50 protein-coding genes and 1 pseudogene (1 of these 51 running past the window's edge) are annotated in these 57,671 nt (G+C 56.5%); 22 read left to right on the top strand and 29 right to left on the bottom strand.

Features of this window, described 5'->3' with window-relative positions; translation table 11 throughout:
* The 5 genes from alr to RTP97_RS13045 form a co-directional block, all read left to right on the top strand.
* On the top strand, window positions 1–84 hold the final stretch of the coding sequence (gene alr / locus RTP97_RS13065) for an alanine racemase (protein WP_312414265.1). The gene continues 996 nt to the left of window position 1, outside the view; 84 of the gene's 1,080 nt are visible here — the last part of the coding sequence; its start codon lies beyond the left edge, outside the window; the stop codon is at window positions 82–84.
* Between the two features lie 120 nt (window positions 85–204).
* A complete protein-coding gene (tyrB, locus tag RTP97_RS13060) occupies window positions 205–1,401 on the top strand; it encodes an aromatic amino acid transaminase (RefSeq protein WP_312414262.1) in 1,197 nt (398 codons plus the stop codon).
* A 64-nt stretch (window positions 1,402–1,465) separates the two neighbouring features.
* Window positions 1,466–2,176, top strand: a complete 711-nt coding sequence (gene aphA, locus RTP97_RS13055; protein ID WP_312414260.1) for an acid phosphatase AphA — start codon at window positions 1,466–1,468, stop codon at window positions 2,174–2,176.
* 105 nt (window positions 2,177–2,281) lie between these two features.
* Window positions 2,282–2,704, top strand: a complete 423-nt coding sequence (locus RTP97_RS13050) for a secondary thiamine-phosphate synthase enzyme YjbQ (RefSeq protein ID WP_312414257.1) — start codon at window positions 2,282–2,284, stop codon at window positions 2,702–2,704.
* Entirely contained in the window at window positions 2,701–3,054 is a 354-nt protein-coding gene (locus tag RTP97_RS13045; protein WP_312414254.1) for an MmcQ/YjbR family DNA-binding protein, read from the top strand. Before RTP97_RS13050 ends, RTP97_RS13045 begins: the two co-directional genes overlap by 4 nt.
* Here the strand turns inward: RTP97_RS13045 and uvrA are convergent, their stop codons facing one another.
* A complete protein-coding gene (uvrA, locus tag RTP97_RS13040) occupies window positions 3,055–5,880 on the bottom strand; it encodes an excinuclease ABC subunit UvrA (RefSeq protein ID WP_312414251.1) in 2,826 nt (941 codons plus the stop codon).
* Between the two features lie 261 nt (window positions 5,881–6,141).
* Here uvrA and ssb1 point away from each other — a divergent pair, with 261 nt between their 5' ends.
* Window positions 6,142–6,678 carry a single-stranded DNA-binding protein SSB1 gene (gene ssb1 / locus RTP97_RS13035; protein WP_312414248.1) on the top strand — a complete coding sequence of 179 codons (537 nt, stop codon included), beginning with the start codon at window positions 6,142–6,144 and terminating at the stop codon, window positions 6,676–6,678.
* Window positions 6,679–6,743: 65 nt separating this feature from the next.
* Here ssb1 and RTP97_RS13030 read toward each other — a convergent pair whose 3' ends face one another.
* Window positions 6,744–7,025 carry a YjcB family protein gene (locus RTP97_RS13030; protein WP_312414245.1) on the bottom strand — a complete coding sequence of 94 codons (282 nt, stop codon included), beginning with the start codon at window positions 7,023–7,025 and terminating at the stop codon, window positions 6,744–6,746.
* Between the two features lie 530 nt (window positions 7,026–7,555).
* Between RTP97_RS13030 and RTP97_RS13025 the strand changes: the two genes are divergently transcribed.
* The gene (locus tag RTP97_RS13025; protein ID WP_312414242.1) at window positions 7,556–9,121 is read left to right on the top strand and encodes an EAL domain-containing protein; all 1,566 of its coding nucleotides are present in this window, start codon (window positions 7,556–7,558) and stop codon (window positions 9,119–9,121) included.
* Window positions 9,122–9,131: 10 nt separating this feature from the next.
* On the opposite strand, the gene soxS is transcribed toward RTP97_RS13025, so the two are convergent.
* On the bottom strand, window positions 9,132–9,455 hold the full coding sequence (gene soxS / locus RTP97_RS13020) for a superoxide response transcriptional regulator SoxS (RefSeq protein WP_312414238.1): 324 nt from the start codon (window positions 9,453–9,455) through the stop codon (window positions 9,132–9,134).
* A gap of 86 nt (window positions 9,456–9,541) precedes the next feature.
* On the opposite strand from soxS, the gene soxR reads away from it, so the two are divergent.
* The 4 genes from soxR (at window position 9,542) to RTP97_RS13000 (ending at window position 14,471) form a co-directional block, all read left to right on the top strand.
* Entirely contained in the window at window positions 9,542–10,012 is a 471-nt protein-coding gene (gene soxR / locus RTP97_RS13015; protein WP_312414235.1) for a redox-sensitive transcriptional activator SoxR, read from the top strand.
* Window positions 10,013–10,301: 289 nt separating this feature from the next.
* Complete coding sequence (locus tag RTP97_RS13010) at window positions 10,302–10,970, top strand: glutathione S-transferase (RefSeq protein ID WP_312414232.1); 669 nt, start codon at window positions 10,302–10,304, stop codon at window positions 10,968–10,970.
* Between the two features lie 340 nt (window positions 10,971–11,310).
* Entirely contained in the window at window positions 11,311–12,660 is a 1,350-nt protein-coding gene (locus tag RTP97_RS13005; RefSeq protein ID WP_312414230.1) for an NCS2 family permease, read from the top strand.
* A gap of 164 nt (window positions 12,661–12,824) precedes the next feature.
* A complete protein-coding gene (locus RTP97_RS13000) occupies window positions 12,825–14,471 on the top strand; it encodes a Na+/H+ antiporter (RefSeq protein WP_312414227.1) in 1,647 nt (548 codons plus the stop codon).
* 87 nt (window positions 14,472–14,558) lie between these two features.
* Here RTP97_RS13000 and RTP97_RS12995 read toward each other — a convergent pair whose 3' ends face one another.
* On the bottom strand, window positions 14,559–15,446 hold the full coding sequence (locus RTP97_RS12995) for a LysR family transcriptional regulator (protein ID WP_312414225.1): 888 nt from the start codon (window positions 15,444–15,446) through the stop codon (window positions 14,559–14,561).
* A 103-nt stretch (window positions 15,447–15,549) separates the two neighbouring features.
* On the opposite strand from RTP97_RS12995, the gene RTP97_RS12990 reads away from it, so the two are divergent.
* The gene (locus RTP97_RS12990) at window positions 15,550–15,960 is read left to right on the top strand and encodes a CidA/LrgA family protein (RefSeq protein ID WP_312414223.1); all 411 of its coding nucleotides are present in this window, start codon (window positions 15,550–15,552) and stop codon (window positions 15,958–15,960) included.
* Window positions 15,953–16,642 carry an LrgB family protein gene (locus tag RTP97_RS12985; RefSeq protein ID WP_312414221.1) on the top strand — a complete coding sequence of 230 codons (690 nt, stop codon included), beginning with the start codon at window positions 15,953–15,955 and terminating at the stop codon, window positions 16,640–16,642. The genes RTP97_RS12990 and RTP97_RS12985 overlap by 8 nt, the downstream gene beginning before the upstream one ends.
* A gap of 15 nt (window positions 16,643–16,657) precedes the next feature.
* On the opposite strand, the gene RTP97_RS12980 is transcribed toward RTP97_RS12985, so the two are convergent.
* The 4 genes from RTP97_RS12980 to acs form a co-directional block, all read right to left on the bottom strand.
* Window positions 16,658–17,947, bottom strand: coding sequence for a Gfo/Idh/MocA family oxidoreductase (locus tag RTP97_RS12980; RefSeq protein WP_312414218.1), 1,290 nt, complete (start codon window positions 17,945–17,947; stop codon window positions 16,658–16,660).
* 106 nt (window positions 17,948–18,053) lie between these two features.
* Entirely contained in the window at window positions 18,054–19,703 is a 1,650-nt protein-coding gene (actP, locus tag RTP97_RS12975; RefSeq protein WP_312414216.1) for a cation/acetate symporter ActP, read from the bottom strand.
* Entirely contained in the window at window positions 19,700–20,014 is a 315-nt protein-coding gene (locus RTP97_RS12970) for a DUF485 domain-containing protein (RefSeq protein ID WP_312214312.1), read from the bottom strand. The genes actP and RTP97_RS12970 overlap by 4 nt, the downstream gene beginning before the upstream one ends.
* Window positions 20,015–20,095: 81 nt before the next feature.
* Window positions 20,096–22,054: an acetate--CoA ligase gene (gene acs, locus RTP97_RS12965; protein ID WP_312414213.1), complete on the bottom strand. Its 1,959-nt coding sequence runs from the start codon at window positions 22,052–22,054 to the stop codon at window positions 20,096–20,098.
* Window positions 22,055–22,468: 414 nt separating this feature from the next.
* On the opposite strand from acs, the gene gltP reads away from it, so the two are divergent.
* Complete coding sequence (gene gltP / locus RTP97_RS12960) at window positions 22,469–23,782, top strand: glutamate/aspartate:proton symporter GltP (RefSeq protein ID WP_312414211.1); 1,314 nt, start codon at window positions 22,469–22,471, stop codon at window positions 23,780–23,782.
* Between the two features lie 137 nt (window positions 23,783–23,919).
* On the opposite strand, the gene RTP97_RS12955 is transcribed toward gltP, so the two are convergent.
* The 3 genes from RTP97_RS12955 to fdhF form a co-directional block, all read right to left on the bottom strand.
* Window positions 23,920–24,072: a Hok/Gef family protein gene (locus RTP97_RS12955; RefSeq protein WP_312414208.1), complete on the bottom strand. Its 153-nt coding sequence runs from the start codon at window positions 24,070–24,072 to the stop codon at window positions 23,920–23,922.
* Between the two features lie 379 nt (window positions 24,073–24,451).
* On the bottom strand, window positions 24,452–24,604 hold the full coding sequence (locus RTP97_RS12950; RefSeq protein WP_312414206.1) for a Hok/Gef family protein: 153 nt from the start codon (window positions 24,602–24,604) through the stop codon (window positions 24,452–24,454).
* Between the two features lie 349 nt (window positions 24,605–24,953).
* Window positions 24,954–27,101 carry a formate dehydrogenase subunit alpha gene (fdhF, locus tag RTP97_RS12945; RefSeq protein WP_312414204.1) on the bottom strand — a complete coding sequence of 716 codons (2,148 nt, stop codon included), beginning with the start codon at window positions 27,099–27,101 and terminating at the stop codon, window positions 24,954–24,956.
* Window positions 27,102–27,373: 272 nt separating this feature from the next.
* On the opposite strand from fdhF, the gene RTP97_RS12940 reads away from it, so the two are divergent.
* Window positions 27,374–28,105 (top strand): response regulator transcription factor, encoded by a 732-nt coding sequence (locus RTP97_RS12940; protein WP_312414286.1) that lies wholly within the window; start codon window positions 27,374–27,376, stop codon window positions 28,103–28,105.
* Here RTP97_RS12940 and RTP97_RS12935 read toward each other — a convergent pair.
* The 6 genes and pseudogenes from RTP97_RS12935 to RTP97_RS12910 all read right to left on the bottom strand — a co-directional run bounded on the left by RTP97_RS12935 (window position 28,084) and on the right by RTP97_RS12910 (window position 34,215).
* Window positions 28,084–29,109, bottom strand: a complete 1,026-nt coding sequence (locus RTP97_RS12935) for a carbohydrate kinase family protein (protein WP_312414284.1) — start codon at window positions 29,107–29,109, stop codon at window positions 28,084–28,086. The genes RTP97_RS12940 and RTP97_RS12935 overlap by 22 nt on opposite strands.
* Window positions 29,106–29,966: a ketose 1,6-bisphosphate aldolase gene (locus tag RTP97_RS12930; RefSeq protein WP_312414202.1), complete on the bottom strand. Its 861-nt coding sequence runs from the start codon at window positions 29,964–29,966 to the stop codon at window positions 29,106–29,108. Before RTP97_RS12930 ends, RTP97_RS12935 begins: the two co-directional genes overlap by 4 nt.
* A gap of 14 nt (window positions 29,967–29,980) precedes the next feature.
* Window positions 29,981–30,676 (bottom strand): D-lyxose/D-mannose family sugar isomerase, encoded by a 696-nt coding sequence (locus tag RTP97_RS12925; protein ID WP_312414200.1) that lies wholly within the window; start codon window positions 30,674–30,676, stop codon window positions 29,981–29,983.
* A 56-nt stretch (window positions 30,677–30,732) separates the two neighbouring features.
* The gene (locus tag RTP97_RS12920) at window positions 30,733–31,674 is read right to left on the bottom strand and encodes an ABC transporter substrate-binding protein (RefSeq protein ID WP_312414198.1); all 942 of its coding nucleotides are present in this window, start codon (window positions 31,672–31,674) and stop codon (window positions 30,733–30,735) included.
* 30 nt (window positions 31,675–31,704) lie between these two features.
* The gene (locus tag RTP97_RS12915; RefSeq protein ID WP_312214251.1) at window positions 31,705–32,712 is read right to left on the bottom strand and encodes an ABC transporter permease subunit; all 1,008 of its coding nucleotides are present in this window, start codon (window positions 32,710–32,712) and stop codon (window positions 31,705–31,707) included.
* Window positions 32,705–34,215 (bottom strand): annotated as a pseudogene (locus RTP97_RS12910) (sugar ABC transporter ATP-binding protein). Before RTP97_RS12910 ends, RTP97_RS12915 begins: the two are co-directional and overlap by 8 nt.
* Before the next feature lie 114 nt (window positions 34,216–34,329).
* Between RTP97_RS12910 and RTP97_RS12905 the strand changes: the two are divergent.
* Window positions 34,330–36,612 (top strand): ATP-binding protein, encoded by a 2,283-nt coding sequence (locus RTP97_RS12905; RefSeq protein ID WP_312414195.1) that lies wholly within the window; start codon window positions 34,330–34,332, stop codon window positions 36,610–36,612.
* On the opposite strand, the gene RTP97_RS12900 is transcribed toward RTP97_RS12905, so the two are convergent.
* Together RTP97_RS12900 and RTP97_RS12895 are read right to left on the bottom strand one after the other, a co-directional pair.
* Window positions 36,613–36,981 (bottom strand): phosphonate C-P lyase system protein PhnH, encoded by a 369-nt coding sequence (locus RTP97_RS12900; protein ID WP_312414193.1) that lies wholly within the window; start codon window positions 36,979–36,981, stop codon window positions 36,613–36,615.
* Between the two features lie 118 nt (window positions 36,982–37,099).
* Complete coding sequence (locus tag RTP97_RS12895) at window positions 37,100–37,435, bottom strand: zinc ribbon domain-containing protein YjdM (RefSeq protein ID WP_312414191.1); 336 nt, start codon at window positions 37,433–37,435, stop codon at window positions 37,100–37,102.
* A gap of 612 nt (window positions 37,436–38,047) precedes the next feature.
* Here RTP97_RS12895 and crfC point away from each other — a divergent pair.
* Both crfC and RTP97_RS12885 read left to right on the top strand, forming a co-directional pair.
* Entirely contained in the window at window positions 38,048–40,393 is a 2,346-nt protein-coding gene (gene crfC, locus RTP97_RS12890) for a clamp-binding protein CrfC (protein ID WP_312414189.1), read from the top strand.
* A 2-nt stretch (window positions 40,394–40,395) separates the two neighbouring features.
* Entirely contained in the window at window positions 40,396–41,280 is an 885-nt protein-coding gene (locus RTP97_RS12885) for a diguanylate cyclase regulator RdcB family protein (RefSeq protein ID WP_312414188.1), read from the top strand.
* A gap of 44 nt (window positions 41,281–41,324) precedes the next feature.
* Here RTP97_RS12885 and kdgT read toward each other — a convergent pair whose 3' ends face one another.
* Complete coding sequence (gene kdgT / locus RTP97_RS12880) at window positions 41,325–42,326, bottom strand: 2-keto-3-deoxygluconate transporter (protein ID WP_312414186.1); 1,002 nt, start codon at window positions 42,324–42,326, stop codon at window positions 41,325–41,327.
* Between the two features lie 674 nt (window positions 42,327–43,000).
* Here kdgT and proP point away from each other — a divergent pair.
* Window positions 43,001–44,503, top strand: a complete 1,503-nt coding sequence (gene proP / locus RTP97_RS12875; RefSeq protein ID WP_312414183.1) for a glycine betaine/L-proline transporter ProP — start codon at window positions 43,001–43,003, stop codon at window positions 44,501–44,503.
* Between the two features lie 53 nt (window positions 44,504–44,556).
* Here proP and RTP97_RS12870 read toward each other — a convergent pair whose 3' ends face one another.
* Window positions 44,557–45,513: a nickel/cobalt transporter gene (locus tag RTP97_RS12870; RefSeq protein WP_312414181.1), complete on the bottom strand. Its 957-nt coding sequence runs from the start codon at window positions 45,511–45,513 to the stop codon at window positions 44,557–44,559.
* Window positions 45,514–45,645: 132 nt separating this feature from the next.
* Window positions 45,646–48,726, bottom strand: coding sequence for an autotransporter domain-containing protein (locus RTP97_RS12865; protein ID WP_312414179.1), 3,081 nt, complete (start codon window positions 48,724–48,726; stop codon window positions 45,646–45,648).
* Between the two features lie 189 nt (window positions 48,727–48,915).
* Between RTP97_RS12865 and RTP97_RS12860 the strand changes: the two genes are divergently transcribed.
* On the top strand, window positions 48,916–49,779 hold the full coding sequence (locus RTP97_RS12860) for an alpha/beta hydrolase (protein ID WP_312414177.1): 864 nt from the start codon (window positions 48,916–48,918) through the stop codon (window positions 49,777–49,779).
* On the opposite strand, the gene RTP97_RS12855 is transcribed toward RTP97_RS12860, so the two are convergent.
* From RTP97_RS12855 to RTP97_RS12825, 7 genes are all read right to left on the bottom strand, one after another.
* Window positions 49,758–51,434, bottom strand: coding sequence for a hypothetical protein (locus RTP97_RS12855; protein WP_312414175.1), 1,677 nt, complete (start codon window positions 51,432–51,434; stop codon window positions 49,758–49,760). The two genes, RTP97_RS12860 and RTP97_RS12855, sit on opposite strands and share 22 nt — an antisense overlap.
* Window positions 51,431–52,171 (bottom strand): hypothetical protein, encoded by a 741-nt coding sequence (locus tag RTP97_RS12850; protein WP_312414172.1) that lies wholly within the window; start codon window positions 52,169–52,171, stop codon window positions 51,431–51,433. Before RTP97_RS12850 ends, RTP97_RS12855 begins: the two co-directional genes overlap by 4 nt.
* Window positions 52,172–52,266: 95 nt before the next feature.
* Complete coding sequence (locus tag RTP97_RS12845; RefSeq protein ID WP_312414170.1) at window positions 52,267–52,614, bottom strand: hypothetical protein; 348 nt, start codon at window positions 52,612–52,614, stop codon at window positions 52,267–52,269.
* Between the two features lie 362 nt (window positions 52,615–52,976).
* Window positions 52,977–53,459, bottom strand: coding sequence for a cold shock domain-containing protein (locus RTP97_RS12840; RefSeq protein ID WP_312414168.1), 483 nt, complete (start codon window positions 53,457–53,459; stop codon window positions 52,977–52,979).
* A gap of 89 nt (window positions 53,460–53,548) precedes the next feature.
* On the bottom strand, window positions 53,549–53,794 hold the full coding sequence (locus RTP97_RS12835) for a DUF2543 family protein (RefSeq protein ID WP_312414165.1): 246 nt from the start codon (window positions 53,792–53,794) through the stop codon (window positions 53,549–53,551).
* 102 nt (window positions 53,795–53,896) lie between these two features.
* Window positions 53,897–54,922, bottom strand: coding sequence for an LLM class flavin-dependent oxidoreductase (locus tag RTP97_RS12830; protein ID WP_312414162.1), 1,026 nt, complete (start codon window positions 54,920–54,922; stop codon window positions 53,897–53,899).
* Between the two features lie 149 nt (window positions 54,923–55,071).
* Window positions 55,072–55,698 carry a ketopantoate reductase family protein gene (locus RTP97_RS12825; protein ID WP_312414159.1) on the bottom strand — a complete coding sequence of 209 codons (627 nt, stop codon included), beginning with the start codon at window positions 55,696–55,698 and terminating at the stop codon, window positions 55,072–55,074.
* A gap of 238 nt (window positions 55,699–55,936) precedes the next feature.
* Here RTP97_RS12825 and RTP97_RS12820 point away from each other — a divergent pair, with 238 nt between their 5' ends.
* Together RTP97_RS12820 and RTP97_RS12815 are read left to right on the top strand one after the other, a co-directional pair.
* Window positions 55,937–56,617: a type 1 glutamine amidotransferase domain-containing protein gene (locus tag RTP97_RS12820; RefSeq protein WP_312414157.1), complete on the top strand. Its 681-nt coding sequence runs from the start codon at window positions 55,937–55,939 to the stop codon at window positions 56,615–56,617.
* 195 nt (window positions 56,618–56,812) lie between these two features.
* Window positions 56,813–57,418 (top strand): TetR/AcrR family transcriptional regulator, encoded by a 606-nt coding sequence (locus RTP97_RS12815; RefSeq protein WP_312414155.1) that lies wholly within the window; start codon window positions 56,813–56,815, stop codon window positions 57,416–57,418.
* The last annotated feature ends 253 nt before the right edge of the window (window positions 57,419–57,671 follow it).

Genomic DNA, 57,671 nt, shown 5'->3' with positions numbered 1-57,671 from the left:
CGCATCGCTGAGATTACAAAAGTAAGCGCTTACGAACTTATTACGCGGCTCACATCGCGAGTCGCGATGCAATATGTAGATTAATGATTGCGCCCGGCGGCGCTGCGCTTGCCGGGCCTGGAAATGCTAACAACTCCTCGATCTCTATCCGCTTCCGGTTTATTGTGTTTACTACCCCCGCCTGTAAATCTGGAGAACCACCGCGTGTTTCAAAAAGTTGACGCCTACGCTGGCGACCCCATCCTGACGCTGATGGAGCGTTTCAAAGAGGATCCCCGTAGCGATAAAGTAAATCTCAGCATCGGCCTCTACTATAACGAAGATGGCCTGATCCCACAGCTTCAGGCCGTGGCCGAAGCGGAGGCACGCCTGAACGCCCAGCCGCACGGCGCATCGCTCTACCTGCCGATGGAGGGCCTGCCGGGCTACCGTCACACCATTGCGCCGCTGCTTTTTGGTGCTGAACATCCGGTGCTGAAGGCGAACCGCGTGGCGACTATCCAGACTCTCGGCGGCTCCGGTGCGTTAAAGGTAGGAGCCGACTTTCTGAAACGCTACTTCCCTGACTCTGGCGTCTGGGTCAGCGATCCGACCTGGGAAAACCACATTGCTATTTTTGAGGGTGCCGGGTTCGAAGTAAGTACTTACCCATGGTTTGATAGCGAAACCAACGGCGTGCGCGTCGAGGCTCTGCTGGCAACGCTGCAAAGCCTGCCTGCCCGCAGCATCGTTCTGCTGCATCCGTGCTGCCACAACCCCACCGGGGCTGACCTGACCAATCCGCAGTGGGATGCGGTGATTGAGGTGCTGAAATCGCGTGAGCTGATCCCGTTCCTCGATATCGCCTATCAGGGCTTTGGTGCCGGGATGGAAGAGGATGCCTACGCTATTCGCGCCATCGCTGATGCTGGCCTGCCCGCGCTGGTGAGCAACTCCTTCTCGAAGATCTTCTCTCTCTACGGCGAGCGCGTCGGTGGCCTGTCCATTGTCTGTGAAGATGAAGAAACCGCCGGGCGTGTGCTGGGACAGCTGAAAGCCACCGTACGCCGCAACTACTCCAGCCCGCCAAACTTCGGCGCGCAGGTCGTGGCGACCGTCCTGGGGGACGCGACCCTGAAAGCCCAGTGGCTGGCGGAAGTTGAAACGATGCGTCTGCGCATCTCTGCCATGCGTCAGGAGCTGGTTAAGGTTCTACGCGAGGCGGTGCCGGGGCATAACTTTGACTATCTGTTGCAGCAGCGCGGCATGTTCAGCTATACCGGCCTCAGTGCGGCACAGGTGACTCGACTGCGTGAAGAGTTTGGTGTCTATCTGATCGCCAGCGGACGTATGTGCCTTGCTGGTCTGAATAGCAGTAATGTGCACCGCGTCGCACAGGCCTTTGCCGCTGTGATGGCATAATACGCGCCTTCCCCGGCAAAAGGCCGGGGGAAATTCTACCTAATTATAATGTTTAAGGATGAATATGCGTAAAATGCCCCTCGCACTGAGTGCATTATGTCTGCTGTTTACCGTAGGTGCTGCCAGCGCGCACGCCTCCTCTCCTTCGCCGCTCTATCCGGGAACCAACGTCGCGAAACTGGCTGAGCAAGCGCCCATTCATTGGGTCTCGGTCGCCCAGATTGAAAACAGCCTCCAGGGCCGCCCGCCGATGGCCGTTGGGTTTGATATCGATGATACCGTGCTCTTCTCAAGCCCTGGCTTCTGGCGGGGCAAAGAGACCTTTTCACCGCAGAGTGAAGAGTACCTCCACAATCCCGCCTTCTGGGAGAAGATGAACAACGGCTGGGATGAGTACAGCATCCCCAAAGAGGTCGCACGGGCGCTGCTCGCAATGCACGTCAAACGCGGCGATGCGATCTACTTCGTTACCGGTCGCAGCCAGACTAAAACCGAGACCGTGTCAAAAACGCTGCAGGATGATTTTCAGATCCCCGCCGAGAATATGAATCCGGTGATTTTTGCCGGCGACCAGCCGGGCCAGAACACCAAGACCCAGTGGCTACAGGATAAGCAGATAAAGCTGTTCTACGGCGACTCGGATAACGACATCAGCGCCGCACGAGAAGTAGGCGCACGAGGCATTCGCGTGCTGCGCGCCTCTAACTCTACCTACCGCCCCATGCCGCAGGCGGGGATGTATGGCGAAGAGGTTATCGCTAACTCCGAGTATTGATTGTCAAAAGGCAATCGCCAGGTTGCCTTATTTTGTTCCTTTTCTGGCTGTTCTGCCCTGGGTGTTACACACTTAGCATCAGGTGAATTAACTCTGGAGCACGCTATGTGGTATCAACAAACTCTCAGGCTTGGCGCAAAGCCACGCGGTTTCCATCTGGTGACGGACGAGGTGCTGGAACAAATTCCTTCCCTTAGCCGCATCAAAACGGGTTTGTTGCACCTGCTGCTACAGCACACCTCCGCCTCTCTCACGCTGAATGAAAATTGCGATCCCACCGTGCGTTACGACATGGAGCAGCACTTTCTGCAGGCCGTGCCGGACAGCGCCCGCTACGAGCACGACGCTGAGGGGCCGGACGATATGCCTTCTCACATCAAATCTTCCACGCTTGGCGTATCGCTGCTGCTGCCGGTGCAGAACGGTCGTGTACAGCTGGGGACGTGGCAGGGCATCTGGCTGGGAGAGCACCGCATTCACGGCGGATCGCGCAAAATCATCGCAACACTACAAGGGGAAGAGAAATGATCAATTCGGAACTGCTGACCTACTGCATGGATAAACCAGGCGCGGAGCAGAGCGTACACAGCGACTGGAAGGCTACGCAGATCAAAGTGGCAGACGTGCTATTTGCGATGGTGCATGACGTTGATAACCGCCCGGCGGTATCGCTGAAAACCAGTCCGGAGCTGGCCGAGCTATTGCGGAGTGAAAATGCAGACGTGCGGCCGAGCGCGCGTTTGAATAAGGCGCACTGGAGTACGGTATTCCTCGATGGATCGCTGCCGAAGTCGCAGATTTACTATCTGGTGGATGCGTCCTATAAGCTGGCGGTGGAAGCGCTGCCTGACACCATCAGGCAGCAGCTTTCCGTCTAACTATTTCAGCATCGGTTTAAGGAAGCGGGCAGTGTGCGAGGCTTCGCACTCTGCGACCGTTTCCGGCGTGCCGGAGACGAGGATCTCGCCGCCGCCGCTGCCCCCTTCCGGGCCGAGATCGACAATCCAGTCCGCGGTCTTGATCACGTCAAGGTTGTGCTCAATCACTACGATGGTGTTGCCCTGATCGCGCAGCTGGTGCAGCACTTCCAGCAGCTGCTGGATGTCGGCAAAGTGCAGGCCGGTGGTCGGCTCATCCAGAATATAGAGCGTCTGACCGGTACCGCGTTTTGACAGCTCACGCGCCAGCTTCACGCGCTGGGCCTCACCGCCGGAGAGCGTGGTAGCAGACTGACCGAGACGGATGTAGGAGAGACCCACGTCCATCAGGGTTTGCAGCTTGCGCGCCAGCGCCGGAACGGCATCAAAGAACTCACGCGCCTCTTCGATGGTCATATCCAGCACTTCGTGAATGCTCTTGCCCTTGTATTTGATCTCCAGCGTTTCGCGGTTATAGCGTTTGCCTTTGCACTGGTCGCACGGCACGTAGATATCCGGCAGGAAGTGCATCTCGACCTTGATCACGCCATCGCCCTGGCAGGCTTCGCAGCGGCCGCCGCGCACGTTAAAGCTGAAACGCCCCGGCGTATAGCCACGCGAGCGCGATTCCGGCACGCCAGCAAACAGCTCACGCACCGGCGTAAAGACGCCGGTATAGGTCGCCGGGTTTGAGCGCGGAGTACGGCCAATCGGGCTCTGGTCGATATCGATTACCTTATCGAAGTGCTCCAGGCCCTGAACCTCACGGTAGGGTGCCGGCTCGGCGATAGTCGCACCGTTAAGCTGGCGCTGGGCAATCGGGAACAGGGTGTCGTTGATCAGGGTCGATTTACCCGAGCCGGAGACGCCAGTGATACAGGTAAACAGGCCTACCGGCAGGGTCAGCGTCACATCCTTCAGGTTGTTACCGCGTGCGCCAGAGAGTTTCAGCACCTTCGACGGATCGGCAGGCACGCGCTCTTTCGGCACGGCGATCTGCCGCTTGCCGCTCATAAACTGCCCGGTTAACGACTCCGGCACCGCCATGATGGCATCCAGCGGGCCTTCCGCCACCACCTGACCCCCGTGAACGCCTGCGCCTGGGCCGATATCAATCACGTGGTCGGCGGCGCGGATCGCGTCTTCATCATGCTCAACCACAATCACCGTGTTGCCAAGGTCACGCAGGTGGATCAGCGTGCCCAGCAGACGTTCGTTGTCGCGCTGGTGCAGGCCGATAGACGGCTCATCCAGCACGTACATTACCCCAACCAGACCGGCACCGATCTGGCTCGCCAGACGAATACGCTGCGCTTCACCGCCGGAGAGCGTCTCCGCCGAGCGGGAGAGAGTCAGGTAGTTAAGGCCGACGTTCACCAGGAACTTCAGGCGATCGCCAATCTCCTTCAGCACCTTCTCGGCGATCTTCGCCCGCTGGCCCGCCAGCTTAAGGTTGTTGAAGAAGTCCATCGCGTGGCCGATGCTCATGTCAGAGATAGCCGGTAGCGGCGTGTTCTCCACGAAGACGTGGCGTGCTTCACGACGCAGGCGTGTGCCGTCGCAGGAGGCGCACGGACGGTTGCTGATAAACTTCGCCAGCTCTTCGCGTACCGCGCTGGACTCGGTCTCTTTGTAACGGCGCTCCATATTGTGCAGGACGCCTTCAAACGGATGGCGGCGCACGGAGGTGTCACCGCGATCGTTCATGTATTTAAATTCGATGCTCTCTTTACCGGAGCCGAACAGCACCACTTTTTGCACCGACGCGCTCAGGCTCTCCCAGGCATCATCAACATCAAACTTGTAGTGATCCGCCAGCGAACGCAGCATCTGGAAATAATAAAAGTTACGGCGATCCCAGCCGCGAATTGCGCCGCCGGACAGCGACAGCTCCGGGTTCTGGATCACGCGATCCGGATCGAAATACTGCTGCACGCCCAACCCGTCACAGGTCGGACAGGCACCGGCCGGGTTGTTGAAGGAGAACATACGCGGTTCCAGCTCGTTCATGCTGTAGCCGCAGATCGGGCAGGCAAAGTTGGCCGAGAAGAGCAGCTCTTCGACCTTATCATCGTCCATATCGGCGACAATTGCCGTGCCACCGGAGAGATCCAGCGCAGTTTCAAAGGACTCTGCCAGGCGCTGGGTCAGATCGTCCCGCACCTTAAAGCGGTCGATGACCACTTCAATAGTATGTTTTTTATGCAGTTCAAGGCTCGGCGGATCCGAGAGGTCGCACACTTCACCATCGATACGCGCACGGATATAGCCCTGGCTTGCCAGGTTCTCCAGCGTCTTGGTGTGCTCGCCCTTACGCTCTTTGATAATCGGCGCAAGCAGCATCAGGCGCTTGCCCTCCGGCTGCGACAGCACGTTATCCACCATCTGGCTGACGGTCTGTGCATCCAGCGGCACATTGTGATCCGGGCAGCGCGGTTCGCCCACGCGGGCAAACAGCAGGCGCAGGTAGTCGTGGATCTCAGTAATGGTCCCGACCGTAGAGCGCGGGTTGTGCGAGGTCGACTTCTGCTCAATGGAGATCGCGGGCGACAGCCCTTCGATGTGATCGACATCCGGCTTTTCCATTAACGACAGGAACTGGCGCGCATAGGCGGAGAGCGATTCAACGTAGCGCCGCTGGCCTTCGGCGTAGAGAGTGTCGAAAGCCAGGGATGATTTACCTGAACCTGAAAGCCCGGTCACGACAATCAGCTTGTCGCGTGGGATAACGAGATTGATATTCTTGAGATTGTGGGTGCGCGCGCCCCGTACTTCTATCTTATCCATTCACCTTTCCCGGTAAGAGACTCGGCGCTCGGTATGTTTGAAGGACATCCGGCGAACTGAACTGAAACGGTTAATTATGACACAAAAAAACCTGAATGGATATACAGTATAAGAATGCATCCCGGGCGCATTTGTGCGAAAATAGCGCACGGCGGGAGGATTACTGGAATCCTTCTCGCAAGGTATCAAAGCGTCGCTTGGTAAGTTACAATCGCGCGCTTACACTATTGAGATTAAGAAACGTATTCAGGAGACACAACCATGGCCAGCAGAGGCGTAAACAAGGTGATTCTCGTCGGTAATCTGGGCCAGGACCCGGAAGTACGCTACATGCCGAATGGGGGCGCAGTAGCCAACATTACGCTGGCTACTTCCGAATCCTGGCGTGATAAAGCGACCGGTGAGATGAAAGAGCAGACCGAATGGCACCGGGTTGTGCTGTTTGGCAAACTGGCCGAGGTGGCCGGTGAGTATCTGCGTAAAGGTTCTCAGGTCTACATCGAAGGCGCCCTGCGCACCCGCAAATGGACCGATCAGTCCGGCGCGGAAAAATACACCACGGAAGTGGTGGTGAACGTGGGCGGCACCATGCAGATGCTCGGCGGCCGTCAGGGCGGCGGTGCACCGGCAGGCGGTCAGCAGGGCGGCGGCCAGCAGGGCGGTTGGGGTCAGCCTCAGCAGCCGCAGGGCGGTAACCAGAACCAGTTCAGCGGCGGCGCACAGCAGCGTCCGCAGCAGTCCGCTCCGGCGCCGTCTAACGAGCCGCCGATGGACTTCGACGACGACATCCCGTTCTGATCCTGCGCTGATTCAGCGTGAGTCATAAAAAAACCCCGACGCGTCGGGGTTTTTTGTTTTCTAACTCAGGTCATTACCACCGGCCACTCTGGCGGTGCATGGCTGGCGACCTCAATCATCACGCTTTTGATGTTGTGCCAGATAGTGGCCACGTCGACCAAAGTGATGCCCAACAGTCCGGTGGCAAACCAGCAGGCAGCTACCACGCCAAGGCCGCTGCTGACGATTGCCAGACCAATATAGTCGGATTTACGGAACCTGATGTTCAGCGAGCTGGCTAAAAACATCAGGATTGCGCTCATGAGCTGCCAGCGCAGCAGAACAACGCTAGTCGTAAAGGTGGCCATAGTTTGTAACCTCACACGTTTGCGGGCCGCTTACGTGGTGGTGAGGCTCGCAGGAACAGACAGGATAAAATGAAACGCTCTTTTGGTTTCATAAGATATGTGAACTATATCACATTTGCTTTTTTATTAGCCAGTCATGTAACCGCTTTTTTGGCCACTTTTTAACCATGCCAATAGTGTGGAGATCGGGTGCGAACATTATTCGCTCAATGCGGATTTCCACAGACGAAAAAATAAACGCAGGGAGGATTCTTTTTTTACCGCACTGGCAGTTTGGCTTAATCAGCGATCCCCTGTTGCGTTAACGGAAAACCCCCAACGGTAGCTGGATAATTATTTCCTTTAATATAAACAGGGCGAACACTTTTAGTTTGGCTTACGGACAAATATTATCGTCATAACCAAATATTAGGTTTTTAATGATAAAAGTCGGTTGCTAATGTCTGATGATTCATGCAACGTAATCACCTGTTTATCAAAGCTTCCTGCCGACAATGCAGGCACACATAAAGCAGGGATATAGGGCAGAAATGAATCATAGCGCACGCCGCAAGGCGCTAAGGATTGTCGGGATCATCATGGTAGTTTTGCTGCCTGTGATGCTGGCGCTATGGTTTGCCCACATCCGCGCCGTTAAAGAGACCGGCATACAGCTGCGTTCATTTGCTCAGCTGGCGCTCGATAAGACCGAAATGGTTATCCAGCAGGTTGATATTGCTCGCAGTGAAGCAGAGAAGTTTAATGGCAGGATCTGTTCGCCGGCGCATCGCTATAATATGCTCAATATTATACGCGGGCAGCTCTACGTTGCTGATATAATATACGCCAACGGCAATCGCTTTTTATGCTCTACCTCAATGGCACCTGCTGAACCCTATATTATTCACGCAGCGGAATATACCCGCTCTCCGGATATCTCCAACTACTATTATCGTGATACCCCGTTTTATGCTGGCTATAAGATGGTCTATATGCAGCGCGGCCATTATGCCATGGTGGTTAATCCGCTGGCCTATAGCGAGGTAATGTCGGACGATCCCTCGCTGGCCTACGGCGTATATGACACAATAACCAAGGCGTTCTTCTCGGTTAGCCCGACGGCGGATGCCCGGGTACTGGCGGGTCTGATACAGAACAACGATTTTACCTTCCAGCAGGGCGGACGCTTCTATACCATCGCTAACTCAGAAAAGCGCCCCATTGCGATTATTGTCTCGACCTCCAGCGATCGCTATTTCCAGTTTCTTTATCACCAGGCAACGCTCACTCTGCCGCTGGGGATGATTTGCAGCATTATTATTTTGCTGATGTGGTCCCGAACCCAGCAGGAATTTAATTCCCCGCGCCGCTTGTTGCATCGCGCCTTGTTAAAACGCCAGCTGCGGCTCAATTATCAACCGATTATTGATATTAAAACCGGACAGTGTGTGGGGGCGGAAGCCCTGTTACGCTGGCCGGGTTTTGAAGGGCCGGTGATGAGCCCGGCGGAATTTATTCCGCTAGCGGAAAAAGAGGGGCTAATTGAGCGGGTAACTGATTATGCTGTCGAAGAAGTGTTTGCTGATTTAGGCCGCTTTTTGTCAGAAAATCCGCAGCTCTATATCTCAATCAACCTGTCTGCATCAGACTTTCACTCCTCACGCCTGATTGCCTTAATTTCTGATAAAGCCCAGCAGCATGACGTGCGGGCGCAGCAAATTAAGATTGAGGTCACCGAGCGTGGATTTATTGATGTACCGAAAACAACGCCGGTGATCCAGGCATTCCGCCAGGCCGGATATGAAGTCGCGATTGATGATTTTGGTACCGGCTACTCGAACCTGCACAACCTCTATTCGCTGAACGTTGATATTCTGAAAATCGATAAATCCTTTATCGATACGCTTACCACCAACAGCACCAGCCACCTGATTGCGGAGCACATCATTGAGATGGCGCAAAGCTTGCGCCTCAAGATTATCGCTGAAGGCGTTGAAACCTCGGAGCAGGTAACCTGGCTGTTAAAACGTGGCGTACAGTATTGCCAGGGCTGGTACTTCGCGAAGGCGCTGTCGCCGCAGGAATTTATGGAGTGGCTGCGACAGCCGCTGCGCTGAACCACCCTCGCTACATCTGATGGCGATAGTCGCTTGGCGTCCGATCAAACTCCCGACGAAACACGCGGGAAAAGGTCTGCTGCGACACATATCCCAGCTCCATCGCAATATCAAAAATAGGGCGCTGCGTGGTGCGTAGCGCTTCCGCCGCCATCAGCAGACGCCGCTGACGAATATAATCTCCGAGCGTCTGGTGAGTCACCGCACGAAACATCCGCTGCAAATACCACTTAGAGTATCCAGATTTCTGTGCCACTACATCAATGTTCAGGGGTTGGTCGATATGTTCATCAATCCATTCGGTAAGCGTATGAATAATTTGCTGATGGGACATATTGCTGCCTCTTTTTCAGTGCTGAAGTCGTCGTTTGGTCTGAAGCGGAGTATAATTCCTCAAGTTAACTTGAGGTAAAGCGCTTTATGGAAAAGAAATTGCCGCGTATTAAAGCCATGCTGACCCCTGGCGAGGTCGCGAAGCGTAGTGGGGTTGCGGTCTCGGCCCTGCACTTTTATGAGAGTAAAGGCTTGATTAAGAGCGTGCGTAACGAGGGTAATCAGCGGCGTTACGCCCGTGACGTGCTGCGCTACGTTGCTATTATAAAAATTGCTCAGCGCATCGGCATCCCGCTGGCCACCATCGGCGAAGCCCTGAGCGTGCTGCCTGCGGGCCACACGCTAAGTGCGAAAACATGGGAGCAGCTCTCTTTCCAGTGGCGTGAGGAGCTGGACAGACGTATCCACACCCTTGAGGCACTGCGCGACGATCTTAACGGCTGCATCGGCTGTGGCTGCCTGTCACGCAGAGACTGCCCGCTACGTAACCCAGGCGACAGGTTAGGGGAGCAGGGAACGGGCGCCCGGCTGTTAGAAGATGACGTAAACGATAGATAAAACTAAAGCGCCACAAGGGCGCTTTAGTTATTTCCGGTCTTTGTCTTTCACTCTATCCCGCTCATTTTACAGGAGGGTTTCCCCCGACATCGACACCCCTCGCTCGAACGCGTTGTTGAGGTTCCGGTTTGTGTTGACACTTTTAGTCTATGCCACCCGGCCTGAATTGCCAGCGGGATCGCCGCCCGTTTTGCCGAAATTTTTCGCGCATCATGTGCAGTTTTCTATAGTTAGTAGACATGACCGCTGGCCAGACAGTGCGTTGCTGGCATAAAACCGGGAGACAACCGTGATCACCGTACATCATCTTAACCAGTCGCGTTCGCAGCGCATCCTCTGGGCCCTGGAAGAGCTGGGTCTGCCCTACCAAATTGTTCGCTACCAGCGGGAAAAAACCATGATGGCGCCGGACGCGCTGAAAAAAGTGCATCCGCTGGGGAAATCGCCGGTGCTGGATGATAACGGTACGATAATCGCTGAATCCGGTGCGATTCTGGAACATTTACAGGAGACCTATGACACCCGCGGCCAGCTTAAGCCGACGGATATCCAGCAAAAGCTCCAGTACCGTTTCTGGTTGCACTATGCCGAAGGATCGTTGATGCCGCTCCTGCTGATGAAGCTGGTCTTTGGCAGCCTGGGTAAACCGCCGGTGCCTTTTGGCCTGCGCACCCTTGGCAAGGCGCTGGGGGAAGGGGTACAGAAGGCGTATCTTAATAAGCAGATTGAAACTCATGCCCGCTACATCGAGTCGCAGCTTGGCAGCCAGCCGTGGTTCACCGGCGAGCAGCCCAGCATGGCAGATATCCAGATGAGCTTCCCGGTGTTCGCCCTGCTGGCGCGTGGCGGCGTCGACCATCTGCCAAATCTGCAGGCGTGGAAAACGCGCGTCGAAAATCGTCCGGCCTGGCAGCGCGCTATTGCCCAGGGCGGCCCCTTTGAACTCCCCGGCGCGTAACCATTCTAAAAAATGATGGATGCCGATGACCAGGTGAGGGCCTGGCTAAAAATGTTGCAAGGTTGCGCATAGACGATAACGTTTGCGCATCCTCTGCCTGGTTTTTCGCCGTCATAAGGGGAATTTAGTAAAAACCGGCAAAGTTAAGTTGAAATACCCCCTGTGAAGGCTAGATAATCGTTTGCCTTTTTTACAGCCGTTTTGTTTGCGCGGAGTTAAACGTTTGCTTTTTGTGGCTCTGCTTAGCCACAACCTGTTTCGGAATGATGACGTTTAACGGGCAGTGGATTGTCCACCACGCTAAACAACGAAAAATAAAACTCTTCAGGGGATGTTTTCTATGTCTACGCCTTCAGCGCGTACCGGCGGTTCGCTTGACGCCTGGTTTAAAATTTCTGCTCGTGGCAGCACGCTCCGTCAGGAAGTGGTCGCCGGGTTAACCACCTTCCTCGCGATGGTCTACTCAGTGATCGTTGTTCCGGGCATGCTAGGAAAAGCGGGTTTTCCACCCGCCGCGGTGTTTGTTGCTACCTGTCTGGTAGCCGGTGTGGGCTCTATCGTCATGGGGCTATGGGCAAACCTGCCGCTGGCAATTGGCTGTGCCATCTCACTGACCGCCTTTACCGCCTTCAGCCTGGTGCTGGGCCAGCAGATCAGCGTTCCGGTCGCCCTTGGCGCGGTGTTCCTGATGGGGGTGCTGTTTACCGTGATCTCTGCCACCGGCATTCGTAGCTGGATCCTGCGCAACCTGCCGCAGGGCGTGGCGCACGGCACTGGGATCGGTATCGGTCTGTTCCTGCTGCTGATCGCTGCCAACGGCGTCGGTCTGGTGGTGAAAAACCCAATCGAAGGGCTGCCGGTAGCGCTGGGCAACTTCGACAGCTTCCCGGTGATCATGTCCCTGATTGGCCTGGCCGTGATTATCGGCCTGGAGAAATTGAAGGTGCCGGGCGGCATTCTGCTAACCATCATCGGCGTGTCGATTGTGGGTCTGATTTTCGATCCGAGCGTGCACTTCTCCGGTATTTTCGCTATGCCGTCGCTGAGCGACGATAAAGGTAACTCGCTGATTGGCAGCCTCGATATCGTTGGCGCGCTGAACCCGCTGGTGCTGCCGAGCGTGCTGGCGCTGGTGATGACGGCGGTATTCGATGCCACGGGTACCATCCGCGCGGTAGCCGGGCAGGCTAACCTGCTGGATAAAGATGGCCAGATTATCGACGGCGGTAAAGCGCTGACCACCGACTCCCTGAGCAGCGTCTTCTCCGGTCTGGTGGGTGCGGCCCCGGCAGCAGTCTATATCGAATCAGCGGCCGGTACGGCTGCGGGCGGTAAGACCGGCCTGACGGCGATTACCGTCGGCGTGCTGTTCCTGCTGATCCTGTTCCTCTCCCCGCTCTCCTACCTGGTCCCGGCCTACGCGACTGCACCGGCGCTGATGTACGTTGGCCTGCTGATGCTTAGCAACGTGGCAAAAATCGACTTTGCCGATTTCGTTGATGCGATGGCCGGTCTGATCACCGCCGTCTTTATCGTGCTGACCTGTAACATCGTTACCGGCATCATGATTGGCTTTGCCTCGCTGGTGATTGGCCGCATTGTTTCCGGCGAATGGCGTCGTCTGAATATGGGTACGGTGGTGATCGCCATCGCGCTGGTTGCTTTCTACGCGGGTGGCTGGGCAATCTAAGCCTCTCCGCTGCTAAAAATGGGTGGCTCTGGCCGCCCATTTTTATTTTTTAAGGCACATCTTGTTTCCTTTGCGTTAACCTGCATGTTCTATTATGAGAGGCATGATGCCTCGTCATCGCTCGTCACATCTCGATTATAAAAAACATCGCAAACAGGGAACGCATGGAAATATTCTTTACCATTCTCATCATGACCCTTGTGGTCTCTCTCTCCGGCGTCATCACGCGAGTTCTACCGTTCCAGATCCCGCTACCGCTGATGCAGATTGCCATCGGCGCGATGCTGGCGCTGCCAACTTTTGGCCTGCACGTTGAGTTCGATCCAGAGCTGTTTCTGGTGCTGTTTATCCCGCCGCTGCTGTTCGCCGACGGCTGGAAAACACCGACGCGGGAGTTCCTTGAACACGGACGGGAGATCCTCGGTCTCGCGCTGGCGCTGGTGCTGGTTACCGTCGTCGGCATCGGCTTTCTCATCTACTGGATCGTGCCGGGCATTCCGCTGGTGCCGGCGTTAGCGCTGGCGGCCGTGCTGTCACCTACCGACGCCGTGGCGCTCTCCGGCATCGTTGGGGAAGGGCGCATCCCGAAAAAAATCATGGGCATTCTGCAGGGCGAGGCGTTGATGAACGACGCCTCCGGCCTGGTATCGCTGAAGTTTGCCGTCGCGGTGGCGATGGGCACGATGGTGTTTACCGTCGGCGGCGCCTCGGTAGAATTCCTCAAGGTAGCCGTGGGCGGCATCCTGGCTGGCTTTATTGTTAGCTGGCTGTACGGGCGCTCGCTGCGCTTCCTCAGCCGCTGGGGCGGCGATGAGCCAGCGACGCAGATTGTACTGCTGTTCCTGCTGCCGTTTGCCTCTTATCTGATTGCAGAACACATTGGCTTCTCGGGCATTCTGGCCGCCGTGGCTGCCGGGATGACCATCACCCGCTCCGGGGTAATGCGCCGCGCGCCGCTGGCGATGCGTTTGCGGGCCAACAGCACCTGGTCGATGCTGGAGTTTGTCTTTAACGGTATGGTGTTCCTGCTGCTGGGCCTGCAGCTGCCAGGGATCCTTGAGTCCTCGCTGGTGGCCGCCGAGGCCGACCCGAACGTCGAAACCTGGATGCTGTTTACCGACATCGTGCTGATCTATGCCGCGCTGATGCTGGTGCGTTTCGGCTGGCTGTGGACAATGAAAAAGTTCAGCCAGCGCTTCTTAACCAAGAAGCCGATGGAGTTTGGCTCCTGGAGCACCCGCGAGCTGCTGATCGCCTCTTTCGCCGGGGTGCGCGGAGCGATTACCCTGGCGGGCGTGCTCTCTATCCCGCTGCTGCTGCCGGACGGTAACGTCTTCCCGGCCCGCTACGAGCTGGTATTCCTCGCTGCCGGTGTGATCCTCTTCTCGCTGTTTGTCGGCGTGGTAATGCTGCCGATCCTGCTTCAGCACATGGAGGTCGGGGACCATATTCAGCAGGCGAAGGAGGAGCGGCTGGCGCGTTCTGTAACCGCCGACGTGGCGATTGTGGCGATCCAGAAGATGCAGGAGCGACTGGCGGCCAACAGCGAAGAGAATATCGATAACCAGCTGCTGACCGAGGTGAGCTCGCGGGTGATCGGTAACCTGCGCCGCCGGGCCGATGGGCGTAACAACGCCGAAGGGTCGATGCAGGAAGAGAACCTCGAACGCCGCTTCCGTCTGGCGGCGCTGCGCTCCGAGCGTGCCGAGTTGTATCACCTGCGCGCCACGCGGCAGATCAGCAATGAGACGATGCAGAAGATGCTGCACGACCTCGACCTGCTGGAAGCGCTGCTGATAGAAAATAAGTGATTGTATTGCCCGGTAGCGCTGCGCTTACCGGGCCTACAGGTCCATAATCCGTAGGCCGGGTCAGGCGAAGCCGCCACCCGGCATTTTTTATGGCTGCGGTAACCAGAACCCCTCACAGCACGTCAGCCATGCCTGGGCGCTGTGCGACAGATAGACCCCCTCCCGCCAGATCATCCCCAGTTGCCACTGCAAATCACTTTGCAAGGGGATCCAGCGCAGCGTCTGCTTGTCCAGCCGCTGGCAGATTGGCTCCGGTAAAATCGCAATCCCGACCCCGGCCTGCACCATCGCGGCAAGAAAATCCCACTGGCCGCTGCGCACGGCGATGCGCGGCTTCACATCGTGCTGATTGAAAAGCCGCATCAGCTGCTGGCTGAGGGCAAAATCCTCGTTGTAGATCAGCAGCGGATGCTCGGCCAGCATCTCGGGCGATACCGCCTCGCACTTCAGCCAGTCGCCGGTGCGGGGGACCAGCACGCACAACGGGTGGCTAAACAGCGGCAGGGTGGTCAGGCCGCTCTCCTCCTCTACCGGCAGCGCCGTCAATGCCAGATCCAGCTCGCCGTTCATTACCGCCTGCTGGACGGTCAGGCCGCCAAATTCGGCAATTTTCAGCTCTACGCCGGGATAGCGCTGGCGAAACAGGCTGATGGGCCCGGCCATTAGCATGCCAACCATCGGCGGTATGCCCAGCCGCAGCACCCCTTTGTTGAGGTGGTGAATATCATCCAGCTCGGCCTCCAACTGCCGGAACTCGGCAAGGATCGCCTGGCCGCGTTCAAATACGACCCGGCCAGTATCGGTGAGCAGCAGCCTACGCCCGTCGCGGATCAGCAGGGTGCTGTTCAGCTCATCCTCCAGGTTTTTCAGCATCTTGCTAATGGTGGGCTGGGTGACGAACAACCGCTCCGCTGCGCGGGTGAAACTCTGCTGGCGCACGACCTCCACAAAATAGCGCAGCGTTCTGATGTCCATGACTATTCCTTTTAACTATGTCTGCGATGAGTTTAATTCATTTCAACCCGCTGTAGTGGCTCTCTATACTGTGTCTCCGATCACATTTCATGGACATACCCTGATGGACGTGGCGTTACGCCGTGTTACGCCTGCGCTAATGCGTCGGCTCCAGATCCCGCTGCAGGTGCTGCTCTATGCCGGACTCTTTGTCATGGCCCAGCATCTTGTACAGTGGCTCAGCCTGCCGCTGCCTGCAAACCTGGTGGGAATGATTATTCTGCTGACGCTGGTTATCTGCCGGATCGTTCCCCTGAAATGGGTGCGGGCCGGAGCAAGCTGGCTGCTGGCCGAGATGCTGCTCTTTTTTGTGCCTGCGGTGGTGGCGGTGGTGAACTACGCCCAGCTGCTGCTGATCGACGGCTGGCGCATTTTCGCCGTCATCGCCCTCAGCACCTTGCTGGTTTTAGGCGCAACGGCCTGGGTGGTGGATAGGGTCTATCGCTACGAACTCCGTAGGCAGCAGCATGACTGATTTTCAACTGGGGCTGCTCTGCCTGGCCGTCACGCTACTCATCTACTTCGCCAATAAAAAACTCTATCGCCGCTTTCGCACTCTGCCTCTGATGCCGCTGGTCTGCACGCCGATTGTGCTGGTGCTGATGCTGGTATTTGGCCATATCTCCTACCAGAACTACATGGGCGAGACGCACTGGCTGCTGTGGCTGCTCGGTCCGGCAACCATCGCCTTTGCCGTGCCGGTCTATGACAACCTGGCAATGATCAAGCGTCACTGGATGTCGCTCACCGCCGGGACCTTCACTGCGACGGTGGTGGCAGTGACCAGCTCGGTGTGGCTGGCGCGTCTTTTTACCCTACCCGATGAGATCCAGCGCAGCCTGGCGGTGCGCTCGGTCACGACGCCGTTTGCGCTGGCGGCGGCCGGGCCGCTGGGAGGCCAGCCGGATCTGGTGGCGCTGTTTGTAGTAGTAACGGGCGTCTTCGGTATGGCGGTGGGGGATATGCTGTTTTTGCGCCTTGCCATCCGGGAAGGCATGGCGAAAGGGGCTGGCTTTGGCGCAGCCTCGCACGGGGCAGGGACGGCGCGATCCTACGAGCTGGGCCAGCAGGAGGGCGTCGTTGCCAGCCTGGTGATGATGCTCTCCGGGGTGGTGATGGTGCTGATTGCGCCGCTGGTCGCCAGAGTCATGTTCTGACCAGCGGCGTAGGGTCTACTTCAGCCGGGCAACCAGCTCAAACTCGCGGAAGTTAACCGGGCGCTGCTGCTGCATGGAGATATTCCCGGCGATGCCGGTGAGGATCGACATCGCTCCCGCCCGGTGGTCGGCGGCGCGCTTGAGCGGATCGTCTCCCGGCTCGCCGAACAGATCCGCCAGCATGGCGTTATCCCCGCCGCCGTGGCCACCTTCGCCAACGGTGAACTCCGCCTTCCACGGCGCGGCAAACATCGGGAAGACGGTAATATCGCATCCCTCCAGGCTCCCTTCGTTCTCGCGTGCGCCGCCAGCGTTAACGTAGGATTTCTCCACCAGCTTCATCTCCAGCCGTCCCGCGCTGCCGTTAAACACCACGTTCAACCCCTCCCAGGGCAGATAGGCATTCAGGGAGTAGGTCAGCTGCACCCGGTTTTGGTACTTCACCAACACCGACATGGTGTCTTCGATGGTAATGCCGTCGCTAAACACGCTCTGGTCGCGGAAGTAGTTATCCTCATGCTCGGCATCAAGATAGAGCGCTTTCAGCTGGGCGTTATCGGCCATCTGCAGTGCAAAGGGATCCGCTTTCGCCTGCTCATAGCCGTGAGCACGGGGATAGAACTGCGTGACGCCCCGCCGCTCGGCATTCTCTTTACCGTAGAAGCGCAGCCCGCCCTCGGCATAGACGCGCTCGGGATAGCTCCCCAGCCAGAAGTTCATCAGGTCAAAGTGGTGAGTCGATTTATGCACCAGCAGGCCGCCGCTGTTGCGCTTCTCCCGGTGCCAGCGGCGGAAGTAGTCCGCGCCGTGCTCGGTGTTGAGCAGCCACTCAAAATGGACGGAGTAGACCTCGCCAATCGTACCGTTCATCAGCAGCTCGCGTACCTTGCTGTGGTGCGGGGCATAGCGGTAGTTAAAGGCCACGCGCACGCTGCGGCCCGTCTCTTCAATAGCGTCGAGGATACGCAGAGCACGTTGCTCATCAATGGTCATTGGCTTTTCGGTGATGACGTCACACCCAGCCCGCAGCGCCCGCACGATATAGTCGTCGTGGGTACGGTCTATGGTGGTGACGATAATCGTGTCCGGGCGCGTTTCGCGGATCATCGCCTCAAACTGCTCAGCTTTCCACGTTGATACCGGCTCGCTGTCGCTGCTTTGCAGCAGCTGGTTGGCGTAATCCATGCGCGTCTGGTTGGTATCGCAGAAGGCAACCAGCTGCGCCGTTTCGCGCCACTGTCCGCCAATAGCAGAGATGTACAGTCCGGCCCGACCACCGGTTCCGACAAGGGCATATCGCTTCATCGTATCCTCTCGTATTAAAACAACGTTTCAAATAGATTGAGATACTGTATCGCGATTGTGAGAAGAGAACTGTGATCCCCGGCCAGAATGACCGGGGATAAAGGGATTAATGCGCGCGGCCCTGCTCAATACCCAGCCCGGTTTGCGAGCGGATAAACTGGGCGCGGAATTTCTCACGCTCCAGCTTGCCTTCCGCCGTGTTGTCGGTCAGGGAGAAGACCCAGATGCCGATAAACGCCACGGCGATGGAGAAGAGCGCCGGGTATTCATACGGGAAGAGGGCTTTCTCATGGCCAAGGATCTGCACCCAAATCGTCGGGCCGAGAACCATCAGCACCACGGCGGTCAGCAGCCCCAGCCAGCCGCCGATCATTGCGCCACGGGTAGTGAGCTTCGACCAGTACATGGAGAGCAGGATGATAGGGAAGTTGCAGCTGGCGGCAATAGAGAAGGCCAGCCCCACCATAAAGGCGATGTTCTGGTTCTCAAACAGAATGCCGAGCAGGATCGCGACTACGCCAAGTACCAGCACGGTAATTTTTGACACTCTCAGCTCGTCGCGTTCGGAGGCACCTTTGCGGAAGACGTTGGCATAGAGATCGTGCGATACCGCCGAAGCGCCCGCCAGCGTCAGGCCAGCCACAACGGCCAGAATGGTGGCAAAGGCCACGGCAGAGATAAAGCCAAGGAAGAGGCTACCGCCCACCGCGTTAGCCAGATGCACCGCCGCCATGTTGTTACCGCCGATCAGCGCGCCCGCAGCGTCTTTAAATACCGGGTTGGCACCGACCAGCATGATGGCCCCGAAGCCGATGATAAAGGTTAGGATGTAGAAGTAACCCATAAAACCGGTGGCGTAGAAGACGCTCTTACGCGCCTCGCGGGCGTCGCTAACGGTAAAGAAGCGCATCAGGATGTGCGGCAGCCCGGCAGTACCAAACATCAAACCAAGGCCGAGAGAGAGGGCCGAGATAGGATCCTTCACTAGCCCGCCGGGGCTCATGATGGCTTCCCCTTTCGGATGCACCGCCATCGCCTCGCTGAACAGGTTATTGAAGCTGAAGCCGACGTGTTTCATCACCATAAAGGCCATAAAGCTCGCGCCAAACAGCAACAGCACCGCCTTGATAATCTGTACCCAGGTGGTGGCCAGCATGCCGCCAAACAGGACGTACATCACCATCAACACGCCCACCAGCACCACCGCAATGTGGTAGTTGAGGCCGAACAGCAGCTGGATCAGCTTGCCCGCGCCGACCATCTGGGCGATGAGGTAGAGGGCGACCACTACCAGCGAGCCGCAGGCAGAGAGGATGCGGATCGGCCCCTGCTTCAGCCGGTAAGAGGCAACGTCGGCGAAGGTGTAACGCCCAAGGTTACGCAGGCGTTCGGCGATTAAGAACAGAATAATCGGCCAGCCGACGAGGAAGCCGAGGGAGTAGATCAGGCCATCGTAGCCGGAGGTAAACACCAGCGCGGAGATACCTAAAAACGATGCCGCTGACATATAGTCCCCGGCGATTGCCAGGCCGTTTTGCAGGCCGGTGATGTTACCGCCTGCGGTGTAGTAGTCGCTTCGCGTCCGGGTGCGCTTTGAGGCCCAGTAAGTGATACCGAGCGTCATCGCCACGAAGATGACAAACATGATAATCGCCTGCCAGTTGGTCGGCTGGCGCTGTACCGCACCGGTAAGCGCATCCGCTGCACCGGCGGTAAAAGGGAGCGCGGCGGGCAGCGCTATCAGGATCCTTTTCATAATGCTTTTACCTCGCGGACAACGTCACTGTTGAGGCGATCGAACTCGCCATTTGCGCGCCAGACGTAGACGCCGGTCAGAATAAACGAGATCAGGATAACGCCGATGCCAATAGGGATGCCGCGCGTCACGCTGGTTCCCGGATGCAGCGGGGTGCCCAGCCAGCCTGGCGCAAAGGCGATCAGCATGATAAAGCTGATGTACATGACCAGGACGATAAGTGAGAGGATAAAGGCAAACCGTTGCCGCTTGTCGACGAGCTCCCTGTAGTGCGCACTATTCTCAATCTGCTGACAAATATCGTTATTCATCACAGAGTCTCCAGACGTATTTTGTAGGGGAGGGGTTTTATTATTCCCTCTCCCTTATGGGAGAGGGTGGGGATGACACCGTTACGATGGCATGGTGATACCCTGCTTCTCTTCGAGCAGTTTTTCCACCACGCCCGGATCGGCCAGCGTCGACGTATCACCGAGGTTGCTGGTATCGCCCGCGGCAATCTTACGCAGAATACGGCGCATGATTTTGCCGGAGCGCGTTTTCGGCAGCGAGTCGGTCCAGTGCAGCACGTCCGGCGTGGCCAGCGGACCAATCTCTTTGCGTACCCAGTTGCGCACTTCGGTATAGAGCGCCGGCGACGGCTCTTCGCCGTGGTTCAACGTGACGTAGGCGTAGATCGCCTGGCCTTTGATGTTGTGAGGGATGCCCACTACCGCTGCCTCGGCGATTTTCGGGTGCGAGACCAGCGCGGATTCGATCTCCGCCGTGCCAAGGCGATGGCCGGAGACGTTGAGCACGTCATCGACGCGGCCGGTGATCCAGTAGTAGCCATCCTCGTCGCGTCGTGCGCCGTCACCGCTGAAGTACATGTTTTTAAAGGTGGAGAAGTAGGTCTGCTCAAAGCGCTCGTGATCGCCAAACAGCGTGCGCGCCTGTCCAGGCCAGGAGTCAACTATCGCCAGGTTGCCTTCGGTGGCCCCCTCCAGCGGCGTACCTTCGTTATCCACCAGCGCAGGCTGGACGCCAAAGAAGGGGCGCGTCGCAGAGCCCGCTTTCAGCTCGGTGGCACCCGGCAGCGGAGCGATCATGAAGCCTCCGGTTTCGGTCTGCCACCAGGTGTCGATCACCGGACACTTCTCGCTACCAATCTTCTTCCAGTACCACTCCCAGGCTTCCGGGTTGATCGGTTCACCTACCGAGCCGAGAATACGCAGCGACGAGCGGTCGGTCCCGACAATCGCCTTGTCGCCCTCCGCCATCAGGGCACGGATCGCCGTCGGCGCGGTATAGAGAATATTAACCTGATGCTTATCAACCACCTGAGCCATGCGCGCCGGGGTAGGCCAGTTCGGCACGCCCTCAAACATCAGGGTAGTTGCCCCGCAGGCCAGCGGGCCGTAGAGCAGATAGCTGTGGCCGGTGACCCAGCCCACGTCGGCGGTGCACCAGTAGATCTCGCCCGGATGGTAGTCAAAGACATACTTAAAGGTGGTGGCCGCGTAGACCAGATAGCCGCCGGTGGTATGCAGCACCCCTTTTGGCTTGCCGGTTGAGCCGGAGGTATAGAGGATGAAAAGCGGATCTTCCGCGTTCATCTCCACCGGCTGGTGCTCGCTGCTGGCCTGCGCCATTACGTCGCTCCACCAGAGATCGCGTCCCTCCTGCCACTCAATATTGCCCCCGGTACGCTTCAGCACCACCACGTGTTCGATAGTGGTAACGTTAGGGTTTTTCAGCGCGTCGTCGACGTTCTTTTTCAGCGGGATACTGCGCCCGGCGCGAACGCCCTCGTCGGCGGTGATCACCAGCCGCGAGCTGGAGTCGATAATACGTCCGGCCACCGCTTCCGGTGAGAAGCCGCCGAAGATGACAGAGTGAATAGCGCCAACGCGCGCGCAGGCAAGCATCGCCACCGCCGCCTCTGGCACCATCGGCATATAGATTGCTACCACGTCGCCTTTTTTGATGCCGAGCGCCAGCAGGGCGTTGGCGAAGCGGCAGACGTCGGCATGCAGTTCACGATACGAGATATGTTTGCTCTGCTGGGCGTCGTCGCCCTCCCAGATAATCGCCGTCTGGTCGCCGCGCTCGGCCAGGTGCCTGTCGAGGCAGTTGGCGGCCAGGTTGAGCGTGCCATCCTCATACCACTTAATGGAGACGTTGCCCGGCGCGAAGGAGGTGTTTTTCACCTTCTCATAGGGCCGGATCCAATCAAGAATTTTGCCCTCTTCACCCCAAAAGGTGTCGGGATCGCTTACGGATTGCTGATATTTCGCCTCATACTGCTCCGGGTTAATCAGGCAATTTTCCGCGATATTGGCGGGAACAGAGTGTTTATGTATTTGGCTCATGGCTGTTGTTCTCCTTGTAAGATGTTAAGGATATGTCACGGAAACGTTAAGGGAAGAGCGGGAGCTGGCTTTGTTTACTTTTTGGGCGGAAGATCACGCATTGTTTGAATGGTTGAAAATTCAGCAAATGAATCTTTGAAGGTAAATAATCACTATTTATGATGAATGCAGGAAAGGTGATGAAAATCTCATCCATAACATATAGTTATGCATTAATAATGTAATAAAAAGCGCTTCTTATGCACTTTAGCTGTCAAAGACCCTCATCTTAAAGGGTTGCACTTGATACCATGCAAATGGTACTGATAATGCGCGTTATAAAACCCCGCTTGACTAAGCAACGCTAATCACACCCCTTTCAGTATGTATCGCTCCGGTACACGGAATGGTGCTTCATTGAGGACGTCTGTAGTTATGAAAAATTTGAAAGTCAGCCTGGCCTGGCAAATTTTGCTGGCCCTTGTGCTGGGTATTCTGCTGGGTAGTTACCTGCATTACCAAAGCGATAGCCGTGAGTGGCTGATTGCAAACCTGCTCTCACCGGCGGGCGATATCTTTATCCATCTGATCAAAATGATTGTGGTTCCGATTGTCATCTCCACCCTGGTGGTGGGTATTGCAGGCGTGGGCGACGCGAAGCAGCTTGGCCGTATCGGTGTCAAAACCATTCTCTATTTTGAAATCATCACTACCGTTGCCATCGTGCTGGGTATCACGCTGGCTAACGTGTTCCAGCCGGGGGCGGGCATCGATATGACGCAGCTGGCGACGGTGGATATTTCAAAATATCAGAGCACCACGGCGGAAGTGCAGAGTCATGCCCACGGGCTGATGGGCACTATCCTCTCGCTGGTTCCGACCAATATCATCTCTTCGATGGCGAAGGGCGATATGCTGCCAATCATCTTCTTCTCGGTGCTGTTTGGCCTCGGGCTGTCGTCCCTGCCTGCCGCACACCGCGATCCACTGGTGACCGTCTTCCGCTCTATTTCAGAGACCATGTTTAAAGTGACCCACATGGTGATGCGCTACGCGCCGGTGGGTGTGTTTGCCCTGATCTCGGTGACGGTAGCCAACTTCGGCTTCGCCTCCCTGTGGCCGCTCGCCAAGCTGGTTATCCTGGTCTACGTGGCGATCCTGTTCTTTGCGCTGGTGGTGCTGGGTGCGGTGGCGCGGATGTGCAAACTGAGCATCTGGACGCTGATCCGTATTCTCAAGGACGAGCTGATTCTGGCCTACTCAACCGCCAGCTCGGAGAGCGTACTGCCGCGTATTATTGAGAAGATGGAGGCCTACGGTGCACCGGCGTCCATCACCAGCTTCGTGGTGCCAACCGGCTACTCCTTTAACCTCGATGGCTCCACGCTCTACCAGAGCATCGCCGCTATCTTTATCGCCCAGCTCTACGGCATTGACCTCTCTCTGGGCCAGGAGATCATCCTGGTGCTGACGCTGATGGTGACTTCGAAAGGCATCGCTGGCGTACCGGGCGTGTCGTTTGTGGTGCTGCTGGCGACGCTGGGCAGCGTGGGCATTCCGCTGGAAGGGCTGGCGTTTATCGCTGGCGTTGACCGTATCCTCGATATGGCGCGTACCGCGCTGAACGTGGTGGGTAACGCGCTGGCGGTGCTGGTGATTGCCAAGTGGGAACGCAAGTTCGACAGCCAAAAAGCGCTGGCCTACGAGCGTGAGACGCTGGGCAAATTTAAAACCACCGCCAATCAGTAATTATTTATAAGTAATAAAAAACCCGCTTCGGCGGGTTTTTTATTATCCATATGGTGTGAATGTATTTATAAGAATTATAAAAGGGTGCATTAAGGACACAACTCTGGCAATTCGGGCGGGTGACCCCGCCCGTTGAGTTAGCCTGCTGTACAGGCTAATTTAGCCGCCACCTCCTGACGATCGTTTTTAATATTAAGCTCGCATAGCTTTCCGCGATTAATTAAAGCAAAGGTCAGGATTGTTAGACAAACCACTAACAGAATGGCTAACAGGTATTTCAATGGCGTCATGCCTTTTACTCCTTGCAAAAAAAAGGGTAAGAGGCTACTCTCAACCTGCTAGGGTTTTGTTTGAGATTAGCCCCGAGTTAATGGAAACATTGCCCGGGGCCTTCAACTCTCTGTCCGCCACACTCTCAAGGTTGTTCGGAATAACACTGAGCGTGCTTAAGACAGAAAGCCTTAAGCACCCGTCGATAATGATATCGCTCCCGCATTAAAAGGGAAGGGAAATAGCAATGTAATTTCAGTGAGATAATTACATTGGTTTGGGATCGTGCTCTCAGTGTTATGTTATTAATTAGGTATGTAAATACATTTATAAAAATTATAAAAGGGTGCATTAAGGACACAACTCTGGCAATTCGGGCGGGTGACCCCGCCCGTTGAGTTAACCTGATGTACAGGCTAATTTAGCCGCCACCTCCTGACGATCGTTTTTGATATTAAGCTCGCATAGCCTTCCGCGATTAATAAAAGTAAAGGTCAGGATTGTTAGACAAACCACTAATAGAATAGCTAACAGATATTTCAACGGCGTCATGCCTTTTACTCCTTGCAAAAAAAAGGGTAAGAGGCTACTCTCAACTTGTCATGGTTGTGTAGAGTAGCCTCGGGTTAATGGAAACATTGCCCGGGGCTTTCAACTCTCTGCCACAACACTCTCATTATTATTTAGAATAACGCTGAGCGTGCTTAAGACAGAAAGCCTTAAGCACCCGCAGATAATGATATCGCTCCCGCATTAAAAGGGAAGAGAAATAGCAATGTAATTTCAGTGAGATAATTGCATTTTTCTTCGAGTACACTCACAGAACGTTACTATTAATAATGCGTATAAATATATAATAGCGGCATCTTATTTGAGGCCGCTATTAATTAATACGCCTTTTTTATCCTAATGCACTCTCCCGCAGTCGGGATTTAAGCTTATTATACTCGTCAATGACGTATCGCTCGGCGGCCTGCTGATCGTCAATCGCCTCGACGCGCACGGCGCAGTACTTATACTCCGGCGTTTTAGTTATTGGACTCAGGTTCTCCGTCACCAGCTCGTTGCAGGCCCCAATCCACCACTGGTAGGTCATATAAACCGCCCCTTTATTGGGACGATCGCTGACCTGCGCCCGGGTGATGATCCGCCCTTTGCGCGAGTTAACCCACACCAGCGCTTCATCCTCAATGCCCAACCGGGCAGCGTCGGCGGTGTTGATCTGCGCATAGCCCGGTTCATCGGCCAGCGCGGCCAGCGCCGCACAGTTGCCAGTCATTGAGCGGCAGGAGTAGTGCCCCACCTCGCGCACCGTAGAGAGCACCATCGGGTAGTCGTCGGTGAGCTTATCAATGGGGGCCACCCAGTCGCAGGTAAAGAACTTCGCCAGCCCGGTGTCGGTATCAAACTTCTCTTTAAAGAGGTATGACGTCCCCTGGTCGGCCTCGGAAGCGTCACGGCAGGGCCACTGAATATAGCCCAGCTCGCCCATCTTCTCGTAGGTCGCCCCGTAGAAGTCTGGACAGAGATGGCGCAGCTCATCCCAAATCTCCTGGGTACTGTTGTAGTGCATCGGGTAACCCATTCGCGTGGCGATCTCGCTGATAATCTGCCAGTCGGTTTTCAGATCCCACTGTGGCTCTACCGCCTTAAAGAAGCGCTGGAAGCCGCGATCCGCCGCCGTATAGACGCCCTCATGCTCGCCCCACGACGTTGAGGGTAAAATCACATCCGCCGCCGCCGCGGTTTTAGTCATAAAGATATCCTGCACGATGACCAGCTCAAGATCCTCAAACCCCTTGCGCACCGCTGAAAGCTCGGCATCGGTCTGGAGTGGATCCTCGCCCATGATATAGGCAGCGCGCACTTCGCCATGCGCCGCCCGGTGCGGCAGCTCGCTGATGCGGTAGCCAGTATGGGCTGGCAGGCTCTCCACGCCCCAGGCGCGGGCAAATTTTTCCCGGTTCGCCGGATCGCTCACGTACTGGTAGCCAGGATAGGTGTCCGGCAGCGCCCCCATATCACACGCGCCCTGCACGTTGTTCTGCCCGCGTACCGGGTTGACGCCGACGTGCGCCTTGCCCAGGTTGCCGGTGAGCATCGCCAGGCTGGTAAGGGAACGCACCGTCTCTACCCCCTGATAGAACTGGGTCACGCCCATGCCCCACAGAATGGTAGCCGTTTTTGCCCCGGCATAGAGCCGCGCCGCCTGGCGGATCGCCTGGGCGCTAACGCCAGTAATATCCTCAACGGACTCCGGCGTGTAACCTTCAACAATTTTGCAGTACTCGTCAAAGCCCTGAGTGCGGTTCGCCACAAACGCCGCGTCGTAGAGTTTTTCTTCAACGATGACATGCCCAAGCGCGTTGAGCAGGGCAATGTTCGAGCCGTTCCTCAACGCAAGATGCATATCGGCAATGCGCGCGGTCTCGATTTTGCGCGGATCGCAGACAATAATTTTCGCCCCGTTACGCTTCGCGCGGATCACATGATTGGCGACGATAGGGTGGGAATCTGCCGGGTTATAGCCAAAGACAAAGACTAAATCCGTGTTATCAATTTCCGTGATGGCATTGCTCATTGCGCCATTGCCGACCGACTGGTGCAGACCTGCAACCGAGGGGCCGTGTCAGACGCGTGCGCAGCAGTCGACGTTATTGGTGCCAATAACGGCGCGTGCAAATTTCTGCATCACATAGTTGGTTTCATTGCCGGTGCCGCGTGACGAGCCGGTGGTCTGGATCGCGTCCGGACCATACTTCTCTTTGATCGCGCTCAGGCGGTCGGCGACGTAGATCAGCGCTTCGTCCCAGGAGACCGCCTCCAGCTTGCCGCCGCGCTGGCGACGGATCATCGGGGTTTTTAAACGCGGGGTGAGGATCTGGGTATCGTTGATAAAATCCCAGCCGTAGTAGCCTTTCAGGCACAGGGTTCCCTGATTGGTTTTCCCCTGCGCCGCCTCCGCGCGAACGATTTTTCCGTTATCCACCACAAGGTTGATCTTGCAACCTGAGGCGCAGTACGGGCAAACCGTGACGACTTTTTTCATCGCTTCTGCTCCAGTTAAACACAGCGCGCATTTGCGCTCCTGGCCCCACTATGCATCTTGCATGCCACATTGTTACCAGGGATATTGGCAGGTGTGACGGGCAGAGATAGGGCAAAACCCTGACGAAAAACTGGGCATCGACACATTTGACGTGTCGAAAAGCGAAGGGGTGTGACAGCGGTTAAAGATCCAGCACGTCGCGGTGTGATTTGCTGCCGATTCTTACCAGAATGGCTAACACTTAGGGCATGTCTCTCGGGCGGGCGTAGATGATGAAACCGGCAATTCTGGTAGTGGATGATGATGCGGCAGTCTGCGAACTCTTGCGGGACGTGCTTAACGAGCATGTCTTTGCCGTGCACGTCTGCCATAGCGGCCGGGAGGCGCTGACGCTTGCCGCTGAACAATCCGAAATAGCGCTGGTGCTGCTGGATATGGTGCTACCGGATACCAACGGGCTGATGGTGCTGCAGCAGCTGCAAAAGCTACGTCCGGCGCTGCCGGTAGTGATGCTCACCGGGCTGGGCAGCGAGTCGGACGTGGTGGTCGGCCTTGAGATGGGGGCTGACGACTACATCGCTAAACCCTTTAACCCACGGGTGGTGGTGGCCCGCCTGAAGGCGGTGCTGCGGCGCACCGGCGCGCTGGCGGCGGACGTCCCGGTGCCGAAAGGGGCAGATATGGCGTTTAACGGCTGGAGTCTGAACACCACCCGCTGTGAGCTGCACGATCCACACGGCCAGCTGACGCCGCTCACCCAGGGTGAGTATGGCCTGCTGCTGGCGCTGGTGCAGAATGCGCGACGGGTGCTGAACCGCGAGCAGCTGCTGGCGCTCACCCACAGTGAGAGCATGGATGTGTTTGACCGCACTATCGACGTGTTGATTATGCGGCTGCGGCGTAAAATCGAGTTGAACCCGCACCAGCCCGTACTGATTAAAACCATCCGTGGCCTGGGCTACGTTTTCGCCGCCGACGTGGTTCATAACGAGATCGCGGCCTGAGCGTTATCGCGGATAAACGCCCGGTGCTCGTCCAGGCTTTTCGCGCCGTCGATGGCGTTGGCGGCAAGCAGGCTGGCCCGGGCGCAGACGTGGGCGAGCTGAATACTCTCTATTAACGACCAGGCTTCATGGCAGCCGTAGAGGAACCCGGCGCAGAACGCATCGCCCGCACCCACGCTGCCAACAATCTCCTCCTGCGCCAGATGCCAGGAGGGGAGCCAGAACCCCGGCTCCTGCGGCGTTTGCCCCCATGCGCCTTCAGGGCAGTGGATCACCACCCGCTGCTTCACGCCCGCGGCCAACAGCTGCGCCGCCGCCTCGGCGATATGCTCGATATGCGGCTCGCCGTTTTCGTGGCGGATCGCCAGCTCGCTGAATTCACCTGCCTCCAGCTCGTTGATCACCAGATAGTCCAGATGCTTCAGAGCCGGGTTAACCAGTGGACGATAACGAGGATCGCCTTTGCGCGACACCAGATCCAGCGAGGTTTCAAAGCCGAGGTTATGCATCTGGGCCAGCAGCCGGGCGCTGCGCGTGCCAAACTCGTCGTCCGGCATATCCAGGCTATCCAGCAGCAGCAGATAGCCAAGATGGAAAATCTTCATGGTGGTATCAAGGCGATCGAAGGCGGGCAGATCCAGCAGGCGGTTCGCGCCGGGAGAGTGGAAAAAGGTGCGCTGGCCGCTGGGGTCGGTCATTACCTGCGACATGGAGGTGGGGGCGAAGGTGGTGCGCTGCACATGCTGGCGGTTGACGTGATACTGCTCCAGCATCGCCATGATGTAGTCGCCGTCGTTGTCTTCGCCTACCAGCCCGACCGCCTGCAGCGGCAGGCCGGTGCGCATCTTCGCCAGCGTCAGCAGAACGTTCAGCGGCGCGCCGCCGGTGGAGCGCTCGCTGTGGACAATCTCGGCCAGCCAGCCGCGCTCTGGCCACTGCACGATCTGGTGGACGTGATCCACCAGCATATTACCCGCCGCGATGATGCCTTTGCGTGCCATCAGATCTTCCCCTCGCTGCCGAAGACGCGCATCTGCTCGGCAACAATATCGGTGATCGCCTGCTCGATGCTGAGCATCAGCTCGGCGAACTCGTCGTAGATCTGATCCCGCGCGGTCATGCTTTTGTCCACTGCCGCCAGCGCGGCCTGGGACATACCGGTGTAGAAGTTGATTTTATGGATGCCAAGGCTAATGGCGCGGCGGAAGTCCGCGTCGCTGATGCCGGAGCCGCCGTGCAGCACCAGCGGCAGGCCGGTCTGCTGGCGAATCGCCTCCAGGCGCGCAAAGTCGAGCTTCGGCTCACCTTTGTATTTGCCGTGAGCGTTGCCGATCGCCACGGCCAGCGCATCGATGCCGGTTCGGTCGACAAAGTCCCGCGCCTTGGCCGGATCGGTAAAGAACGCCTCGTCGGCATGGCCATACAGCGCGCCGCCTTCGTCGCCGCCTACCGCGCCCAGCTCACCCTCGACCGAGACGCCTACCGCGTGGCACATCTTCACCACCTCCCGCGTCTGATGCACGTTCTCTTCATAGTCCAGCGTCGAGCCGTCAAACATTACGGAGGTAAAACCGAGGCGCAGCGCCTGAACCACTGCCTCAAAGTGCAGGCCGTGATCGAGATTAAGCACCACCGGAATAGCGTGCCGGGCGGCTTCATACTTTACCGCCTCTACCAGCGTATCCAGTGAGAGATACTTAAAGTGCACCTCGGCAATGTTGATGATAAACGGCGAGCGCTGCTGCTTTGCGGCGGCAAACAGCGCCCGCAGGAAGTGGGTATCCAGCACGTTAAAGGCACCCAGCGCATACTGGTGCACGCGGGCATGTTTCAAACCATCGGCGAGAGAGATCAGCGGCATTGCAGCCTCCTTGGTTAGGGAACCGGGTGAAGAAACAGGGAGTATTCGTTACAGAGTACCAGCTGAGCTGGCTCATCTTCTTCAATGCTGTTATAGCGATCGCGCGGCTGCAGGAAGTGGTTGTCATGATCGTCATCGTTGACGGAGGAGACTTCGCCCACCAGCACGTCACCAAAGCCGTGCTCCCCCCAGAAGCTGTGATACAGCCCCGGCGGCAGACAGATGCTCTCTCCGGGCGACAGGCGCAGCTGGCTGCCGGCCATGTGGGTTTGTAGACAGCCATCGATAGCGACCGTCACGTCGCTATGCTCGGTTTGCTCGTCGGCCCCTGAGTTCCACAGCTCGATAATCAAATTACCGCCGCCGCGATTAATAATGTCTTCGCGCTTGATCCAGTGAAAATGCATCGGCGTCAGCTGGCCGTCGCGGACGTGCATGATCTTCTCCGCATAGCATTTGGGCCACGGCGATCCGCCAGGAGAGCCGTTGCGCAGGGTAAAGAGCGTTAGCCCCTGCGCTGCAAAGTTCGTCCCGCCAAAAGCCGTAACGTCCCAGCCCAGCCGGAGATCGAACACCTCCTGCCAGGCATCAACGGGCAGCTGTCGCCATCTGGACGGGGCAAAGCTGGCAAACGCCGGCAGGTGGACGTCGTGCATGGAGAAAAATTGCCGCGTGTGGCCAAGAATTTCGTTAATTGCGGAGCGTTTCATATTACAGGCCTCCAAAACCGTAGGCCGGGTAAGCGGTGTGCTACCCGGCGTTTACGTTATTTAACTGTCCAGCCCTTGTAGTTTGCCACGCTCTGCTTATCGATCATTGTGACCGGGATCAGCACCGGCTCTTTCGGGGCGGGCTTGCCCTGCAGGATGTCATAGCCAATCTCCACCGCCTTCGCCGCCATAACCTGCGGATCCTGCGCCGGGGTCGCCACAAACAGCGAGTTCTCACGCTTCAGCGCCTCTTCCCCGTCAGGCGAGCCATCCACGCCAACGATAAAGAACTCGCTGCGCTGGGCCTGCTTCGCTGCCAGATCGGCCCCGATCGCGGTAGGATCGTTAATGGCGAATACGCCGTCGATCTTCGGATTCGCCGCCAGCAGGGAGGTCATGACCTCCAGGCCACCTTCGCGGCTGCCTTTGGCGTTCTGGTTCCAGGAGAGCACCTTAATGCCGGGGTGGCGCTTGAATTCGGTCTGGCAGCCCTCTACGCGGTTCTGTACCGCAGAAACCGGCGGCCCGTTGATGATCACCACGTCACCTTTGCCTTTCAGGCGATCGGTGATGTACTTACAGGCAATCTCGCCCGCCTGGGTGTTATCGGAGGTGATGGTCGCATCGGCCCCCTCGGCTGCCACGTCGACCGCCACCACCACAATCCCGGCATCTTTGGCGCGCTTCACCGCCGGGCCGATGCCTTTGGAGTCTGCGGCGTTGAGAATAATCATATCCACTTTCGCGGCAATAAAGTTGTCGATCTGCGACACCTGCTGGCCGAGATCGTAGCCGCTGGAGACCAGGGTAACCTTCACGTTATCTCCGGCCAGCTTGCGTGCCTCCAGCTCTGCGCCCTTGGTGATCTGGACAAAGAACGGGTTCGCCAGGTCGCCCACCGTCACGCCGATGGACTTCAGGTCTTTGGCCTGCGCAAACGGCGTTGCGGCAAGCAGGGCGCCAGCACAGAGCGCGGTGACTAAGGGTTTCAAACGCATATTCTGTTCCTTATGTGTAGGGTATTGTTGTTATGCACTTTGATGGTGACGGGTACGGTATTTATCGATTAGCACCGCAATGATGATCACCGCCCCTTTGATCACCAGCTGCCAGAAGTAAGAGACCCCCATCAGCGTCATGCCGTTGTTGAGGGTGGCGATAATCAGCGCCCCCACCAGCGTACCGGTGATGGTGCCGATGCCGCCGACAAAGCTGGTGCCGCCGAGGATCACCGCCGCGATGGCGTCCAGCTCGTAGCCTGTGCCGAGGTTGCCGTTGGCGCTGTAGAGGCGCGAGGCGCTCATGACCCCGCCGAGGCCAGAGAGCAGGCCGCTCATGCCGTAGACGAAGAGCAACACCAGCCACACTTTGATCCCGGTCAGGCGTGCCGCCTGCATGTTGCCACCGACGGCGTAGATATGAACCCCGAGGGTGGTGCGGCGCAGGATAAACCAGCAGATAGCGATGACCGCCAGGGCGATCACCACCAGCCACGGGATCGGCCCGAGGTAGTTATTACCGATCCACTCGAAGCTGATACTGGAGTTAATTACCGTGGTGCCGTCCGCCAGCAGATAGGCGGCACCGCGCAGGGCGGTATAGGTCCCGAGGGTGACAATAAACGGCGGCAGCCCGGCAAAGGCTACCAGCGCACCGTTAAACAGCCCCAGCACCAGGCCGAGCATCAGCGCCGCCGGGATCGACAGCATCGACAGCTCCGGGATGAGTGAGACCACCATTGCTGCCACGGCGGTAGTGCCCAGAATCGAGCCAACTGACAGATCAATACCGCCGGTTAAGATAATGAAGGTCATGCCCGCCGCCAGCACGATATTAATCGACGCCTGACGGGTGATGTTGAGCAGGTTACTCTCGGTAAAGAAGTTAGGCGCGATAAAGCCAAAGACGGCGACGATAAGGATCAGGATCGGCAGGATCCCAACCGTTTGCATCAGATCGCCCATCAGCATTTTTTTCGCCGACGCAGATTTTGCCACCTGCTGCGGGGTAGGTGCTAAGGTCTCTTTTTTAGCCATGGTGTACCGCCTCATCAACGCCGGTTGCCAGCGTCATTATGTTTTCCTGGGTAATGTCGTCGCCCTGTAATTCGCCCTCGATCGATCCCTCATGCATCACGTACACCCGGTCGCTCATGCCAACCACCTCCGGCAGCTCGCTGGAGATCATCAGGATCGCCACGCCCTTGTGTGCCATCTGGTTCATGATGCGGTAGATCTCGCTTTTCGCGCCGACGTCTACACCACGGGTCGGCTCGTCGAGGATCAAAATGCGCGGGTTGATAGCAACCCAGCGGGAGATCAGCAGCTTCTGCTGGTTGCCGCCGGAGAGGCCTCCCGCCCGCACCTGGGCGTGGGGAACACGGATCTGCAAGAGCTGAATAGCGTCGTCGGAGATGGCCTGGGCCTTTTTGCGATCCAGCATGCCGTAGTTCGCATCGCGCTCCAGCGTCGCCATGGTGATATTTTCGGCGGCGGCCAGTTCGAGAAACAGGCCCTGCTCCTTACGGTTCTCGGTGAGAAAACCAATGCCCAAATCGATGGCGGTACGCGGGGAGTGGATCACCACCGGCTCGCCGTCAATCTCAATGACCCCGCCGGTGGCGCGGCGCACCCCAAAATCAGCTGCCCCAGCTCTGAGCGACCCGCGCCCACCAGTCCCGCAAGGCCGACGATCTCCCCGGCGCGGACGTGGAGGCTGATAGGGTGAATTTTGCCGCCGTCAGTGAGGTTGTGCACGTTGAGACGGGTTTCGCCAGGGGTAATGTCGCGCTCTTTGTTAAACAGGTCGCTAAGCGGGCGGCCCACCATCATGCGCACCAGCTCGGCAGCGTTCAGCTTGTCGCGCATCAGGCTACCGACGTACTGTCCGTCACGCAGAACGCTGACGCGGTCGGATAGCTCATACACCTCGGCCATGCGGTGGCTGATATAGATAATTGCCATGCCCTCGTCGCGCAGGCGCAGGATCAGCTCAAACAGGCGGTGGGTCTCGCGGGAGGAGAGGGCGGCAGTGGGTTCATCCATCACCAGCACGCGGCTTTTGCGGTGCAGCGCCCGGGCGATCTCCACCTGCTGCTGCTCGGCAATGGTCAGCCTCATCACCAGATCGCTGGCCTTAAACTGTGCCCCGAGGCGGTTAATAACGCTTTGCGCCTGGGTAACCATCTCCTTGCGTTTCACCAGCCCGCCACTGGATAGCTCGCTGCCAAGGAAAATGTTCTCGGCAACGGTGAGGTTCGGGGCGAGCTGCATCTCCTGGTAGATGAGGGTAATACCGGCAGAGAGGGCATCTTTCGGGCCTTTGATACTGTAGGGCTGGCCGTCGATCAGGATCTCCCCGCTGGTGGCGGTGTAGGCCCCGGCGAGGATTTTCATCAGCGTACTTTTACCCGCGCCGTTCTCTCCCATCAAGGCATGGATCTCACCGGGCCAGACCGTGAGATCCACACCCTTAAGCGCATAGAATTTGCCAAAGGCTTTGGCAATGTTGCGCATTTCCAGTACCGGTGTCCTGCTCATGGCGGATCTCCTGCGGGGTGGGCGATATCAGCACTCCATCACAGGAACGTAAACGCAAAATGTCAGAAGCCGTTCATATTTGTCATATTGTGATTTTTCTTCCCGGAGCGTGATATGCCGCAGCAAGGACGTCACTTTTTCGCCAGCGCGCGCGGGCGACTGCTCATCTTTAACCTGCTGGTGATGGTGGTGACGCTAATGGTCAGCGGCGCGGCGGTGCTGGGATTTCGCCATGCCAGCCAGATCCAGGAGCAGGTGCAGCAGCAGACGCTGGACGATATGACCGGCAGCATGAACCTGGCGCGGGATACGGCGAACGTTGCCACGGCGGCGGTCCGGCTGTCGCAGGTGGTGGGCGCGCTGGAGTACCAGGGCGAGGCCGAGCGGCTGAAGGCGACCCAGGCGGCGCTGCAACATTCGCTGGAACAGTTGGCCCACGCGCCGCTGGCGTACAGCGAGCAGCAGCTGGTGGCGCGCATTATTCAGCGTAGCAATGAGTTACAGCACAGCGCAACGCAGATGCTGGAGCGGGGCCACCGCCGCCATCTGCAACGTAACTCGCTGCTTAGCTCGCTCTACCAAAACCAGAGTTATCTGCGCCAGATCCAGCGTATCAATCTGCGCGACGGCGGCAGCGTGCCGGATCCCCGACTGCTTGATGAGATGGACCGCCTGATTAGCGCCGCGATCCAGACCCCCTCGCCGCGTCCGACGGTGGCGGCGCTGGAGACGATTGTGGTGCAGCTGCCAGGAGGCGCGAGCCAGCCCGTCATCAACACCATACTGGGCGACTTCACCGTTGAGCTGCGCAAGCTGGGGCCACTCTCTTTACAGCTCGAGGAGAGCGATCTGGCGATCAGCTGGTACATGTACCACATCAAGGCGCTGGTGGCCTTTTTGAATACCGATATCAACCAGTACGTTGAGCGCGTCGTGGATGTGTCGCAGCAGCGTACCGATCAGAGCCACCGCGAGCTGAAATCCATTATCCTGTTTATTATTGCCTTCGCGCTGCTGGCCCTGGTGATCACCGGTTTTGCAGGCTGGTATATCTACCGTAACCTGGGGTCGAATCTGACTGCCATCTCCCGAGCGATGGCCCGGCTGGCGCGGGGAGAGCAGGATGTCTCCGTTCCCGCATTACAGCGGCGGGACGAGCTGGGGGAGCTGGCGCGGGCATTTAACGTCTTTGCCCGCAATACCGCCTCGCTGGAGCACACCTCCCGGCTACTGCGGGAGAAGACGACCCAAATGGAGATTGACCGTACCGAACGGCAGGGGCTGGAGGTGGCGCTGCTGCACAGCCAGAAGATGAAAGCGGTGGGGCAACTGACGGGCGGGCTGGCGCACGACTTTAATAACCTGTTAGCGGTAATTATCGGTAGCCTGGAGCTGGTCAGCCCCGGCTCGCCGGATGCAGCTCGTATCAACCGGGCGTTGCAGGCTGCCGAGCGCGGTGCGTTGCTTACCCAGCGCCTGCTGGCGTTTTCGCGCAAACAGTCCCTGCACCCGCAGGCGGTGGCGATGCAACCCCTGCTGGAGAACCTGAGCGAGCTGCTGCATCACTCCCTGCCTGCCACCCTGACGCTGGAGATAGAGGCGCAAAGCCCGGCGTGGGCGGCGTGGATCGACGTCGGGCAGCTGGAAAACGCCCTGATCAACCTGGTGATGAACGCCCGCGACGCGATGGAGGGCCGGAGCGGCGTTATCCGTATCCGCACCTGGAACCAGCGGGTAACGCGCAGCGATGGACGCCGCCAGGACATGGTCGCCCTGGAGGTGGCCGATCGCGGCTGCGGCATGGCGCAGGAGGTCAAAGCCCGGGTCTTTGAGCCGTTCTTTACCACCAAGCAGACCGGCAGCGGCAGCGGCCTGGGCCTGTCGATGGTCTACGGGTTTATCCGCCAGTCGGGCGGGCGGGTAGAGATTGAGAGCGTGCCAGGGCAGGGGACGACGGTGCGGCTGCATCTGCCGCGCGCCTCAGGGCTGGCTGCTGACCTGAGCCAGCCCGAGGCGATGCCCGACGGCGATAGCACCGACCGGCTTATTCTGGTACTGGAGGACGAGGCCGACGTGCGGCAGACGCTGTGCGAACAGCTGCATCAACTGGGCTACCTGACGCTAGAGGCGGAAAATAGCGAGCAGGCGCTGGCGCTGCTGGCCGCCGCGCCGGATATCGATTTTCTGCTGAGCGATTTGATGCTGCCTGGCAGGCTAAGCGGCGCAGAGGTGGTGCAGTTTGCCCGCCAGCACTATCCTGGACTGGCGCTGCTGCTGATCAGCGGCCAGGATCTGCGCCCGGCGGACAACCCGGCCCTGCCGGACGTCGAGCTGCTGCGTAAACCGTTCACCCGCGCCCAGCTGGTCCAGGCGCTGCGCAAGGCCCAGACGCGCTAATCAGCGCACTTCGATATGGGTCGAGCGGGGAATAGCCATCAGACGTTCGCCGCAGGTCAGGAATAGATCCACATCCGGCGAGAAGGGGGGCAGACGTTCGCTAAGCTCGCGTACGATACTTTCCGGCAGCTGGGGCGCAACCATGCGCTCATCGGCAATGCCGTTGCCGGTCAGGCGCAGCATGCGCCCGCCGCTCAGGCTGGCAACCTGTAAAATCAGCGGGGCGCGACTGCTCTCGGTTAACGTTAGCAGGACGCTGGCGAGATCGAGCGGCTGGCACTCATCGTTAAGCGGGCTGAAGGTGACAATCACCCCCGGCTCGCTCATGGCTTTAGATAGACGGCGAAAATGGTGTTGAGCACCCTGCATGGACGACCTCCGGTTAGAATCGTCCTATCCTGGCCGCCGAGTGTGACATTTAGGTTAAGTTACCGTGACCGGATAATGAAGATAGCGCCAGCGGTGTCTGAAAAGGGGTCGCCCAGGGTTAATTCTTTTTAACGAATTCTGATTTAAGCTTCATCTGACCAAAGCCGTCGATTTTGCAATCGATATTATGATCGCCTTCAACGAGGCGAATATTTTTAACCTTTGTGCCGATCTTCAGCATTGAGGAGCTGCCCTTGACCTTGAGATCCTTAATTACCGTGACGCTATCGCCATCCGTCAGTAGATTGCCGTTAGCATCTTTGACGATTAATTGATCGGTCTCGGCCGTGGACTCGCTTTCATTCCATTCATACGCGCACTCGGGGCAGATAAGCAGGCCGTTATCTTCATAGGTATACTCAGAGTGGCATTTTGGGCAGTGGGGAAGTGACATGGTACGATCCTCGTAGGGGCTGGCAACGCGGACGCACGGTCCGCAAAAAGCTCGGCAGCAGGCCGAGAAAGGGGGCGATTATACACTAATACCTTACAGTTGTCGGTGCTATTATTTTTATGCAAAATCAGAGAAAAATGCGTGGCCTTGACACAACCTGTCACAGCGGTAAGCGAAGCTAGCTGTGTGACGCAGAAGGTATAGGTTTATGTATGATATTTAGAATATTTTTCGGGGGAAATTGCCACTTTTCATCAATTCCTATATGGTGAGATGAAGCATCGAGCGTTATTCGCGACGGCATCTGGCACCCGCTAACTCTTCTGGCCGAAGGTGGTTTATTACCCTCAAATTAGGTGGGTAAATATACGAAGATATATCCTGTTTGCACATAAAAATGCGCTACGCTCTCTAATCGCTCTGGTTTCTTGGTCCGGAACGAAAGATCTGTCGATGAGTTGAGACAAAAAATATTTATTTTCCTGAGCGTCATCAGGCGATTATCTTTTTTAGATATTTTCCACACGTAATTATAAAAGCCGAAACTTTACTAAATAAATAGCACGGCTAAATAAAAGTAAGAAAAATTTGCGTTAAGGAAAGACTTTCATCATGCACACACAGACAATATTCGAATTAAGCCAGGAAGCCGAGAGGCTGTTACAGCTTTCACTGCACAACCTCCAGTCGTTGCAGGCCATGCCGATGGCAGCGCTGGATGAAGCATTGTCTGCCGGGGATAGCGATACCGCCAACGTCCTGCCGTTGCATTTTAGCGCCCGGGGGGTAGAGGCCCAGTACGCCACCCTGGATAACGAGCTACGGAAAATTACCCGCCTTGAGATGGTGCTGGCCATTGTCGGCACGATGAAAGCGGGAAAATCGACGACGATTAACGCCATTGTTGGCACCGAGGTGCTGCCTAACCGTAACCGGCCGATGACGGCCCTGCCGACCCTTATTCGCCATACGCCGGGACAGAAAGAGCCAGTGCTCCACTTCTCCCACGTCGGGCCGATAGACGCCCTGACGCAGCAGCTCCAGACGCGGCTGTTTAACGTTGACCGCGAGCGGCTGGCGCAGAAGCTGGAGATCGATAAGGATATGACGACCCTACTGGAGCGTATCCAGCAGGGCGATGCCTTCGATAAACACTACCTCGGCGCACAGCCCATTTTTCACTGCCTGAAGAGCCTGAACGATCTGGTGCGCCTGTCAAAAGCGCTGGAGGTCGATTTTCCCTTCTCCGCCTATACCGCCATTGAGCATATTCCGGTGATTGAGGTTGAGTTTGTGCACCTCGCCGGGCTGGAGAACAACATGGGCCAGCTGACCCTGCTGGATACCCCTGGGCCAAACGAAGCCGGGCAGCCGCACCTGCAGCAGATGCTGAACGAGCAGCTGGCGCGTGCCTCGGCGGTGCTGGCGGTGCTCGACTATACCCAGCTCAAATCTATTTCAGATGAAGAGGTACGCCAGGCGATCGCAGCGGTCGGCAAGTCGGTGCCGCTCTATGCGCTGGTGAACAAGTTCGATCAAAAGGATCGTAACAGCGACGATGAGGATCAGGTTCGGGCATTGATTGCCGGGACGCTGATGAAGGGCAACATCAATCCGGGGCAGATCTTTCCGGTCTCCTCGATGTGGGGCTACCTGGCGAACCGCGCTCGTCACGAGCTGAACCTGCGCGGCAAGCTGCCCGATCCCAATGAGCAGCCATGGGTACAGGATTTTGCCGAAGAGGCGCTGGGCCGTCGCTGGCGGCTGGCAGATCTCGATGACATCGCCCACATTCATCACGCGGCGGAGCTGCTGTGGGAGGATTCACTCTTTGAGCAACCAATCCGTAAGCTGCTTCACGCTGCGCATGCTAACGCCTCGCTTTATGCCCTGCGTTCGGCATCGCACAAGCTTTTAAACTACTCCCACAGCGCCAGTGAATATCTGGAGTTCCGCTATCAGAGCCTGACCGTGGCATTTGAGAAGCTTGAACACAACATTGCTCGTCTCGAAGAGGATATGACCCTGCTGAAAAGCTGCCAGGAGCGGGTCAGCGATGAGGTCAATCATGAGGTTGACGAGGCGCTGGCGGCGGCAGACATCTTCATCAACGGCCAGCAGGCAGATATCGTCAATGCTATCGACAGCTATTTTAAGGATGGCTCGCTGGCGGAGATGGCCAACCTGAGCTTTGCCAGCCTGCAGCAGAATGAGGAGTTTGGTCCAGGCAAGCTGGTGCTGGAGGATGAGGGCCAGGCGCAGATTGTGCTGAGCAAGATCCGCTCCGCCTGTGAAGTGATCCTGCTGGCGGCGCAGGAGAAGATCGGCCGCGAGCTGGCGCTGCGCTTCGATCAGCTGGAAAACACGCTGACCCGCTCCCTGCATGATGCCATGCGTCCTATCGAAACGCGTATTAAAGAGGAGCTAAGCCATACCGGGTTCCGGGCGCGTATTAGCCTACCTGCGTTCCAGGCCAGCACCCTGAACTTTAATACCCGCCAGCTCTTTGTTGACGCCATCGCCTCGGAGGATCTGCCGGTCGGGCAGTCGCGCGTCGGCGGCGTACGCGAGTCGATGTCCCGCTGGCTCAACAACCCCGGCTGGGGATGGAATGACTACGTCGTGACCCGCACGCGTTATGTTATCGATGTGTCATTGTTGCATAAAAATTTGATCGCTCATGTTGCGCATTTTTGTGCACAAATTCGTAAAGCTTTAGCGGCACAGGTCGATGTTTCAGTTACGGCGGGGATGGCCACCTTCTTTGCCGAGTTTTCGCTAAGTCTTTCCGGACTTCAGGAGAGCCTGCGTGACAGTCTGGCTATCCGCCAGCAGAACGAGTCATCGGTAATGGCGCTTCGTCAGCACCTGAAGCAGTGTATGACAACGGCGAAATGGATCCATGAGGATGCCCGCCTGTTACGCGATGATATTCAAACCCTATTCGCGGCAGAGTAACCATGAAAAATCGACTACTGGACGGACCCGGGAGCACGCTGGAGTGTATCCATCCGAAGTTTATCGTCGATCTGGTGCTGGGCATTGATGCTCCCCGCCAGGCCCAGATCGTGCCGCAGCAGCAGCTGTTACGCGATCGCCTGACGCAGGAGATCATGAACCAGACGCAGCTGCGCCCGTGGGCGATGGCCGGCGTCTTCAATGAGAGCGATGCACTGCGCCTGGGCCTGGCCGAGAAGCTGGCGAGCATGTTCGATCCGGGCCAGCTCGCGCTCTCGCGTATCACTCAGCGTCTGGCCGTACTGCAGCACAATGCCGAGCGCCGTCCTGCCGCGTCCGCCACCTTGCCTGAGCAGATTAGCGAGCTGCATAAGCACTTCAGCCAGCGCGCCGCCTGGAAAGAGAAAGCCTTAACCCAGCGTGGCCTGATGGTGCAGGCGGGCGTACACAGTGAACAGATCTTTACCCGCTGGCGTGCTGGCAAGTACAACGGTTGGTCCATGGCCGGGCGCTGCTATATCGCCCTTGAGGAGCTGCGCTGGGGCGCCTTCGGTGACGCCTGTCGCCTGACCAGTCCGGAGGCTTCTTCGCTGCTGAAAGATAATCTGCGAGTGATGGCGGCCGGTTTTCTCGCTCAGGGAATCAACGCCTCGCCCGCGACGCGCCACTTCTATCATCAGTGGCTCACGACCCCCACCACGCCGGGCCTGATGGATTATAAAGATATGCTGGGCTGGCTGGGGGACTGGTGCGATGCGGATCGCCACCCGATATGCTGGACTATTACGCAGAGCTGGCAAAACGTGGCGCTGGGCATGCCGAGACTCTGTTCGGCAACGCGGCTGGCAACGGCGATGGTAGATGAGATTTTTGGGGAGGGAGTGTGACCCCTCCCGGCTGGCAGGAGGGGCTGTAGTCAAAAAGAGGTATCTTAGTGGTGTAACGAGTCGGCTTCTACCGGCTTCTCTCGACTTGCCGCACTCTGCGGCTCGCCAAAGCGTCTTGCATAGAGTGCCGTAATAATCGGTACCAGAATCGCCGTCACAATCACGCTAGCTGCTACCAGCGCCGTCGCTGACGCCGCCACCGGTTCGAACGCCGGGTTGATCTGGGCAATGATGACCGGGTTAGCCACCGCCGCGCCTGCCGCTGATGAAGCCGCAACCCCCGCCGTACCGTTACCGCCGCCAATAAACTTGTCAGCCAGAATCAACGGGATACCGGTGATAACGATGACCGCGATGCCGAGGAAAATACCCAGCAGGCCGGTTTCCATAATCACTTTCAGGTTGATGGTGTTACCCAGCGCAAAACCGAAGAATGGGATCAGTACCGGCGTTGCCTTGCTGAAGAATGCCCGCAGGTCGTGGTCGAGGTTACCCAGCGCAAAGCCGATCAGGAAGGGCAGTACCGCTCCGACAAAGTGGTGTGGCTCAAACGAGGCCAGGCCAGCGGAGCCGAGGATGACCATGGTCATCAGCGGGCCGGACTCTAGCGACATCAGAACGAACGCGCCGGACTCCTCTTTGGTGCCGTACTGGTTCATCAGGCTGGCGTAGAGGCCGCCGTTAGTCATGTCCATTGCAGAGACAATCGCCAGCACGGAAATCCCGGCAAAGAATCCTGTCTGAATGCCCTGTTCCGGAATAAAGCTGGCGGCAATCATCGCCACAAGCCATGCGACGGCAATTTTGGTCAGCACCAGGGTGCCGGATTTGCGTAACACCGTACCGGTGGCGCGCAAATCAATCGATGCCCCAATACAGAAGAACCAGACGGCCAGGATCGGTACCGTCCCGGAAATCATGCCTTTGGTGAATGAACCGAAATAGGCACCGGTATCAGGCGCTAAGGTATTTAAAATCGCGCCGAGCAGCAGCGGGACCAGCATCATCCCACCGGGGATACGTTCAATTGTGGCCTTGATTTTCATTATGAACCCTCACTTCTCATCACGCTGCACGAGCGAGAAAATAATAGTTTTAATTTCAATTGGTTAAGGCATCCTGGCGTTGAGGCCTTCGATCTCATCATGCAAGTCGAACCAGGAGAAACGTGGCTGGCGTGACCCTCCGCGTAACGCCTGGCTCGTCAGAACTGCGGCTATGATGCGATCTTTGGAATATCGATTCAATGAAAATAAAACAGCGTTTTAGTTATCTTCGTCACATATTTCGCGTAAAGATTTCTAAAGCGTTGGCGAGGAAAAATGAGTGTAAACACCTTGTAAAAAATACAGTTTTAAAATCGCTAGCGATGAAATAATTAGCGGAGTTATTGATGAAAAACGTATGCGTAGCCTTATTTTATATTTATAGCCGCTGCTTTCCTGTTAACCTCGCTCCGATTTCGAACGCAGCGGAAATAGAGTAACCGCACACTTTGTGTGAAGTTGATCACATTTTTAAACCCTGTTAATGTTAATAGCTCGTTAACTGCCCAATCAGGCGTAAACAGGTTTAGTTGTACAGGCTTTAACCAGGATGAATATCTAAACCTGCTACTCTTGAAGAGGGATGCTACGGCATTCTGAACGTTTAGCATCACCATAGAGGCGTATGCCTTCCTGGCCAAGCGATTAAGGGCGCAAGTCAAAAGAGGATAAAGATGCTTAAAAGGAAAAAAGTTAAGCCTATTACACTGCGTGACGTCACCATTATTGATGATGGCAAGCTGCGTAAGGCTATTACCGCCGCATCGCTGGGTAATGCGATGGAGTGGTTTGATTTTGGTGTGTATGGCTTTGTGGCTTACGCGCTCGGTAAGGTTTTCTTCCCGGATGCAGACCCTAGCGTGCAGATGATTGCGGCTCTGGGTACGTTCTCGGTTCCCTTCCTTATTCGTCCGCTCGGCGGGCTGTTCTTCGGTATGCTGGGCGATAAGTATGGCCGCCAGAAGATCCTCGCCATCACCATTGTGATTATGTCGATCAGTACCTTCTGTATCGGTCTGATCCCCTCTTATGCCAGCATCGGTATCTGGGCACCTATCCTGCTGCTGATCTGTAAGATGGCACAGGGCTTCTCGGTGGGCGGTGAGTACACCGGTGCATCGATATTCGTTGCTGAATACTCTCCGGACCGCAAGCGCGGCTTTATGGGCAGCTGGCTCGACTTCGGCTCCATTGCCGGTTTTGTTCTCGGCGCAGGCGTGGTGGTTCTGCTCTCTACCGTCGTCGGCGAAGAGAACTTCCTCGACTGGGGCTGGCGTATTCCGTTCTTCCTGGCGCTGCCGCTGGGGCTGATTGGCCTCTACCTGCGTCACGCTCTGGAGGAGACACCTGCATTCCAGCAACATGTAGATAAGCTGGAGCAGGGCGATCGCGAAGGGCTACAGGATGGACCTAAGGTCTCGTTTAAAGAGATTGCGACCAAGCACTGGCGCAGCCTGCTGGCCTGTATCGGTCTGGTGATCTCCACCAACGTGACCTACTACATGCTGCTGACCTACATGCCGAGCTACCTGTCGCATAACCTGCACTACTCGGAAGATCACGGCGTGTTGATTATTATCGCCATCATGATCGGGATGCTGTTCGTCCAGCCGATTATGGGGCTGTTAAGCGACCGCTTTGGCCGTCGTCCGTTCGTTATCCTGGGCAGTACCGCGCTGTTCTTCCTGGCGATCCCGGCATTCATTATGATTAACAGCGACATCATCGGCCTGATTTTTGCCGGTCTGCTGATGCTGGCGGTGATCCTGAACTGCTTTACCGGGGTGATGGCGTCCACGCTGCCAGCGATGTTCCCGACGCATCTGCGCTTTAGCGCCCTGGCCAGCGCCTTCAACATCTCGATTCTGATTGCAGGTCTGACGCCGACCCTGGCGGCCTGGCTGGTAGAGAGCACGCAGAACCTGATGATGCCAGCCTACTACCTGATGGTGGTGGCAGTGATTGGTCTGATCACCGGTATCACGATGAAGGAGACAGCTAACCGTCCGCTGCGCGGCGCGACCCCTGCGGCATCGGATATGCAGGAAGCACGTGAGATCCTGCAGGAGCATCACGACAACATTGAGCAGAAAATCGAGGATATCGACGAGGAGATCGCGGAGCTGCAGAAGAAGCGTTCGCGCCTGGTCGATCAGCATCCGAAGATCAACGAGTAAGTTTCAATACTCAGCAAAAAGCGGGCCTCGGCCCGCTTTTTTATTGCATGGAGTCAGCAGCCCGCCGCGATGTAATCCCCGTTGGCACTCACTGGGATCACGGTTAAGAACAGCACGGTAGCAAACAGAATTAACGCCACGCCGCCAGCCACTTTTAAGCCAGGAACCACCCACGCCAGACGTTGCGCCTCGCTGCCAAACAGCGCTGCCGTGCGTCTGCGGGCATAGCGCACCGCCAGCGAGAGGCCCATAATCGACAGCGCCGTACCCAGTGACATGGTCATGACGGCGGCGATCCCCCAGCTGACAATCCCCAGCGCGTTGGAGAAGAGCAGGATCATAATCGCCCCGCTGCACGGGCGCGCGCCGATCGCCAGAATCACCCCTAGCCGCGTCTTCCAGTCGCCTTGCGTCGCTGCGCCTACGCCATGATGACCGCATCCGCAGTCCGGCGCGTGCTGATGCCCGACCGGCGTCAGGGAGGCGATACGTAGCCTGCGTGGTCTGAAGCTCTTTAGCGCTCGGTAGATGACGTAGGCGCCGAAGCCGCCAATCATCAGAGCGCTAATCTTCTCAACGTACCAGCGGCTTTCGCTCAGGTCGCCCGCCGCCAGGTTAAAGCCAACTGCCAGAATAAAGACGAACAGGATGGCGCTGACGCCCTGCATCAGGCTGCCCAGAAATGGCACCACGCGGGTGGCCAGCTGGCTCTCCTGGTTGGTGCTGAGATAGGTGGCGACGATAAACTTGCCATGGCCCGGCCCGATAGCGTGCAGCACACCGTAGAGAAACGCGCCGGTCAGCAGCCAGAGGCCGCCGCTGTACTGGTGGTTATTAAGCTGCAACAGGTACATCACCAGATAGCGGTGCAGGGTGATCTGCGCGCTCAGGCACCACTGAATAAACGCCCCCCAGTGGCTGTGCAGGGTGAAGAGGGCAAAGAGCGCGATGAGCAGGAGCATCACCGCGCCGGGAGTACGCCAGTGTCGGGTAAGCAGTTGCGTAGTCATAGGCCGCCAGTCGGGTGAAGAGTTGCCGAATTATAGTGCATGGTGCGGCATTTTAGAGCGTCTGGCTACAGGTGCGGTCAGGCACAAAGCAAAAACCCGCCACGAGAGCGGGTTCTTAAACATCAGCCAGGCTTAGAACGTCTTGCGTAAACGCAGGCTGAAGGTGTGCGCCTGATAGCGGTCACCCGCCTGCAGATCGTAGCGTGCGTCGAAGCTCAGCTCATTCGCATCATACAGCGTGCTGCCGATGGCCAGGCCTGCCATATCTTCCACTGGCGATGCGCCTTTGGTGATAAAGCTGGTTTCACCAATGGTATCGGCGGCGTAGGAGGCGCGGCTGCTAACCTGACGGTCATCGTACTGATGGATCCAGGAGACCTGAGCAAACGGCGTCAGGTTGCCCAGACCCGTTGCGAAGGTTTTCTCAATCCGCGCGCCAATATCACTTACTACAGACTGCGAATGAAGGCTGCTGACATCCAGCGCCATGCCGTTGCCGCCGGTCTCTTTGTAGCCATCAACGTGCTGATAACCATACGTCAGGCTGGCAAGCGGGGTCAGAACCATATCGGCTGGCAGCGTTAGCGGGTAGCCAAACTCTGTTTGCAGCGTGATAGATTGCCCGTTGAACTTGCCATTAGCCGCGCCGGAGAAGCCAGTGAAGTCAGCCCGACGAACGGAGCTGTAGTTCTGGCGGTTAACGCCAGCGGAGAGGTTCAGATACCACGGTTCACCGGTGTAGCCTGCATAACCAATCACGCCGTAGTTGTCAGCGGTAGAGGTGTTGCCGGACAGATTGTCTTTACCGTGTACCGAGGTGTTGCTGTAGTTCACCGCCGCACCCAGACGCCAGTCGTCACCCAGCGCACGGTCAGCACCGAGGATCAGACCGCCAAATTTAGCAGAGTAACCGCTAACGTCATCGGTGCTCTCCTGGCGGGCGTAACCGCCAAACGGTTGGCCCCAGACGATCCAGTTGCTGGCGTAATCGTCACCGGTGGCAACGCCGCTGTTACCGGAGGCGGATGGGTTACGTACTGCATCAATGTGGGCACCGACCACCGCCTGCGCGGTAGAGGTCGCTACGGTCGTTGCGGAGCTGGCATTGATGTTCTGACCTGGCGACAGGCGCTCGCCTACGCGGTTAGCTTCCTGAGTGCCTTCAATGGCCAGCGAGGCGTTGTAAAGCTCCAGCAGTGCCGGAGAAGAGATACCTGAGTAGTTACCCAAACCGCCCAGTGCCGCAGTGGCGCTCTGAATGGTCGCCGGGCCATGCCTGGTCGGCTGCGTAGGCGCAGCTAGCTCAGATGGCGTTGGCTCTGCCACAACCGGCGGGATAACTACCGGAGGGATAACTTCCGGCTCGGTCACTACCGGCGGCGTGATTTCCGGCTCAGTGACTACCGGCGGCGTGACCACTGGCGGAGTGACTTCCGGCTCAGTGACTACCGGCGGCGTGACCACGGGTGGAGTAACTTCCGGCTCTGTGACTACCGGCGGCGTAACCACAGGCGGAGTGACTTCCGGCTCTTCTACCACTGGCGGAGTGACGACAGGCTCTGCGCCAACGGTTAATACCAGCGCCTTGCTGGCACCATCCTCATAGACCGAACCGGTTACCACACCGTCATAGCCGATCGCCTGGTAGCTCAGCTTATCCGCGTTGTAGTTAGTTTCTGCACCGGCAGCATTGATCACCACATAGCGCTGACCTTCAGCAAAACTGTAGGTGCTGCCGGTACGCAGTAGCTTAACGCTGGAGTTGGCATCGATAGTAGCATTGCCCGTCACGTTCAGACGGCCATAACCCGTATCAGCAGTAATCTCATTGCCTAACGTGTCGAGATCGGCGATACCGGAGATCAACGTAGCGGCGGCATTCTGATGGTAGTTACCGGAGATGGTGATATTGTTGTTCACCTGCAACGAGGCTTCGCGGTTGAGCACGGTGTCGGCTGTGTAGATATGATCGTTTAGCAGCAGTGAGCCTGTGCCAAACACGATGCCCGAACCATAATTGCTGATATTGCCGACGCCATTGAGACCGGTTAAGGTGCCCTGCGTTGTCGTTCCGCCGTTAATCGTCAATGGCTTAGTGCCGCTGAAGTAAATATCGCCCTTGATTACCCCGGCATTGTTCAGCGTAACGTCAGCGCTGCTTGCATTATCCCAGCTATCCATAGCAAAGGCGAAACGATCCCCGCTCAACGTCCCGTTATTAACGATATCAATTTGCGAGAGCTGGTTATTGTAGCTGGAGAGATAAAGGCCAATATCACCGCTAGCGATATCGCCGTTGTTAACGATCTTGCTGACGCCGTTATTCTGGTTGCTATTAAAGCTTTCAAAATAGACGCCATACTCTTTTGAGGTGATTTCACCATTATTTTCAATGGCATCTATAGTGCCACTGTTAAGTATGCCGAAGGTGTTACCGCTGATTTTATTATCATTGATGAGGGTATTGATCGTTCCATAGTTGAAGATACCCGCACCGTAATAATTTTCCGTATTTCCTGTCTGGATCGTCCCAGTGTTATGCAGCGTGCCGATGGTGCCCTGATTATAGATTGCCCCATTTTGTCCGTAGTACATACCACTGTTATTGGTGGCTGAGGAGATCACGCCCGCGTTGGTCAGGGTATCAATGGTGCCTTGGTTATTGATGCCGCGATAGCCAGTGATCGTACCGTCCACGGTATTGGTCAGCGTAGTGATATGCCCTTCGTTATCCACTGCGCCTGTATTATCATAACCATAGTTATAATTATCCGGCGAACTTTGGATAGTGCCGCTGTTGGTGAATGCGTCCATAACGCCTGATTGGCCTACCGCGACAATGCTGCCGTAGTGATTCGGATTTACGCTTTTAATAGTTCCAGTATTACTGAATTCACCTACTGTCCCATTGATCTGAACAATATTGCTGTCTGGAAAGTAGAAATCATCGACGAAATCATTAATAACGCCATCGTTGGTCAGGGTAGTAACCGTAACGTCCTGATTCACGGTTAACGCCGTAGTTGGCGCACCGGTAAGCGTACCCGTGTCGGTGATGTGAACCAGATTAGCAGAGTGATCGATCTGAAGATTATTCGATGGCGTGTCGATAATGACATCAGAGGTTGCGAAAGCGTGAGTCGTCAGCACGCCTTGTGCCGCCGTTGAAGCTACCAGCAGAGAGATCAGCTGGCTAAGACGTTTCTTTTTCATGTTTGCCACTGCAATGTTGCGATAGTTGTTAAAAAACAGACGAGAGCCACTTCGGATTAATCCGATACCATTTGTGCGGAGAATATACATTTCGTTGCAAAAAACAATAAGGTTTGCTTAATTATTTCTTTATGAAATAAATTCACGATGCTTGTGGGTATTGCGGTTTGGGTTAGGGAATGTCAGGGGATGAACAAAAAACGCCACGGCTTAGCGGTAGCTGCATTGATTAATTTATCTTTTTTATTAGCCGGGTGCGTGTCTAGCGATCCGCGGATAGGGGCAAATGAAATAGCAGCACGGGCAAGCCTGCTCAGAGAAAATTTACACACCAAACCCTTTTTAATTGCCACGTGGAGTCGGATTGCACCCCCGGTTAACACCTTACGCGTCTACATTGAGGGAGATGGTTTTGCGTGGAAGAGCCGTACGCAGGCATCAGACGATCCAACCCCGCATAATCCAACGGGGCTGATGCTGGCCGCCGCTGATAGCAGTGAAAACGTGCTCTATCTCGGCCGGCCCTGCCAGTTCATTGGGCCGCCTTTACCAGCCGACTGCAACGTAAACTGGTGGACGAGCGATCGTTTTTCACCTGCTGTTATTGACGCGATGGATGATGCGCTCAGCCAGGTTGTGCAGCGCTATCCAGGCGTACAGCTTGAGCTAATAGGGTATTCTGGTGGGGGCAATGTTGCCGCTTTGCTGGCGGCCCGCCGTAATGATGTACGCTCGCTGCGTACCGTTGCAGGCAATCTCGACGTGGCATATGTAAATGCGCTGCATCACGTCACAGCAATGCCTGACGCGGTCAGCGCTATCGACAGGGCCTCCGTGCTATCTACGCTGCCGCAGATCCATTTCAGCGGGGGAGCAGATAAAACTGTTCCACCCGCCGTTGCCCTGCGTTTTCAGCGGGCCGTGGGGGGACGCTGCGTTCAGGTTGATGTTGTCAGCGGCATGGAACATGGATCGAACTGGGCGGCAATCTGGCCCCAGCTACTGACGAAGGCATTGGCTCCGGCAGGGGATCACTCCTCATGCGTGCTATAGCCGAAATCGAATCCGCCCAGCACGGTTTCCCGCAGATATTGATTCATTGGATAGCTGTAGCTCTGCCCTATGCTGACTGTGTGAACAATGCGTAATAACGACTCGCCGCGCAGAAAGAGAGGCTCATCGGTAATCGTAATTTCAGCCCCTTGCAGCGCGTCTTTTAAATTCTGATAGGCCGGTGAGACGGTGATGCTGTTATTCATACAGCTAAACATCACCAGCAAGGCTGAAATTAACGCCACCGGGAAAACCAGCGGATGGCGATTAATCAGGCGCACGGGACGCGAAGATTTTCTACGTAACATCGTGGCCGTCAGGGGGACGAGCACTAAATAGAGCAGCTTTGCCAGATGGGTAAGCGCGCCAGCCAGCGAGAAGATCAATGCTACAGGCGGCACGATCACCGCGCGTGCGGCATCTTCTCCCTGCTTTTCATTCTCCCCGCCAATGCTGTAGCTGCGTAACGACGCTTGCAGCTTGGGTAGCTGCTGTTTCACCGCCTCATTAAGATGGGCTGTCTGAAGCTCAAGGGCAAACAGCTTCAGCCCATCGCTTAAGGGATACTCCTCACGCACAAGCGTACCTGTCGGCAACAGCAATTTTTCGCGGAGGGATTTTTGTACGACGTCCTGGCGGAAAAAGACGCCCCAGTCGAGTCGTTTGGGGATCGTCACGCCGTTGAAGACAACGGTTCGCTGGGCGAGATAACGCTGTCTGACCGTTTTCGCGACGGCCGCATCAAAACCCGCACGATCGGACGGGGACCAGTTATTGGCAACAGGGACGCCCTGGCTGCGAACGTTATTCCGGACGCTGGCATAGTAGCGTCGGGGGACATTCCAGCTTCTCAACCCCTTAGCGCGCAGGGAACGTTCATAGCGTTGCCAGGATCTCTCCTGTTCGCGCTGGGTCGCCTGGCTGAGATCCATCTCATCGTTATAGTAGGCAACGTACTGTTTATGGACCGCTTCCCGCGCCAGGAGCCAGGTTTTGTAAAAGCCAAGCACGCCGCCCTCTCTGGCGCTGATGCTGTCGCGCAAGTTCTGTTCCGCACCGCTTTTCAGCAGGGCATGATAGCGGTCAACGGAGCTGAGCAGGATTGGCAGCATGGCCAGAAAGGCCTTTCCGGATGGACTGGTCCAGGTCTGAATCTGGCCTCCTTGACTATCGAGCGGAATGCCCTCCAGCGTCTGGTGTCCATCAATCAGGGATTGCTGGTAGAGCTGCGCCAGGAGCGACATCTGACGAAATTCACCCGTGCTGTTAGAGACCTGGCGTTCAATAAACCACTCTACGGCATGCCACGTTACTGCGCCGGTGAGCAGACAGAGGCAAAGCACCGCCCCTACGTTTGCTTTAGGTGAGAAGGCAATGCTTTTCTTCTTCAGCCTGGCGATGCCCACGAGGGCAAACTGTAACACCAGCAGCGCCGCGGCGATGGCGGTTAATGTTCTGCCATACCGCTCCATATTATGGACTTCTTCAGCCGTTGAAATGCTGCCTACCAGATCCAGCAGACGAGAGTTAAACGCCAGCTCACAAATGAGATAGGTCAGGGTAATACCCAGCACCATCCAGTTTTGCCACGCGGGAAGAGGGGAGCGTTTGATCCCGTCTTGCGTCTCTCTATCTCCCAGCGTCTGCTCCGTCATGATTTAAGCTCCAGACTTGTCTGGCGGGTCTTTGTCGGCTGGTAAATTTCAGTAGGTAGGGAGTTGTCCAGCTCGGGTTGCGCGACCCTGGGCGGCAACGGCTCTGCCGCTTTTACCGGCGTGCGTTTGGCCGGTTTAGCCGTTGACTGCGATTTGGCCTTGCGGGACGCTCGGGTTTTATTAGCGCCAGTATTCTGAACGGTTTTTTCTTGCTGGACTGGTAGCCGGCGATGGTAAACTTCACCATGCTGCCAGTTGAACTGTTCAATACGGTTGTCGATCCTAAAGTTCAGCTGAAGCTTGTCTGCACTCGCCACCACATCCGGCCCGATATCGCAGATGCCGGTAAAGGCCCACTCCTGGGAGCGCGTACTCTGGAGGTCAACCAGACGATACTGTGCCGGGCAGGAGGGGGTAGCCACTTTCAGCAACAGCAGCGTATGCCCTTCAATATGGTATTGATTGATGATCCTTACCCAGCTAACGCCTTCCAGCGGACGCTCAATCATCAGGTTGCTCCACTTCAGGCTATAGCGGCCATTCAGCTCCCTGAGCGCACCTGTCGATCCATCAGCCAGCGTAAACTGACCTACTTCGTTCCCCAGCACGCTTGCCAGATCGGGGTTAAAAAGTATCTTACCGTTTTTATCGTAACGGACAGAGCAACCATTTAACGCCAGCGCGAACGACAGAACCACTAGCGTTCGTAGGATGATGTTGTGAGGGGACACGCGCATCGCTTAATTCCAAATATGTTCGTGGGGTTTATCAATGCAAAAAAGTTATCAATGATGACATTGATAACTTTTTAAAGAGGGTGCTCGTAATAGCGTTATGCTTTCGGCAGTTTGCCTTCGCCAAGACGTGTCATACCTTTAATAATTTTGATTAACGACCAGATAAACCAGACGATACCAATAATCATCCCGATGACAAATACCCATGTCAGCGCTGCGACAATCATGACGATAAAGCTGATCCAGAACAGTTTAATCAGGTAGTTAAAGTGCTCTTTTTCAAAAGGATTAGCGCTGGAGCGATTAACATAGGCCATGATTACGCCAACGAGCGCCGCTAACCCGCCGGTGAAGTAGCTGACGATAAACAGAATATAAATAATTCTGATGGTTGTGACTTTTGAATTTTCGGCGATCGCTGGGTTTTGCAGCTGTTCAGACATAGAATATACTCATGATTTTAGTTAAGGTGTAAAAATTGCTGGTGTATTACTGCCTTGCAATAGCTGGAGAACGCTACTGCTTATTCTGGCTAGAAATAAAAGAAAAATTATTACAAATGAGAATTTGCAGGGAATTTAACATTTTTACATCATTCGTCAATATCTATTTTTTGTCGTTTTCTGTAGGGCTTATGCTTTTAATAAGACTCACAGGGAATACAACTACCATATATGGTGATAAAATTTAGGGGCAGGGAAATAGTGCAGGGGAAGGGTACTTGTCATATTGATGAAATGCGCGGTTGCCGAAATGCTGCTTGCCTGGGGCGCAACATTCCGGCACAGCGTTAGTCCGGTTATTTTTAGACCTTAAGCATTTTCACCGTCGCATCAATATCTATCTCATCTTCCGAGAAGATAAGCGTGGTGCCCTGAAAGGTGGTGATCGCCAGCTTTTTCAGCGAACGCATTTCACCCGGCTTGATGTCTGACTTCGGTCGGATGCTGTTCATCAGGATACCCACCGACAGCACCGGATTCTCTTTATCGATACGGGTATCGGCGGGGACTTCTTCGCTGTAAACCACATAAGACTTGATCGAGGTGAGCTTAAGACGCTCGCCCGCGATGTAGATGTATTTGCTTTCCGGGGCAACCTTTACAGCATAGGCTGACAAGCCCTTGTTATTGGTGGTGGGTTCAAACGTCACCGCCGCATCTTTCTTGATCAGCTCAGGGTTGGCGACCTTAATCACATGAAAATAACGGTTATCCCCGTTCTCATCTTTGATAAATCCGAAGCCTTTATCTTTAAACCACGTTGTGATCGTTCCGTTCATCGCCATTACCGCCTGATTAATCGTTTATCTACTCAATTTTTGCAGCGCGCAGTGTAAAGCACAATGCCTGCGCAGACTACGTCTTTGAACAGATGCTACTCATTGCCCCATCGATTCAGAAACTCTGCGATCTCATCGATACGCTCTGGGTCGATGCTCGACTCAAGGGCCATCTCGCGCTGCGCCTCTTCGCTAATCTCTTCGTTATTCATTAAGCGGGTGATCAGCAGCTCAAAATAGCGCGCCAGGGCATCACGCTCGGATGCGTCTACGGGTTTGGCGGCTTCCGTCGCATACTCATCCGCAATGTCATAATATTTCAGGGGTGTTTCATTACTCATAAGGCGTCTCCAGAACTTAGGCCTGCATCAGTTGCTCTATAAACTATAACGCCTCGCATGCTGTAAAGCACGCGAGGCGTTTTGCACTGCCAGCTGATGGGTTTAGTCGCGCCAGCCCATCGCCGGAGCCACGTGCTTCAGAATGGACTCGATAACATGCGCATTGTAGTCCACGCCCAGCTGGTTCGGCACGGTCAGCAGCAGGGTATCCGCTTCGGCGATCGCTTCGTCCTGCTTCAGCTGCTCGATCAGTTTGTCAGGCTCTGCGGCATAGCTGCGCCCGAAGATCGCCCGCGTTTTCTCATCGAGGAAACCGATGCTGTCGCTTTCGTTACGGCTTGAACCGAAATACATCCGGTCGCGCTGGTCCATCAGGGCAAAGATGCTGCGGCTAACCGAGACGCGTGGCGTACGGGTATGGCCTGCTTCGGCCCAGGCTTCACGATAGGCACGGATCTGTTTTGCCTGCTGAATATGGAACGGCTCGCCTGTTTCATCATCCTTCAGCGTCGAGCTTTGCAGGTTCATGCCCAGTTTGGCAGCCCATACCGCCGTGGCATTCGAACCGGCACCCCACCAGATACGATCCCGCAGGCCTTCGGCGTGCGGCTCAAGGCGCAGCAGGCCCGGCGGGTTCGGGAACATCGGCTGTGGATTCGGTTTGGCAAAGCCTTCGCCACGCAGCACGTCCAGCAGCACCTCGGTGTGGCGGCGCGCCATATCCGACTCGTTTTCCCCTTCGGAGGGAGCGTAACCAAAGTAGCGCCAGCCATCGATCACCTGCTCCGGAGAGCCACGGCTGATGCCCAGCTGCAAACGACCGCCGGAGATCAGATCCGCCGCGCCGGCATCTTCTGCCATATACATCGGGTTCTCATAGCGCATGTCGATCACGCCGGTACCGATTTCGATACTTTTGGTTTTCGCGCCTATGGCGGCCAGCAGAGGGAAGGGGGCGGCGAGCTGGCGGGCAAAGTGGTGCACCCTGAAATAGGCGCCATCCGCGCCCAGCTCTTCAGCGGCAACGGCCAGATCGATGGATTGCAGCAGCGCATCAGCGGCCGAACGGGTTCCAGACTGCGGCGACGGCGTCCAGTGACCAAATGACAAAAATCCGATCTTTTTCATGGCGTTTATCCTGACTTCAGAGAAATAGACGGCAGGCCGAAACCTGCTTTTGATACGCCTACTCTACGCGTTACATAGTGAGAATAAATGCCATTTGTTTAACGGAATTGGTCAAATAAATTGATGGAACGCAGGGAAGGGTAACGATCTTAACCTGGGCCCTCGCTTCCGGCTGCCAGTAGCGGGACCAGCACATCGCTGATGGGCGTAGGGACGCCGTGTGACTGACCATAACGCTGTATTACGCCGTTGCGAATATCCCACTCCAGGGGACGGTTAGCCTGGCGGTCGGCGAGAATGGAGGTACCCAGATCCGCAGGAGCACGATGAAAACCGTCAACGATCTCCTGAGGTACGCTGTCGCTCAGCCAGACAGAGGCGTCAGACTCTCGCTGCGCGGGAAACCACACTATTGACGGCAGCACCCTGGCACCGTTAACCAAAGGGGCAAGCTGGGTTTGCTGCTCCACGCCGTTTTGCAGGGCGCACACGATGGTATTTTCATCGCACAGCGTTGCCAGCCAGCTCGCACAGTCAGCGACCTGCGTCACTTTTACTGCGACAAAGACGACATCGAACGGATGAGAAATCGCCGCCGGATCGCTCAGTACCGGGCCGGGCACCACAATTTCGCCCTCTTCATGGCGCAGCGTTAACTGCAGGTGGGCGGTGCGCCCGCAAAGAAGCGGCGTACGGCCAACTTCATGCAGCGCGGCTGCGATAGTCGTACCGATTGCACCGGGACCGATAAGCGCAATCTTTGGAAGATCGGACATCTCGTGTTCTCCTGATGTGGTTAGCCAATAAACGATTTTTATTTTACTGTGAAAATTCTATAGACGACCGGTCGAATAGTTGTTAGCTTAGGTTCAGGGGCCAGTTTTCCCTAAAAACATAACGACATTACAAGCAAGGGTAAATGCATCTATCCTTTATCGACAGGTCTGATATGACGTCATTTTTATATACGACCGGTCTAATATAGATAGTTAATCGATCAAGCGGAGAATGACAATGAAAGTATTAATGGTACTGACCTCTCACGACACACTGGGCAACACCGGTCGTAAAACCGGTTTCTGGCTGGAAGAGCTGGCCGCGCCTTATTACGCCTTTAAAGACGCTGGCGCGGAAATCGTACTGGCCTCGCCGAAAGGCGGTAACCCGCCGCTGGATCCGAAAAGCAATGAGCCGGATTTCCAAACTGAATTTACGCATCGCTTTGAAGCTGATGCTGACGCCATGGCTCAGCTGGCAAATACTGTCCGTCTGGACAGCGTGTCGCAGGCGGATTTTGACACCGTATTCTATCCGGGCGGGCACGGTCCGCTGTGGGATCTGGCGGAAGATAAGCACTCCATTGCGCTGATCGAATCCTTCTTCGCTGCCGGCAAGAAGGTAGCGTTTGTCTGCCACGCTCCGGGCGTACTGCGCCACGTTAAAACGCCGGAAGGCAGACCGCTGGTCGAGGGACGCAAGGTCACCGGCTTCACGAACACGGAAGAGGAGGCGGTAGGCCTGACCCACGTGGTGCCGTTCCTGGTTGAGGACGAACTGATTGCGAAAGGGGGGATCTATTCCAAAGGCGCAGACTGGGACTCCTATGTGGTGACTGACGGCCTGTTGATCACCGGTCAGAACCCGACCTCATCGGCGGCAACCGCTGAGCAGCTGTTGAAACGGCTGGCCGTATAGCATATGTCCGGATGTCTGAGGTGGAGTGGCTGACTGACACCTCAGCTTCCGGGGCAGGATGGGAACCAACCTGATTGATAAAACAGGGGGGGTAGATAAACTATCGAAGGATGGTTACGACTCTCGGCTGAGAACAGAAAAATAAACTGGATTCGCTTTATAGACGACTGGTCTAATCATTGATAGATTGACGGTATGAAAACTGCAACGCAACAACATACCCAGCAGGTCCGCGAACATATTCTTGCAACTGGACAACGTATTATGGCTGGCAAGGGCTTTTCGGCTGTCGGTTTAAAAGAAATTTTGGACGAGTCAGATGTTCCCAAGGGTTCCTTTTATTACTATTTCTCGTCCAAAGAAGATTTCGGCGTAGCCATGCTGGAGCATTACTTTGACGATTACCTGGCCGATCTTGACGAGACACTTGCGGAGCCGGGCATTAGCTACGCGCAAAGGTTGATGAATTACTGGCAGAAATGGCGCGACACACAGTCGTTTTCTGATTGTCAGGGCAAATGCCTCGCCGTGAAGCTGGGCGCGGAAGTGGCCGATTTATCGGATAAAATGCGTTTGGCACTGATGCACGGTACGGCGGGTATCATTTCCCGGCTGGCGGACGCGCTGGAAGCGGGCGTAGCGGAAGGGTCGTTAACGCTTGAGGATGAACCTGAAAAGGTGGCCGAAAGCCTGTACCAGCTTTGGGTTGGCGCAAGCGTCATGGTGAAAATTGTACGCACCGTCACGCCATTTGATTCAGCGCTAAAAATGACGCGTCAGATTTTACATCTCTCCCCTTAGGACGTCCGCTCTCCAGAAAGCAAAAAACCCGCCATAGGCGGGTTCTTCTAAATAGTGGTGCCGGACTCGGACAAAAACGCCGGGAGCGTTTTTGAACAGCGCCTGCGCTGGCCCGCAGGGCGAGTCGCAGGGATGCGACGAGTCATCGAACAAAGTTCGATGGAGAGTCCGGCTCGCCAAAAGCAAAAAACCCGCCTTTTGGGCGGGTTCTTCTGAATAGTGGTGCCCGGACTCGGAATCGAACCAAGGACAC

This window comes from Pseudescherichia sp. (assembly GCF_031998825.1).
Lineage (GTDB): Bacteria > Pseudomonadota > Gammaproteobacteria > Enterobacterales > Enterobacteriaceae > Pseudescherichia.
Note: the sequence above shows the minus strand (reverse complement) of the source record. Positions and strands in the feature narration are given on the sequence as shown.

Bases quoted from the DNA above. Each gene is read 5' to 3' on its own strand.
- aphA (WP_312414260.1), top strand. From the start codon at position 1,466: ATGCGTAAAATGCCCCTCGCACTGAGTGCATTATGTCTGCTGTTTACC.
- RTP97_RS13050 (WP_312414257.1), top strand. From the start codon at position 2,282: ATGTGGTATCAACAAACTCTCAGGCTTGGCGCAAAGCCACGCGGTTTC.
- RTP97_RS13045 (WP_312414254.1), top strand. From the start codon at position 2,701: ATGATCAATTCGGAACTGCTGACCTACTGCATGGATAAACCAGGCGCG.
- uvrA (WP_312414251.1), bottom strand. From the start codon at position 5,880: ATGGATAAGATAGAAGTACGGGGCGCGCGCACCCACAATCTCAAGAAT.
- ssb1 (WP_312414248.1), top strand. From the start codon at position 6,142: ATGGCCAGCAGAGGCGTAAACAAGGTGATTCTCGTCGGTAATCTGGGC.
- RTP97_RS13030 (WP_312414245.1), bottom strand. From the start codon at position 7,025: ATGGCCACCTTTACGACTAGCGTTGTTCTGCTGCGCTGGCAGCTCATG.
- RTP97_RS13025 (WP_312414242.1), top strand. From the start codon at position 7,556: ATGAATCATAGCGCACGCCGCAAGGCGCTAAGGATTGTCGGGATCATC.
- soxS (WP_312414238.1), bottom strand. From the start codon at position 9,455: ATGTCCCATCAGCAAATTATTCATACGCTTACCGAATGGATTGATGAA.
- soxR (WP_312414235.1), top strand. From the start codon at position 9,542: ATGGAAAAGAAATTGCCGCGTATTAAAGCCATGCTGACCCCTGGCGAG.
- RTP97_RS13005 (WP_312414230.1), top strand. From the start codon at position 11,311: ATGTCTACGCCTTCAGCGCGTACCGGCGGTTCGCTTGACGCCTGGTTT.
- RTP97_RS13000 (WP_312414227.1), top strand. From the start codon at position 12,825: ATGGAAATATTCTTTACCATTCTCATCATGACCCTTGTGGTCTCTCTC.
- RTP97_RS12995 (WP_312414225.1), bottom strand. From the start codon at position 15,446: ATGGACATCAGAACGCTGCGCTATTTTGTGGAGGTCGTGCGCCAGCAG.
- RTP97_RS12990 (WP_312414223.1), top strand. From the start codon at position 15,550: ATGGACGTGGCGTTACGCCGTGTTACGCCTGCGCTAATGCGTCGGCTC.
- RTP97_RS12985 (WP_312414221.1), top strand. From the start codon at position 15,953: ATGACTGATTTTCAACTGGGGCTGCTCTGCCTGGCCGTCACGCTACTC.
- RTP97_RS12980 (WP_312414218.1), bottom strand. From the start codon at position 17,947: ATGAAGCGATATGCCCTTGTCGGAACCGGTGGTCGGGCCGGACTGTAC.
- actP (WP_312414216.1), bottom strand. From the start codon at position 19,703: ATGAAAAGGATCCTGATAGCGCTGCCCGCCGCGCTCCCTTTTACCGCC.
- RTP97_RS12970 (WP_312214312.1), bottom strand. From the start codon at position 20,014: ATGAATAACGATATTTGTCAGCAGATTGAGAATAGTGCGCACTACAGG.
- acs (WP_312414213.1), bottom strand. From the start codon at position 22,054: ATGAGCCAAATACATAAACACTCTGTTCCCGCCAATATCGCGGAAAAT.
- gltP (WP_312414211.1), top strand. From the start codon at position 22,469: ATGAAAAATTTGAAAGTCAGCCTGGCCTGGCAAATTTTGCTGGCCCTT.
- RTP97_RS12955 (WP_312414208.1), bottom strand. From the start codon at position 24,072: ATGACGCCATTGAAATACCTGTTAGCCATTCTGTTAGTGGTTTGTCTA.
- RTP97_RS12950 (WP_312414206.1), bottom strand. From the start codon at position 24,604: ATGACGCCGTTGAAATATCTGTTAGCTATTCTATTAGTGGTTTGTCTA.
- RTP97_RS12940 (WP_312414286.1), top strand. From the start codon at position 27,374: ATGAAACCGGCAATTCTGGTAGTGGATGATGATGCGGCAGTCTGCGAA.
- RTP97_RS12930 (WP_312414202.1), bottom strand. From the start codon at position 29,966: ATGCCGCTGATCTCTCTCGCCGATGGTTTGAAACATGCCCGCGTGCAC.
- RTP97_RS12925 (WP_312414200.1), bottom strand. From the start codon at position 30,676: ATGAAACGCTCCGCAATTAACGAAATTCTTGGCCACACGCGGCAATTT.
- RTP97_RS12920 (WP_312414198.1), bottom strand. From the start codon at position 31,674: ATGCGTTTGAAACCCTTAGTCACCGCGCTCTGTGCTGGCGCCCTGCTT.
- RTP97_RS12915 (WP_312214251.1), bottom strand. From the start codon at position 32,712: ATGGCTAAAAAAGAGACCTTAGCACCTACCCCGCAGCAGGTGGCAAAA.
- RTP97_RS12905 (WP_312414195.1), top strand. From the start codon at position 34,330: ATGCCGCAGCAAGGACGTCACTTTTTCGCCAGCGCGCGCGGGCGACTG.
- RTP97_RS12900 (WP_312414193.1), bottom strand. From the start codon at position 36,981: ATGCAGGGTGCTCAACACCATTTTCGCCGTCTATCTAAAGCCATGAGC.
- RTP97_RS12895 (WP_312414191.1), bottom strand. From the start codon at position 37,435: ATGTCACTTCCCCACTGCCCAAAATGCCACTCTGAGTATACCTATGAA.
- crfC (WP_312414189.1), top strand. From the start codon at position 38,048: ATGCACACACAGACAATATTCGAATTAAGCCAGGAAGCCGAGAGGCTG.
- RTP97_RS12885 (WP_312414188.1), top strand. From the start codon at position 40,396: ATGAAAAATCGACTACTGGACGGACCCGGGAGCACGCTGGAGTGTATC.
- kdgT (WP_312414186.1), bottom strand. From the start codon at position 42,326: ATGAAAATCAAGGCCACAATTGAACGTATCCCCGGTGGGATGATGCTG.
- proP (WP_312414183.1), top strand. From the start codon at position 43,001: ATGCTTAAAAGGAAAAAAGTTAAGCCTATTACACTGCGTGACGTCACC.
- RTP97_RS12870 (WP_312414181.1), bottom strand. From the start codon at position 45,513: ATGACTACGCAACTGCTTACCCGACACTGGCGTACTCCCGGCGCGGTG.
- RTP97_RS12865 (WP_312414179.1), bottom strand. From the start codon at position 48,726: ATGAAAAAGAAACGTCTTAGCCAGCTGATCTCTCTGCTGGTAGCTTCA.
- RTP97_RS12860 (WP_312414177.1), top strand. From the start codon at position 48,916: ATGAACAAAAAACGCCACGGCTTAGCGGTAGCTGCATTGATTAATTTA.
- RTP97_RS12855 (WP_312414175.1), bottom strand. From the start codon at position 51,434: ATGACGGAGCAGACGCTGGGAGATAGAGAGACGCAAGACGGGATCAAA.
- RTP97_RS12850 (WP_312414172.1), bottom strand. From the start codon at position 52,171: ATGCGCGTGTCCCCTCACAACATCATCCTACGAACGCTAGTGGTTCTG.
- RTP97_RS12845 (WP_312414170.1), bottom strand. From the start codon at position 52,614: ATGTCTGAACAGCTGCAAAACCCAGCGATCGCCGAAAATTCAAAAGTC.
- RTP97_RS12840 (WP_312414168.1), bottom strand. From the start codon at position 53,459: ATGGCGATGAACGGAACGATCACAACGTGGTTTAAAGATAAAGGCTTC.
- RTP97_RS12835 (WP_312414165.1), bottom strand. From the start codon at position 53,794: ATGAGTAATGAAACACCCCTGAAATATTATGACATTGCGGATGAGTAT.
- RTP97_RS12830 (WP_312414162.1), bottom strand. From the start codon at position 54,922: ATGAAAAAGATCGGATTTTTGTCATTTGGTCACTGGACGCCGTCGCCG.
- RTP97_RS12825 (WP_312414159.1), bottom strand. From the start codon at position 55,698: ATGTCCGATCTTCCAAAGATTGCGCTTATCGGTCCCGGTGCAATCGGT.
- RTP97_RS12820 (WP_312414157.1), top strand. From the start codon at position 55,937: ATGAAAGTATTAATGGTACTGACCTCTCACGACACACTGGGCAACACC.
- RTP97_RS12815 (WP_312414155.1), top strand. From the start codon at position 56,813: ATGAAAACTGCAACGCAACAACATACCCAGCAGGTCCGCGAACATATT.